The sequence below is a fragment of the Pseudahrensia aquimaris genome, assembly GCF_042676045.1.
Lineage (GTDB): Bacteria > Pseudomonadota > Alphaproteobacteria > Rhizobiales > Rhizobiaceae > Pseudahrensia > Pseudahrensia aquimaris.
In genome coordinates this window covers 172436-230106 of the sequence record NZ_JBHTJV010000025.1, presented here as the reverse complement: position 1 = coordinate 230106, position 57671 = coordinate 172436, and the positions used below count along the sequence as shown (strand labels likewise).

General features: G+C 56.9%; 54 protein-coding genes (1 of these 54 cut by a window edge). 15 read left to right on the top strand and 39 right to left on the bottom strand.

Translation table 11 applies throughout. The annotated features are described in order from the left end of the window. Positions 1–27: 27 nt before the first annotated feature. Positions 28–396, top strand: a complete 369-nt coding sequence (locus ACFQ14_RS15525) for an SCP2 sterol-binding domain-containing protein (RefSeq protein ID WP_377213662.1) — start codon at positions 28–30, stop codon at positions 394–396. Between the two features lie 100 nt (positions 397–496). On the opposite strand, the gene pufM is transcribed toward ACFQ14_RS15525, so the two are convergent. From pufM to ACFQ14_RS15470, 11 genes are all read right to left on the bottom strand, one after another. Beyond that, positions 497–1444 (bottom strand): photosynthetic reaction center subunit M, encoded by a 948-nt coding sequence (gene pufM, locus ACFQ14_RS15520; protein ID WP_377213661.1) that lies wholly within the window; start codon positions 1442–1444, stop codon positions 497–499. Positions 1445–1455: 11 nt separating this feature from the next. Beyond that, positions 1456–2340 (bottom strand): photosynthetic reaction center subunit L, encoded by an 885-nt coding sequence (pufL, locus tag ACFQ14_RS15515; protein WP_377213660.1) that lies wholly within the window; start codon positions 2338–2340, stop codon positions 1456–1458. 77 nt (positions 2341–2417) lie between these two features. Continuing rightward, on the bottom strand, positions 2418–2597 hold the full coding sequence (gene pufA, locus ACFQ14_RS15510) for a light-harvesting antenna LH1, alpha subunit (protein WP_377213659.1): 180 nt from the start codon (positions 2595–2597) through the stop codon (positions 2418–2420). A gap of 11 nt (positions 2598–2608) precedes the next feature. After that, positions 2609–2833 (bottom strand): light-harvesting antenna LH1, beta subunit, encoded by a 225-nt coding sequence (gene pufB, locus ACFQ14_RS15505; protein ID WP_377213658.1) that lies wholly within the window; start codon positions 2831–2833, stop codon positions 2609–2611. 118 nt (positions 2834–2951) lie between these two features. Continuing rightward, positions 2952–3164, bottom strand: coding sequence for a hypothetical protein (locus tag ACFQ14_RS15500; protein WP_377213657.1), 213 nt, complete (start codon positions 3162–3164; stop codon positions 2952–2954). A 36-nt stretch (positions 3165–3200) separates the two neighbouring features. Further along, complete coding sequence (gene bchZ / locus ACFQ14_RS15495) at positions 3201–4655, bottom strand: chlorophyllide a reductase subunit Z (protein WP_377213656.1); 1455 nt, start codon at positions 4653–4655, stop codon at positions 3201–3203. After that, on the bottom strand, positions 4652–6235 hold the full coding sequence (gene bchY, locus ACFQ14_RS15490) for a chlorophyllide a reductase subunit Y (protein WP_377213655.1): 1584 nt from the start codon (positions 6233–6235) through the stop codon (positions 4652–4654). The genes bchZ and bchY overlap by 4 nt, the downstream gene beginning before the upstream one ends. A gap of 5 nt (positions 6236–6240) precedes the next feature. Beyond that, positions 6241–7260, bottom strand: a complete 1020-nt coding sequence (locus ACFQ14_RS15485) for a chlorophyllide a reductase iron protein subunit X (protein WP_377213699.1) — start codon at positions 7258–7260, stop codon at positions 6241–6243. Positions 7261–7268: 8 nt separating this feature from the next. Next, entirely contained in the window at positions 7269–8228 is a 960-nt protein-coding gene (bchC, locus tag ACFQ14_RS15480; RefSeq protein ID WP_377213654.1) for a chlorophyll synthesis pathway protein BchC, read from the bottom strand. An 88-nt stretch (positions 8229–8316) separates the two neighbouring features. Further along, complete coding sequence (locus tag ACFQ14_RS15475; protein ID WP_377213653.1) at positions 8317–9423, bottom strand: methyltransferase; 1107 nt, start codon at positions 9421–9423, stop codon at positions 8317–8319. A gap of 20 nt (positions 9424–9443) precedes the next feature. Next, entirely contained in the window at positions 9444–10313 is an 870-nt protein-coding gene (locus ACFQ14_RS15470; protein WP_377213652.1) for a polyprenyl synthetase family protein, read from the bottom strand. 132 nt (positions 10314–10445) lie between these two features. Here ACFQ14_RS15470 and crtD point away from each other — a divergent pair, with 132 nt between their 5' ends. Then, positions 10446–11939 carry a 1-hydroxycarotenoid 3,4-desaturase CrtD gene (gene crtD, locus ACFQ14_RS15465; protein ID WP_377213651.1) on the top strand — a complete coding sequence of 498 codons (1494 nt, stop codon included), beginning with the start codon at positions 10446–10448 and terminating at the stop codon, positions 11937–11939. Beyond that, positions 11936–12844, top strand: coding sequence for a carotenoid 1,2-hydratase (locus ACFQ14_RS15460; RefSeq protein WP_377213698.1), 909 nt, complete (start codon positions 11936–11938; stop codon positions 12842–12844). Before crtD ends, ACFQ14_RS15460 begins: the two co-directional genes overlap by 4 nt. Here the strand turns inward: ACFQ14_RS15460 and ACFQ14_RS15455 are convergent. The 8 genes from ACFQ14_RS15455 to ACFQ14_RS15420 form a co-directional block, all read right to left on the bottom strand. Continuing rightward, positions 12841–13002 (bottom strand): hypothetical protein, encoded by a 162-nt coding sequence (locus ACFQ14_RS15455; protein ID WP_377213650.1) that lies wholly within the window; start codon positions 13000–13002, stop codon positions 12841–12843. The two genes, ACFQ14_RS15460 and ACFQ14_RS15455, sit on opposite strands and share 4 nt — an antisense overlap. Next, positions 12999–13478, bottom strand: coding sequence for a TspO/MBR family protein (locus ACFQ14_RS15450; RefSeq protein WP_377213649.1), 480 nt, complete (start codon positions 13476–13478; stop codon positions 12999–13001). Before ACFQ14_RS15450 ends, ACFQ14_RS15455 begins: the two co-directional genes overlap by 4 nt. Positions 13479–13571: 93 nt before the next feature. After that, a complete protein-coding gene (locus ACFQ14_RS15445) occupies positions 13572–14648 on the bottom strand; it encodes a phytoene/squalene synthase family protein (RefSeq protein ID WP_377213648.1) in 1077 nt (358 codons plus the stop codon). Next, positions 14641–16197, bottom strand: coding sequence for a phytoene desaturase (locus ACFQ14_RS15440; RefSeq protein WP_377213647.1), 1557 nt, complete (start codon positions 16195–16197; stop codon positions 14641–14643). Before ACFQ14_RS15440 ends, ACFQ14_RS15445 begins: the two co-directional genes overlap by 8 nt. 51 nt (positions 16198–16248) lie before the next feature. Next, the gene (gene bchO / locus ACFQ14_RS15435; RefSeq protein WP_377213646.1) at positions 16249–17136 is read right to left on the bottom strand and encodes an alpha/beta fold hydrolase BchO; all 888 of its coding nucleotides are present in this window, start codon (positions 17134–17136) and stop codon (positions 16249–16251) included. After that, positions 17133–18902, bottom strand: coding sequence for a magnesium chelatase subunit D (locus ACFQ14_RS15430; RefSeq protein ID WP_377213645.1), 1770 nt, complete (start codon positions 18900–18902; stop codon positions 17133–17135). Before ACFQ14_RS15430 ends, bchO begins: the two co-directional genes overlap by 4 nt. An 11-nt stretch (positions 18903–18913) precedes the next feature. Next, on the bottom strand, positions 18914–19957 hold the full coding sequence (gene bchI, locus ACFQ14_RS15425) for a magnesium chelatase ATPase subunit I (protein WP_377213644.1): 1044 nt from the start codon (positions 19955–19957) through the stop codon (positions 18914–18916). A 4-nt stretch (positions 19958–19961) separates the two neighbouring features. Next, the gene (locus ACFQ14_RS15420; protein ID WP_377213643.1) at positions 19962–21257 is read right to left on the bottom strand and encodes a DUF3422 family protein; all 1296 of its coding nucleotides are present in this window, start codon (positions 21255–21257) and stop codon (positions 19962–19964) included. A gap of 204 nt (positions 21258–21461) precedes the next feature. Here ACFQ14_RS15420 and ACFQ14_RS15415 point away from each other — a divergent pair, with 204 nt between their 5' ends. Then, entirely contained in the window at positions 21462–22592 is a 1131-nt protein-coding gene (locus tag ACFQ14_RS15415; RefSeq protein WP_377213642.1) for a Coenzyme F420 hydrogenase/dehydrogenase, beta subunit C-terminal domain, read from the top strand. Positions 22593–22663: 71 nt separating this feature from the next. Here ACFQ14_RS15415 and ACFQ14_RS15410 read toward each other — a convergent pair whose 3' ends face one another. From ACFQ14_RS15410 to ACFQ14_RS15370, 9 genes are all read right to left on the bottom strand, one after another. Continuing rightward, the gene (locus ACFQ14_RS15410; protein WP_377213641.1) at positions 22664–23143 is read right to left on the bottom strand and encodes a barstar family protein; all 480 of its coding nucleotides are present in this window, start codon (positions 23141–23143) and stop codon (positions 22664–22666) included. Between the two features lie 102 nt (positions 23144–23245). Beyond that, positions 23246–24922, bottom strand: a complete 1677-nt coding sequence (locus tag ACFQ14_RS15405) for a formate--tetrahydrofolate ligase (protein WP_377213640.1) — start codon at positions 24920–24922, stop codon at positions 23246–23248. A gap of 112 nt (positions 24923–25034) precedes the next feature. Continuing rightward, entirely contained in the window at positions 25035–25421 is a 387-nt protein-coding gene (locus tag ACFQ14_RS15400; RefSeq protein WP_377213639.1) for a VOC family protein, read from the bottom strand. Positions 25422–25433: 12 nt separating this feature from the next. Then, positions 25434–26864 (bottom strand): amidase, encoded by a 1431-nt coding sequence (locus tag ACFQ14_RS15395; protein WP_377213638.1) that lies wholly within the window; start codon positions 26862–26864, stop codon positions 25434–25436. Continuing rightward, the gene (locus tag ACFQ14_RS15390; RefSeq protein ID WP_377213637.1) at positions 26861–28069 is read right to left on the bottom strand and encodes an NAD(P)/FAD-dependent oxidoreductase; all 1209 of its coding nucleotides are present in this window, start codon (positions 28067–28069) and stop codon (positions 26861–26863) included. Before ACFQ14_RS15390 ends, ACFQ14_RS15395 begins: the two co-directional genes overlap by 4 nt. Next, positions 28066–29070 carry an Ldh family oxidoreductase gene (locus ACFQ14_RS15385; protein WP_377213636.1) on the bottom strand — a complete coding sequence of 335 codons (1005 nt, stop codon included), beginning with the start codon at positions 29068–29070 and terminating at the stop codon, positions 28066–28068. The genes ACFQ14_RS15390 and ACFQ14_RS15385 overlap by 4 nt, the downstream gene beginning before the upstream one ends. A 130-nt stretch (positions 29071–29200) precedes the next feature. Next, complete coding sequence (locus tag ACFQ14_RS15380; protein ID WP_377213635.1) at positions 29201–30262, bottom strand: hypothetical protein; 1062 nt, start codon at positions 30260–30262, stop codon at positions 29201–29203. A gap of 201 nt (positions 30263–30463) precedes the next feature. After that, complete coding sequence (locus tag ACFQ14_RS15375; RefSeq protein ID WP_377213634.1) at positions 30464–31630, bottom strand: UxaA family hydrolase; 1167 nt, start codon at positions 31628–31630, stop codon at positions 30464–30466. A gap of 11 nt (positions 31631–31641) precedes the next feature. Then, positions 31642–31932 carry a UxaA family hydrolase gene (locus ACFQ14_RS15370; protein ID WP_377213633.1) on the bottom strand — a complete coding sequence of 97 codons (291 nt, stop codon included), beginning with the start codon at positions 31930–31932 and terminating at the stop codon, positions 31642–31644. 100 nt (positions 31933–32032) lie between these two features. Between ACFQ14_RS15370 and ACFQ14_RS15365 the strand changes: the two genes are divergently transcribed. The 9 genes from ACFQ14_RS15365 (at position 32033) to ACFQ14_RS15325 (ending at position 40475) form a co-directional block, all read left to right on the top strand. Beyond that, positions 32033–32782 carry a GntR family transcriptional regulator gene (locus ACFQ14_RS15365; protein ID WP_377213632.1) on the top strand — a complete coding sequence of 250 codons (750 nt, stop codon included), beginning with the start codon at positions 32033–32035 and terminating at the stop codon, positions 32780–32782. Positions 32783–32852: 70 nt separating this feature from the next. Further along, entirely contained in the window at positions 32853–33431 is a 579-nt protein-coding gene (locus ACFQ14_RS15360; protein ID WP_377213697.1) for an SIMPL domain-containing protein, read from the top strand. Between the two features lie 164 nt (positions 33432–33595). Further along, the gene (locus ACFQ14_RS15355; protein ID WP_377213631.1) at positions 33596–33871 is read left to right on the top strand and encodes an acyl carrier protein; all 276 of its coding nucleotides are present in this window, start codon (positions 33596–33598) and stop codon (positions 33869–33871) included. Positions 33872–33892: 21 nt separating this feature from the next. Continuing rightward, positions 33893–34366 carry a 3-hydroxyacyl-ACP dehydratase FabZ family protein gene (locus tag ACFQ14_RS15350; RefSeq protein ID WP_377213630.1) on the top strand — a complete coding sequence of 158 codons (474 nt, stop codon included), beginning with the start codon at positions 33893–33895 and terminating at the stop codon, positions 34364–34366. Between the two features lie 92 nt (positions 34367–34458). Further along, complete coding sequence (locus ACFQ14_RS15345) at positions 34459–35673, top strand: beta-ketoacyl-ACP synthase (protein WP_377213629.1); 1215 nt, start codon at positions 34459–34461, stop codon at positions 35671–35673. Between the two features lie 3 nt (positions 35674–35676). Continuing rightward, positions 35677–36963, top strand: coding sequence for a beta-ketoacyl-ACP synthase (locus ACFQ14_RS15340; RefSeq protein WP_377213628.1), 1287 nt, complete (start codon positions 35677–35679; stop codon positions 36961–36963). Positions 36964–36997: 34 nt separating this feature from the next. After that, on the top strand, positions 36998–38026 hold the full coding sequence (locus tag ACFQ14_RS15335) for a zinc-binding dehydrogenase (protein WP_377213627.1): 1029 nt from the start codon (positions 36998–37000) through the stop codon (positions 38024–38026). Positions 38027–38036: 10 nt separating this feature from the next. Continuing rightward, positions 38037–38999, top strand: coding sequence for a lipid A biosynthesis lauroyl acyltransferase (locus tag ACFQ14_RS15330; RefSeq protein ID WP_377213626.1), 963 nt, complete (start codon positions 38037–38039; stop codon positions 38997–38999). A gap of 96 nt (positions 39000–39095) precedes the next feature. Continuing rightward, positions 39096–40475 carry a cupin domain-containing protein gene (locus ACFQ14_RS15325; protein ID WP_377213625.1) on the top strand — a complete coding sequence of 460 codons (1380 nt, stop codon included), beginning with the start codon at positions 39096–39098 and terminating at the stop codon, positions 40473–40475. A gap of 3 nt (positions 40476–40478) precedes the next feature. Here the strand turns inward: ACFQ14_RS15325 and ACFQ14_RS15320 are convergent, their stop codons facing one another. The 11 genes from ACFQ14_RS15320 to ACFQ14_RS15270 form a co-directional block, all read right to left on the bottom strand. Further along, entirely contained in the window at positions 40479–41420 is a 942-nt protein-coding gene (locus tag ACFQ14_RS15320; RefSeq protein ID WP_377213624.1) for a dimethyl sulfoxide reductase anchor subunit family protein, read from the bottom strand. After that, positions 41420–42208 (bottom strand): 4Fe-4S dicluster domain-containing protein, encoded by a 789-nt coding sequence (locus ACFQ14_RS15315; protein ID WP_377213623.1) that lies wholly within the window; start codon positions 42206–42208, stop codon positions 41420–41422. The genes ACFQ14_RS15320 and ACFQ14_RS15315 overlap by 1 nt, the downstream gene beginning before the upstream one ends. A 169-nt stretch (positions 42209–42377) precedes the next feature. Beyond that, positions 42378–45227, bottom strand: a complete 2850-nt coding sequence (locus ACFQ14_RS15310) for a molybdopterin oxidoreductase family protein (protein WP_377213622.1) — start codon at positions 45225–45227, stop codon at positions 42378–42380. 20 nt (positions 45228–45247) lie between these two features. Next, positions 45248–46072 carry a sulfite exporter TauE/SafE family protein gene (locus ACFQ14_RS15305; RefSeq protein WP_377213621.1) on the bottom strand — a complete coding sequence of 275 codons (825 nt, stop codon included), beginning with the start codon at positions 46070–46072 and terminating at the stop codon, positions 45248–45250. Then, positions 46073–47842 (bottom strand): sulfoacetaldehyde acetyltransferase, encoded by a 1770-nt coding sequence (xsc, locus tag ACFQ14_RS15300; RefSeq protein ID WP_377213620.1) that lies wholly within the window; start codon positions 47840–47842, stop codon positions 46073–46075. Positions 47843–48396: 554 nt separating this feature from the next. Continuing rightward, positions 48397–49902, bottom strand: coding sequence for a GH25 family lysozyme (locus ACFQ14_RS15295; protein WP_377213619.1), 1506 nt, complete (start codon positions 49900–49902; stop codon positions 48397–48399). 103 nt (positions 49903–50005) lie between these two features. Next, entirely contained in the window at positions 50006–51481 is a 1476-nt protein-coding gene (gene pdxR / locus ACFQ14_RS15290; RefSeq protein WP_377213618.1) for a MocR-like pyridoxine biosynthesis transcription factor PdxR, read from the bottom strand. Positions 51482–51558: 77 nt separating this feature from the next. Then, entirely contained in the window at positions 51559–52914 is a 1356-nt protein-coding gene (gene mhpA / locus ACFQ14_RS15285) for a bifunctional 3-(3-hydroxy-phenyl)propionate/3-hydroxycinnamic acid hydroxylase MhpA (protein WP_377213617.1), read from the bottom strand. Further along, the gene (locus tag ACFQ14_RS15280; RefSeq protein ID WP_377213616.1) at positions 52914–53459 is read right to left on the bottom strand and encodes a VOC family protein; all 546 of its coding nucleotides are present in this window, start codon (positions 53457–53459) and stop codon (positions 52914–52916) included. The genes mhpA and ACFQ14_RS15280 overlap by 1 nt, the downstream gene beginning before the upstream one ends. A 91-nt stretch (positions 53460–53550) precedes the next feature. Further along, entirely contained in the window at positions 53551–54939 is a 1389-nt protein-coding gene (locus ACFQ14_RS15275; protein WP_377213615.1) for an aminotransferase family protein, read from the bottom strand. A gap of 205 nt (positions 54940–55144) precedes the next feature. Then, the gene (locus ACFQ14_RS15270; RefSeq protein WP_377213614.1) at positions 55145–55759 is read right to left on the bottom strand and encodes a L,D-transpeptidase; all 615 of its coding nucleotides are present in this window, start codon (positions 55757–55759) and stop codon (positions 55145–55147) included. A 401-nt stretch (positions 55760–56160) separates the two neighbouring features. Between ACFQ14_RS15270 and ACFQ14_RS15265 the strand changes: the two genes are divergently transcribed. Both ACFQ14_RS15265 and ACFQ14_RS15260 read left to right on the top strand, forming a co-directional pair. After that, the gene (locus tag ACFQ14_RS15265; RefSeq protein ID WP_377213613.1) at positions 56161–57435 is read left to right on the top strand and encodes an acetylornithine deacetylase/succinyl-diaminopimelate desuccinylase family protein; all 1275 of its coding nucleotides are present in this window, start codon (positions 56161–56163) and stop codon (positions 57433–57435) included. A gap of 69 nt (positions 57436–57504) precedes the next feature. After that, positions 57505–57671: the 5' end (the start) of a DUF922 domain-containing protein gene (locus tag ACFQ14_RS15260; protein ID WP_377213612.1), read on the top strand. 442 nt of this gene lie beyond the right edge of the window; 167 of the gene's 609 nt are visible here — the first part of the coding sequence; its start codon is at positions 57505–57507; its stop codon lies beyond the right edge, outside the window.

Below are 57671 nucleotides of genomic sequence, written 5' to 3'. Positions count from 1 at the left end.
AAGCGGAATAGACATGAATTTTGAGCGATGGACCAACCTGCCAAACAGATGCAAGATCCAACAATACAACAAATAATCGATGCCATGCCGGAACGCTTTGACCCGCACGCCGCTGACGGCGTTGATGCGGTGTTGCAGTTCAATCTCACAGGCGAAGAAGCACGAAACTTCTATGCAATCATCAAAGACGGTGCCTGCACTCTGAAGATCGGCCAGCACGGCTCGCCCACCATGAGCATGAAGATGTCCGCACAGACCTATGTGGACATGGTGATGGGTCGCATCACGGGCCAGGAAGCGTTCTTCCGCCGCAAGCTCACATATCGCGGCCCCATAAATCTGGCCATCCGCATCCACCGCTTCTTCCGACCACCGGAAACCGCAGCTTCTGCTTAGACGCTTACTCGGCTTCCGGTTTCACAACATTGGAAATTCCAAAAGAAAAAGGGGCAGTCCATCGGACCGCCCCTTTTGATTTCAGACCAATCGGATTGGCCTATGGGTTCAAGTTCGAACCGCTTTCGGCCAGAACACCGTGCTTGATTGCCCAAGCGGACCAATCATCAACAACCGTGCCCGTGAGCAGGATGCCAATGCCGCCGGTCAGCGTGGTCAGCATGGCGAACCACCATGCCCAACGGTGGATTGATTCCATCGTAGCGTTGAAGCCCATCGTCCAGCGCCAGAACAGTGCGGCGCGTTCAGAAGCCGTACCACGGTCTGTGATCTGCTCGATCTCGCGTTCGCCACCGTAGCGGGAAACGGCCAGGATTGTTGCGCCGTGCATGGCAAACAGCAGAGCCGAGCCATACAGGAACACGATCGAAAGCGCGTGGAACGGGTTGTAGAACAAATTGCCGTAGATCAGCGAAAAGTTGTTCGTCCAATCAAGGTGCGAGAACACACCGTAAGGCACCGCATGGCTCCATGAGCCCATCAGGACCGGGCGAATGAAACCCAGCACCAGAAACAGCCAGATGGCGGACGCGAAGGCAATCGGAATGTGCATCCCAAGGCCCAGCGACTTGGCGCGGCGGTAAGACCGCAGCCACCATGACATGACCGACACCGTGAAGAAAAAGCCGACGATCATGAACCACCCGCCTTCCTTAAGCGGCGGCAGAACTGTCAGTCCGTATTCCGGCGAAGGCGGGTCAAGCGACAGCCAGAAGAGCTGGCGCAAGAACTGCACCGGATCCCATCCAACCTGCATCCAGAAGTTCAGACCGATAAGGTTGAACGCGATGAGGCCGCTGAGCAGGGAAATGACACCGAGTGTGCCGAGGTAAATCGGCCCGATCTGCGCATTGCCCAGCTTGCCTGCCCAATACTGGATCGAGCCAGTACCGATGCGTGGGTCGTCACCTGGTGCAGTCGGTATGCCCATTTGCGGGGCCGCATGCACCTGCGTCGTGGTGAAGATATTTTGATATTCTTTGAGCATGTGCCCTCTCCTTAGTCGAGGTAATCGAGATCGCCGATCTCACGCACCAGGTCTTCCTGAGCGAAAATCGGGAGTTCGAGCCACCAGGTCCACCAGTCAGCCCATGCGTCGGTCCATAGCGGGCCCGAGATGATGATGCAGACCGCGCTCCAGAAACCGGCATTAAGCGCCAGAAACAGGCCAATGCGGTGAATGCCCAGCGTGCCGATGGAATAACCGATGAAATCGCGGAAATAGGTGTCTTCGTGTTCCGGCGTCTTCACTTCTTGTCCGCCGCCAGGGTTGGTGGAAGACAAAACCAAACCACCATGCAGCGCAAGCGCCAGTGTGGTGGTGAAGAAGAAAGTGATGGCGATCATATGCGCCGGGTTGTAATGGAAGTTGCCATAGGCGTAGCCAACGTTGTTCACCCATTCGAGATGCGAATAGATGCCATAGGGAAAGCCGTGGCTCCAACCACCGTCGCCGGTCAGCCACATGGCCATCGGACGGAAGACATTGAGTGTAACGAAGGCGAATACAGCGACTGAAAAGGCGAATGGTACGTGGTAACCCATTCCCAGTTTCCGGCTAATCTCAACCTCGCGCAGCACCCATGAGCCAAAAGCTCCGACCGCACAGAAAGTAACGATCTGCCAAAGCCCGCCTTCGGCCATTGGCGCCAGCGACATGCCATAGTCCGCAGTCGGTGGATTGATGCTGATTTGCCAGATATTCCAAGTTGGCCCCAGCGCAGCGCCGTAAATGAGAAGCAGCGTGCCAAGGACAGAGAAGAAGATCGTGGTGACTCCGAAGAAACCGACATAAAACGGCCCGACCCAGAAGTCGAATAGGTCACCGCCGAGCAGTGTACCACCACGAACACGATATTTTCGTTCGAAACTCAGCAAAGCCATAGCTGGTTCTCCATAAATTCAAAATTAGATTCCGGCAGGCGAGAGCGACCCCCCGCCTGCCAGAGGAAGGCCAACGCTTACGTATGAAGCGATGTAACCTCGGTAACCTCAACAGAGGCGACCGGCTTGATGTCGAGCCAGTTGTACCGCTCAGTTGAGAGCAGGACGAAGTGGATCAAGACAGCCAGCGTGAACAGAAACACGGCCAGTGCGACCATGATCCGGCGCGGATCAAAGATGAGCCAAATTTTATGCATTTTGGTTCTCCTTAGACCATTGCCGTCACGATAGATGTCAGGGAATTAATCCCGTCCATCATCGAGGACTGTGCGGTTGCGTCTTGGAACATCCATGGGCGCCACATGTGCACGAGGACGTGAGCAGCAAATGCCCAGCCTGTGAACGCGATCGTGCTCTTCATGAAGATCCTATGAAATTCCCGAGCTTCGCCACTGGTCATGCCAGTCGCAGATGCTGTTTCGGAAGCGGCCATAAGAAACCTCCTTCATTTGCCTTTCGGCAGTTACCGCGGCATACCCCCGCGGCAGGGTTCGGTTCCCACGAACCGGTATCCCCTTCGCCCAAAACGGACTCAGGAAATTCTTGAAATCTCAATATTTGACGGCGTAGCCGGCAGCCGCATGGGCGTTGGCGCGAGCCTCGCTCCAGATACTGCCCTGCCCGGCGCGTCCGGCCAGACGGCCAGCAGCGATGGCCGCGATTGAGAAAATGAAAATCACGCTAACGAGGCCGCGATAAACGATCGCGGAACCGGTTTGCGAGGTGTGGTGAACCATGTGGCGGTCCATTGGTGCGTCAGACATGTGCATGTCCTCCCGTTGCGGACGCGGATTGGTTGGTCATGCCGCGCTCCTTGAAATTGTCTTCGCCGAGGCAAGAACGCGCTCGATCGAAATGAGGTCTTCGCCAGCCGCGAGCGCATCGCGCTCACAGGCATCCCGAAGCCGCTTGGCTGCGGAAATCCGCACAAGGATCGGCTCACGGTCGACGATTTCGTCGAGCTTGCGGCGAGCTTCCTGATCCCAAGGCGGGGCGTTTTTGATTTTTGCGGGGACGGCTTCAGCCGTTGCATCCATCTGGCTGGTTAGCGGCAGGATGTTGAACAAAAAGTCGAACAGACTGTTGCAGATTTCCTGCATCAAATACGACGTGCCCGCATAGCCCATGAAGGGTGTGCCGGTATGGCGGCGAATAATGGCACCAGGAAACGATGCAGGGATATACGCCGACCGCGAACTTTGATCAGCCATGTACATGCGCTCGTTGAACGATCCGAAAACGATCATCGGCGCTTTTTCCGCGATCAAATCTTGGACATTCTGGTTGTCAGTCTTCACACCCACACACCGCGAGATCGAAAACTTGCACGGCATGCCCATTTCCTCTTCGAGGAAATTGCGCAGCCCGCGCGCATAGGTGTCGTTGGCGACAACCGCAAAACTCGCGGTGGCATAGAAATCCTGCGTCACCGAGCGCCACAAGTCCCACATGGGTTTCAGCGTCGTGTGCTTTTCTTGTTCGATGAACGGTTCTGGATCGAGGTCCAGCATTTCGCCCAAAGTGCGCAGAAAGGCCGTCGTCGAATGGATGCCAATGGGCGCTTGCAGATATGGGCGATCCAACGTCTCGCAAAGCAGACGACCGAACTCACGGTACATGCAGACATTCACCTCCGCATTGGAAAGCCGTGAAATATCCGCAAGATGCGAGCCGAGCGGGAACGTCATGTTCACTTCAGCGCCGATGCCTTCAATGAGACGGCGGATTTCTGCCAAATCGGACGGCATGTTGAACGTGCCATACATCGGGCCGATAATGTTGACGCGAGGCTTTTCGCCCTCCTTAAGCGCCTTCACCTTGCCGACCTTTTTCGGGCCGAATTCCGTCCACAACCACTTCAAGGCGCGGTCGGCGGATTGCCACTGATCTTCATCGATGGTGCGCGGCAGGAAGCGCTGAACATTGGCGCCTTCCGGCGTCACGCCGCCGCCGATCATCTCAGCAATCGAGCCCGTCACAACAACGGCAGGCAAATCGGGATCAAGCGTCGCGCGAGCGCGGCGCATGTTGGCTTCCGTGCCTGTCTGGCCCAGTTCTTCTTCACCAAGGCCGGTGACAACGATGGGAAGCTCATGCGGCGGCAGAGCGTCGGTGTAGTGCAGAACCGAGGTCACCGGCAGGTTTTCGCAACCAACCGGACCGTCGATAATCACCTGCAAGCCTTTGATGGCTGTGAAGGCGTAGACGCTGCCCCAATAACCGCCAGCGCGGTCGTGATCGAGAATGAGGGTCAATTTCCTATCGCCTCCCCAGAATCAACGGAGTTGGCTGCGCGTGCGGCTTTAGCTGCAAACTTCTTGCGGAAAGCCGGACGATCTTCGGGCGTTTTTTCCCACACACCAGCGGTGTGACCCGTGCCGACACCCTCAAAGAATTCCTTCATCGTGTCGAAGCGTTCTTTGTTGGCAATGGCGCCATTGACTACTTCCGCCAACGAACCGGCACCAGCAGGCCCCATCAAAGGACGGGCTGAGATGAGGTTGGTGAAGTAAAGACCAGGAGTGCCGCGCTCCTTCGCCTTCTGCACAACCGGCGTGGTACCGATCGCCAGATCAGGTTCAAAAGCTTCCATTGCCGCGCAATCGTTTTCGAGCGATGCGCGGTATTGGACGTATACGCCTTTGGCTTCCAGCCAAGCGCAATCGTCAGCAGAGAACCGCGTTTTAGGGCAGGCCGTGCCGACGTAGCGAACGTCTGCACCGCTTTCAATCAACAACCGAGCGACCAGCAATTCCGAGCCTTCATAACCAGAAATCGTGATGCGGCCATTGATGGGCTTGGCTTCAAGCGCTTCGCGAATAGCGGGCAAAATCAGGTTTTGCGCTTTGGCTATGGACTTGGCGTCCACACCGCAGGCATCGCCAATAGCTTGCAGCCATGAATGGGTGCCATCCAGTCCCACAGGGGCAGACCCGATGACAGGCCGTCCCGCGCGCTCAAATTCGCGGAACGAAGCTGTGTAGAACGGGTGGATGGCAGCGACGGCCGCGCAGTCGAGAGCGGAATACAATTCACGCCACTCGCGCGTGGGAACCACGGTGCCCGCTTCAAGCCCCATGGGCTCCAACATGGCACCGATGCTTACGGGGTCGACGGGGAACATTTCGCCAACCATCGTGATGCGCGGTTTGCCGCTTTTCTCTTGGGTCGAGGGTGCCTGAACAGGCCCGGCCGCAACTTCTTTCGCCGCATACGCCAGCATGGCACCGGCCAGAACGTCTTTGGCTTCCGCATGTGTCGGGATGCCAAAACCGGGAACGTCAATGCCGACAATGCGCACGCCGTCGATCTCACGCGGCAGCATCTGCAGCGGAACACCCGACGCGGTGGGTACGCAAAGATTGGTAACAACGATGGCGTCGTATTTTTCAGGATCAGCCATTTCATGAACGGCATCACGAATGTCTTCGTAAAGCTTGCCCGTCACGAGGCTTTCTGAATCAAACGGTACGTAGCCAACTGTGCGGCGCGCGCCATAGAAATGCGATGTGAACGTCAGGCCATAAACGCAGCAAGCCGAACCGGAGAGGATTGTTGCAGTGCGGCGCATGCGAAGGCCTACGCGCAAAGATCCAAAGGCAGGACACATGCTTTGAGGCTGATCGTGCGGGCCTTGCGGATAATCTTTGGCATATTGCTCCAGAATTTCGCTCTTGCCCGCTTTCGCAGCTGCATCGCGCATCGTATCGGCACCGGCATGACAGCCAGCACCATCGACGGCAGTGTCAGCTGCCTCGATGGGAGCGTCATTCGCTTCAACTTCTTCAATAGAAGCAGCAATGCGCTCATCAAGTGGGGTTAAATCGTGTGTCATGGGCATCAAACGTTGTCGTAGACAACCTCCAGGGATTCCTTGGAGATCAGCGACGGGTCGCACATGTCTTCAACAACAGCAGGTGTCAGCACGTAATCCGCACCCGTTTCAGAGGCAGCAAACAATCCCAGCAGACCGTCTTGGTCGAGTGGGTTGGGCTGACGCGGAGGCGCGGTCATCATGTTGTCAGCGAGTTCGGAGAACATCGGGCCCCACGCTCCGGCAGGGTCACCAACGATCTGATAGCTGGCTGATTTGCGGCGAATGTCTTCGTCTTGCGGAATGGCTGCGAGAACTGGAATGCCGACTTTGTCTGCGAATGCCGCAGCTTCGCCGGAACCGTCGTCTTTGTTGATCAACATGCCGGCCACACCGACATTGCCGCCCAGCTTGCGGAAATATTCAACCGCCGAGCAGACATTGTTCGCCACGTAGAGCGACTGGAGGTCGTTGGATGCAACGACGATTACTTTTTGGCACATGTCGCGGGCAATCGGCAGGCCGAAGCCGCCGCAGACCACGTCGCCCAGAAAATCGAGCAATACATAGTCGAAATCCCAGTCATGAAAGCCGAGCTTTTCCAGGAGTTCAAAGCCGTGGATGATCCCGCGACCGCCGCAACCGCGACCCACTTCTGGGCCGCCAAGCTCCATGGCGAAAACGCCATCGCGCTTGAAGCAAACGTCGGAAATAGACACTTCCTCGCCCGCTGCCTTTTTGGCCGAAGAGACTTCCAAAATGGTGGGGCATGAACGACCGCCAAACAGCAGCGATGTCGTGTCAGACTTTGGATCACAACCGATCAGCAAGACCTTCTTGCCGCGCTGCGCGAGGTTGTAGGATAGGTTCGCAAGGCTGAACGATTTACCGATGCCGCCTTTTCCGTAGATCGCTATGATCTGAGTTTCCTTGGTGACTTCACCGGTATGCACCGGATCTGGCTCTTGCGCAGCCTCGTCTTTCAACAAGTTAAAGATATCGACATTGTCGTCTTCACGTGGCGTGTCGTCGCCCTTGCGTGTCATTCCGTCGGTCATACTGTCTCCCTCCAGTTTAGGACCATCTTCAAACATTCAGCATCGCTGAACGCTGTCTCGTAGGCCTGCGCAGCATCGTGCGCAGCGTGTTCGTGTGTGATCAGACCATCGAGCGAGAGCAAACCCTCACCGAGCAGTCGGTTTACGATTTCCATATCGTCGGGCTTCCACTCGGCAGCGACCCGCAGCCGCGCCTCTTTCATGAAAGCAGGCGGAAAAGCGAAGCTCAGCCGGTCACTGTAGAAACCGGCCAGAACGATCTCTCCGCCGGGCACCAGATGGCCGACGAGTTGATCGAGAATGTCGGCGCTGCCGCTGACATCAAAAATGGTTGCGTAACGCGCGCCTTCATCTTCCGAAGGGTCTACGACGCGGAATGCCTCATCATCCGTACGACGCGCAGGATTGGTTTCCCAAACTGTTGGTGGCTCTCCGCCGAGAGCCACGGTCAACCGTGCAAGCAAACGACCCAGAACACCGTTGCCGACAATCAAGTCCGGCAGGTTTGCACCCGGTGCCGCCAACGCGTGGCAGGCAGTTGCAGCAAGCGCCATCAACACAGACTGGGTTTTCAGCGACGCATCGACCTTCAAAGCCTTGTCGCTATCGACAACCAAAGTCGAAGCCGAACCGCCAAACAGGCCACGAACGTCCGAATATTTGCCACAGCCGGCAACAAAAACCGTTTCGCCAATGCGGTGCATCAAAGACGTTGGGGCAGATACGATTTCACCGACAGTCTCGTAGCCAGGAACAAGCGGATAGCCCATGCCAGGGAAGTTCGGCATCTTGCCGGTCCAGAGCAAACGCTCCGTCCCTGTGCTGATGCCGGTCCAGCGCGATTCCACCACCAGATCGTTGCCAGCCGGATCGGCAAGCGCAGTATCTGCGAGGTGGAGCACTCCTGGCTCTTCAAAAATGACTGCATGCGTAAGCACGTAAAAATGTCCCTTCATTCTGCACAAGCGGTGCAGACGCAGGACTCCCTACGCGTAATATTAAATAGACAGCCTAGACTGTCAAGCTGAATTGACAGTCGGGAAGCTACTTTTGTGCGCAAAGAATGCTGGTGATCAGCGGCGCACGCGTTGGAACGAGCCGAACGGACGAAAACCCGCACGATTCCAGCATATTTGTCAGCATTTGCGGCGATCTGGGCCGGCCGCTGCCCATCGCGTAGAGATAGAAATTAAAGTAGGCATCAGCGATTCTGTGGGCCGATCCGCCTGTGGACATCGGCTCACACAGAATCAGCGTTCCGCCTTTTGGCAAGCAATCGTAGACCGCCTGCACGATCTTCTGCGCGGGTTCGTCGTCATGGTCGTGAACAATCCGCACCAGCGAAACCAGATCGGCACCAACAGGCAGCGGATCATCGAAAAACGAGCCGCCATGGCACACGATACGGTCGCCAAATCCGGCGTCGGCGAACTGTTTTTCAGCTCGCGCCGCCACGGCAGGAAGATCAAACAACATCAAATCGAGATGCTCCGCATGGGGTGCGATGGTGCGCAGGAATGTGCCCTGCCCTCCGCCAACATCCAGCAGCGTCTCGTAATCGGCAAAATGAAAACAGGCAGCGATCTCCTCAGCCACCATAATCTGGCTTTCGCTCATCAATTCGCTGTACGGCGCAACGTCGGCATCATCCGAACGAACGGGATCTTCGCTCATCGCATAGTCCCAATAGCGCGAAAGATTGGTTTCACGCCGCCCACCGCGGAGCAGTTCAACAGGGTCGGTCAAGTCTTTGTAAAGTGCGCCGTGATGGCGAATCATGGCCAAAACGCCCTTGTTTATGGATAGCGCAGCGCCCAGATCGCCCAATCTGTAGCGATCCTCGATCTTTTCGAGCAAACGCAGCGAAACTGCACCGTCCAACAGACGGCGCGTTTCGTCTTCCGGCAGTTTGAGGGTTCCCGCCAGACTTGCAATCGTACGACCCTTGCCGGCGACATGTGAGAAAATATTCAGCTCCACACAGGACGCTAGAATTTGGGAATAAACGAAACCGGATACGAGATCGAAAAGCTCACTTTGGCGTTTGCGCACAACGGGGCGCGTGAGCGGAAAACGGATGGCAAAGTCGTGGAAGCGTTTGGAGGTCAGGCACTTTTCACGGAAGTCGAGCCAGCTTTCGTATAAGCTCACCCGAAGCCCCGTCCGCAGCCTTAGGCTGCTGCCTTGGCAAGTTTTGCAGGCACCAGGCGCGTGGCTTGGGCAGCGATCAGATCACGAAGATCCTCCGCGCCCTCGCAATCAGGGATGCAGGCAACCGCCTCACCGACCGTTTGGCGCAACAACTTCATCGTGCCTTCAATGCCCAATCGCGCAACGGCGCTGGGGCGATCATGGCTGCTGTCTTGCGCTACCGGCTTGCCACATTCGGCCTGTGTTCCGGCTGCATCCAGCAGATCATCGGCAAGCTGATAAGCTTCGCCGATCTTTTGTCCGAGTGGGCGCCACGGCTCAGGGTTTGCACCCGTTGCTATGGCGCCCGAAACCACCGCGCCGACAAAGAGGGAGCCCGTCTTTGCGCGATGGTATTCGTGAACATCAACGTCCCGCTCGCTTTCCCATGCCTGACCGGCAATTATGCCGCCGGACATCCCAACGGATCGGCTGATACAGGAAAGAAGGGGCGCGATGCGCTCAGGCTTGTGTGCACAAGCCAGTGAAACAGTGTTGAAAGCCTCGACGATCAGCGCATCACCCACGAGAACCGCAATCGGCTCTCCAAAGCGTGTGTGGACCGTTTCCTTGCCGCGGCGAAGGTCTGCATCGTCAAAACAGGGAAGATCATCATGAACCAGCGAAGCGCAGTGCATCATTTCAATTGCACAGGCAACAGCGTCTGGAATTTGCTCATCCGTGGCAGAACAAGCCGCAGCAACAGAAAGGCAAAGCTGGGGGCGAACACGCGCTCCACCGGGAAATACAGCATGGCGAACTGCCTGTGCAAGAAGCGGTGGGCACTGCTCTGCCGTGGCGCGATCAATCGCGTCTTCAAGGCAGGATTCTATCCGGGCTACAATTTCCATTTGGCCAATCAGCACTCCGTGTGTCCAATTTATATGACATATTGTTTTGTCAGTTGCAATTGACAATAATCGTTTCACGAAATTAGCGCCGCTGCTTTTTGGCAGCCCAAACCAGCAGGTTTACGAACCCCTTTGGCCACTCACCACACGATAATTGTCGGCGCAGGCATGGCCGGCCTTGCGGCCGCCATCGCTCTGAGCGCAAAGGGCGAGAGCGTGACAGTGGTTGAAAGCCGCACTTATCCGGGCGGGAAAATGCGGCAAATTCAAACACCTGGTGGCGGGGTGGACTCTGGTCCAACAGTCTTCACCATGAAATATGTCTTCGATGAATTGTTCGACATGGCAGGCCGCACCGTCGAGCAAGAGCTTGGCCTGGACCGCACAAATATCCTGGCCCGCCACGCCTGGGATGATTCCGGCACATTCGATTTGTTTACGGACAGAAAAGAAAGTGAAGACGCCATTGCGCGATTCTTCGGCAAAGCGAACGCAGATGGCTACCGTCGATTCTGCGCTGATGCAGAAAACATCTTCGCCACTTTGAAAGACACATATATCGGCGCACAGCGCCCCGGTCCGTTCGAGCTCGGCCGCCGCGTTGGCCTTACTCGCCTCCCCACCCTGCTCGCGCTGCGCCCGTTTACAAGCCTCTGGAACGCGCTGGGAGATTATTTTCCCGACGCACGCCTGCAACAATTGTTTGGCCGTTATGCCACTTATGTCGGCTCATCGCCCTTCCAGTCCCCGGCAACGCTCATGCTGATCGCCCATGTGGAACAAGAAGGTGTCTGGTTTGTAGAAGGAGGCATGCACGCTTTGGCAAGAAAAATGGCCGAGGTCGCGGAAGGCTGCGGCGCAAGATTCCATTGGGAAAGCCCCGTTGCACACATCCTGGAAACAAAAGGCCGCGCGAGCCATGTGGAACTGCAAAACGGCGTTCGACTGGAAGGCGATACGATACTCTTTTGCGGCGACGCTTCCGCCTTGGCAAACGGCGTGTTGAAATCTTCGCGGATGTCGGTAGTGCCCGTGCCGCGCAACAAACGCGCCCTTTCCGCTCTCACATGGTCGATTACGGCAAATACAGGCGGCGTAGACTTGCACCGACACAACGTGTTTTTCTCCGATGCCTATAAGGCAGAATTCGACGCCATATTCAAAAACAGCACCACACCGGCACAACCAACCGTCTATGTTTGCGCCCAAGATCGGCAAGCTGATGGAACGCTGGCCACTCAAAATGGCGAGCGGTTGCTTTGCCTAACCAACGCCCCCGCTTTTGGCGATGAAAAGCGTCTGACCCAAGAGGAAATGAACCGATGCGAAGACGCGATGTTTTCCACCCTCACAAAATGCGGCCTGCAAGTGGACCGCGCCTCGATGAAGGGCACGATCACGCAACCGGCGGACTTCGAAGCGCTGTTTCCCGGATCGGGCGGCTCCCTCTATGGCCGCGCAGCCCACGGATGGCTGGCATCGTTTGCTCGCAGCGGAGCGAAGACGGCGATACCGGGGCTTTATCTGGCGGGGGGCAGCGTGCATCCGGGGCCGGGCGTGCCGATGGCAACCCGTTCGGGCATGTTGGCGGCGGAGCAGATTCTGAAGGACCGCGCTTTGACCTGACCATACCACCTCAAGGTTACGCTTGGTGGTATATCGACGCCATCAGCGACGATGGCACCCACGGCTTTTCCATCATTGCCATGATCGGCTCGGTTTTCTCACCTTACTACGCATGGTCAGGCCGCCACGACCCGCTCAATCATCACGCCTTCAATGTCGGTCTCTATGGCGGCGGCAAAAAGCGCTGGACGATGACAGAGCGTGGCCGCAACGCGCTGCACCGCGATGCGCACAGCCTCCAAATGGGCCCAAGCAGCCTTTCATGGGACGGCGATACGCTGATCATCACCATCGACGAATGGGCCAATCCCCTGCCCCGCCGTGTGCGTGGAACTATTCGGGTGACGCCATCGGCGATCACCCAAAAATCCCACGTTATCGACGGCCATGGCCGCCACATCTGGCAGCCCATCGCTCCTGTGGGCCGTGCAGAGGTGCGTCTCGACAGCCCCGATCTCAATTGGAACGGTGAGGCCTATCTGGATAGCAATTGGGGAACCGAACCGCTGGAGACAGGGTTCAAGAACTGGGATTGGTCTCGCGCAGCGCTCAAAGACGGCGCAGGCATTTTCTACGATTCGACTACGCGTGATGGGAAGAACCATAGATTAGCTCTTCGCTATGAAAGCGATGGATCGTTTAGAGAAGTCCCCGCTCCACCACGCCAAACCTTGTCGAAAGGCCCGATCTGGCGGGTCCCGCGCTATACGCTGGCAGAGACGCCCGACACGGTGACAACCGAACGAATGCTGGAAGACACGCCGTTCTATACCCGATCACACATTCAAACCGTGTTTGATGGCGAGCCTGCCCGCGCAGTGCATGAGAGCCTGGACTGTGACCGTTATGCAAGCACTTGGGTGAGGTGTTTGTTGCCGTTTAAGATGCCGCGCAGATCAGGCTAACTTTCTTCGCGCTCGGCGGCTTCTTTGGCCAGCCGTTCCTGCTCCGCTTCCTCTGCGTCGAGTTTATCGAGCTTGCGCAATTGCCACCAGCAAAACAGACATAGGCTTCCGAAGAGGAAGCCGAACTCAACTGCGAAAACCCAATCAACCGTTCTCATGCCCGCGCCTGCGCCTCCTCAGGGTTGAGCCTCCAAACCGTCCGGCTGAGCACAAAGGCAACGGTGACCCATGCCAGATATGGCAGCGTGATGAGCGCCGCGATTGGTTCGATTGGGTAGAAGACCGCGATTTGAGCCACAAGCGAAAGCCACAGAACAGCAGCCTCGTAAGTCGCTAAATCCATCCGCTTCATTCCGAAAAACAGCGCGGACCACGCTGCGTTTAGCACCAGCGATCCGACATAGATCGCCATGGCCAACATGCCGCCATCGCTAAACCCGACCTTTGAATAGACCAGCCAACCGGCAACGGAGTTGAGCAAAAACAGGATCGACCACACGACTGGAAATGCCCAATCCGGCGGCTGCCACGTTGGCTTTTTCAGCGACTTAAACCACTCGCCAGGCGCAAAAACCGCTCCGCTCAAGGCGGCGAAGAAGTTCAAACCAACAAATGCTAGAAGTGACCAGCTCATAGGTGTTTCCAATGATTTTCAGGGTTCTCCCTTAAACCACCGGGAGGGCCGTCGTGCAGTCTAAATATCGTCGCAGGCGCCGAACGGGTATGACTAGGCGAGCTGACCGACCCTTTGATCGCTTGCTTGGCCAGTTCTTGGTGTGCGTGTGTTTGCTTGGGCTTTTGCTATTGAGGCGCGGTCGCGCCTATCAAGCTCTGCAAACATATCCAACATCCACTCGCCATCGCCTCGAACAGCTTCCGGCGTACGTTCACAGGCATCCACCAGAAAAGCCACCTCTTCAACAGGAGCTGCCGTATCGCAGCCGCTAAAGTTCAGCGGATTGCCGGGCGAACGGAGCATGAGGCCAAGCTTGCGCCCCCGGGTCGTGTAAGCCCGTTGGTCTATGGAATTGTAGCCATTGGCACGCACTTTCTCGCCGATCTCGGCATAGACCAAAGCGGCTGCACGAACGCCAAGACGCGATGAAGCAGGAAGGTCGGAAATACCGGTGACGCCAAGTCTGTAAATCTGGCTCGCTTCATCCAGCAACCGTTTGATGACACGTCCCAATGCTGGGGTGAACTCCGGCGAGGCGATCAGGCGCTCAGAGTTGAGCCCTTCTTCCGCCAACCACTCCTCCGGCAAATAGCATCGCCCGTTGCGCGCATCCTCGCCCACGTCTCGTGCAATGTTAATCAACTGCATCGCCAGGCCAAGCTCGCAGGCGCGGGCCAGCGTGTCGCGACTGCGCCGCTCCATCACTGCACTCATCATCACACCGACGGTTGATGCAACGCGCGCCGAATAGTCGAGAACATCGGAAAGCGTATTATACTTCTTACCGACCAAGTCCCACTCGAACCCTTCGAGCATCGCCATCGGCACGGACTCGGGAATATCGTAGGATTCTACAACTGCGGCAAAGGCCTGATCGGCGGCATGGTCATAGGGGGTGCCAGCATAAGCAGCATCAAGACGCTGACGCAGATGATCCAGCGCCGCTAAGGAAGCGCCGGGCTCATCAGCAATATCGTCAGACACGCGGCAGAAAGCGTAAAGCGCTGTCGACGCAAGCCGCACCGAAGGGGGCAGCATCAGCGAGGCAAAGTAGAAACTCTTTGACCCATGACGGATGATCTTTCGACACTCAGCCAAGTGGGCACTCGCAAGCTTCATCTCACCCATAGGTCGCCCTCCGCGCCTCGATTTCATCTGCATGGGGAATGACGCTGTCCAGCACTTTAGCGGACGTGACAACGCCGGGAACGCCAGCGCCGGGATGGGTGGTCGCGCCGACGAGGTAGAAGTTCTCCACCTCTTCCGAGACATTGTGCGGGCGGAACCAGCCGGACTGGGTGAACAGAGGCTCTGGCCCAAACGCCGCCCCATTGGGCGCGTTCAGCCGGTCGCGAAAATCGAGCGGCGTGAAGATTTTCGACGTCACCACGCTGTCGGCCAAGCCGGGCATAATGGTCTTTTCCAGATGCGCCTCGATTTTACGGCGGTAAGGCTCAGCCTGCGTCTCCCAATCCACATCCGCGTCCAGATGCGGCACGGGTGACAGCACGTAGAACGTATCGCAACCTTCAGGCGCCAAGGACGGATCAGTGGCGGTGGGACGGTGCAGATACAGACTGAAATCGTCGGCAAGCACTTTGCGTTTGAAGATATCCTTCAGCAAGCCACCGTAGCGCGGCCCCATCAGGATCGTGTGATGGTCTACGTCTTCAAAACGCTTGTCAGTGCCGAGATACCAAACGAACAGGCTCATGGAAAAATTCGTGCGATCAAGCTTGCGCTCCGTCCAGCGGCGCTTTTTGCGCTTGGGCAAGAGATTGCGGTAAACCCAGTTGGAATCGGCATTTGATACAATCACGTCAGCGCGAACTTCCTCGCCATCGTTCAGCTTCACGCCAACAGCCTTGTCGCCTTCTAACATCAACTCGGCCACCGGAGCATTCGTGCGAACCTTGCTGCCTTGGTCTTCAATCAAGTCGACCATGCCCTGCACCAACGCGCCCGTGCCACCCCATGCGAAATGCACGCCGTATTCGCGCTCTAGATAGGCGATCAGGCTGTAGACGCTGGTCACGTTCATGGGATTGCCGCCCACAAACAGCGGATGGAACGAAAGCGCTTGGCGCAGCTTTTCGTTTTTGATGTGCTTGGCAACATGGCCATAAACCGTGCGGTCGGCGCGTTTTGTCACCAGCTCCGGCACGAATTTCAGCATCTCGATCAGCTTGTGGAACGGCCGGTCCATCAGACCGAAGCCGAGGCTGTAATTGTTTTTGCTCTCTTCGAAAAACATCTCGTATCCCTTCACATCATCGGGATTGAACCGGGCGATCTCCGAGCGCATGAAATCGGCGTCGCCGTTGCAGGTGAACCACGTGCCGTCATCAAAACGGATGCGGTAGAATGGATCCATCGGAGCAAGTTTCACATGGTCTTCCATGCGCTTGCCACAAATCGTCCAAAGCTCTTCCAGGATGAATGGCGCAGTGATGATGGTTGGACCGGCATCGAACGTGAAGCCGTCTTGGCGGAAGACGCTGGCGCGCCCCCCTGCCTGCTCCAATTTCTCCAGAACGGTGACGCGATAGCCGCGCACTCCCAGCCGAACAGCAGCGGCCAAACCACCAAAACCGGCCCCGATTACGATTGCGTGAGGCTTGCCACCAGAAAGCGGTTCAGCTCGATGAAATTGTTTGTGAGGCGGATGTGTCGTCATAATTGGACACTTAATAGTGTAAAGCCAGCTTACGCAAGGTCCGTGACCTGCTCAGGCGGAAATCTCTTGCCTCACCGTGGCTTCGACAAAATGCAAAATGGCATCAGCCACTTCATCCGGTGCTTCTTCATGCACCAAATGGCCTTTGTCAGGAAAAACCACCATGGAATCATGGCGCAACAGTCGTGCAGTCTGTTGTGCCGCTTTCGGCTCGATTGTGCCATCACGACCGCCGATGATTTGAAGAACGGGAATATTCAGATGACGCAACATGGTGGCCATAGGCTCCAAGTCCCAATTCGCCATCATTGCGAGCGTGCCTTCTACATGCTCGGCATCAGAAATCGCTTTTTGATAAAGATCGATTCCCTCCGGCCCCAGCTTTGACCCGGTGGAATCGATCAAATCCTGCACCCGCCCACGGCTGCCTGCGCCAAACGCAAAAAGGTGCGGCACAAACGGATTGAGGAACAACAGTCGTGCTATCGCCGGAAACAGATGGCCCGCCATGCCCGGGAACGGATAAAACGCCCCATTGATCGAGACGATGCCGCCAACATTGATCACACCAGTGGATTGCATCTGCACAGCAATAGCCGCGCCGGCGGAATGACCAACCACGAGATCGGGCGCGAAATCCTCATATTCCAACAACTTGCCTAGCGCTTTGGCTATGTTCGGCAATGTCGGCTTTTGCGCATCCAACGGCCCGCTGAATCCATGACCGGGGATATCGGGCGCTAGAATATCGAACTTGCCCCGCAAATTTTCGATGAGCGCCGCCAGCGAGTGGGTGGTTGCGCCAGATCCGTGCAACATCAGCAGCTTGGGCAAGCCTTCACCGCCCGTTCGCTGAACGTGGTAACGAGTGCGATCCACGATCTCGAAACGGCTGATTTCGCTGTTGGGCCAAGAGCGCCCGTGTTGTTCCCACTTCATACGCTGTTCGCTTTCACAACGCTGGAAAGCGCTTCAGCATTGGCAAACGGCATCGCAATGAGTGCGGCTCCCATGGCATCTGCAATCGCGGTGGAGTTTCGCCCCGGTTTGCGGCCAACGTCGATGACGATGGAGGACACGCCAGCACTGCGAAATCCTTCAGCCACATCTTGCGCATCTTGCGCGGCTTTCGCCCGCCCGCCTTTGCCATCCAGCCCGACATTGGCGCTGCCGTCGGTGAGAACAACAACACTTGTCTGATGTCCCTTGCGCATCTGATCGAGCGCCAGCGCCAGCGCCGTTTGCAAGCCAGATGCCAGCGGCGTGCCGCCACCACCGGGCAAAGCCGAAAGCGCCTTTTTGGCCCGTGCCAGTGCGCGAGTTGGAGCCAGCAGCACTTCCGCTCCGGTGCCGCGAAAGCTGACCAGCGCCACGCTATCACGGCGCGAATAGCTCTCCGACAACAGCAATTCGACCGCGCCCTTGGCTTCCCCCAGCCGGTTGAGAGCCGTGGAGCCGGAAGCATCAACGAGAAATATCGTTGTTGTCTCCGCGCTTTGGCGAAACCGCCTAATCTGGAAATCGGAGGAACGAACGTGCAGCGTCCGTGCCCTGCCGCGGCGCTGCTCAACTTGCTGGCGGCGCAGCTTTTGCCACGGCGCGGCCTTGCGCAGCGTTGCGATGAGATCAAGTCGCTTGAAGCCACCGGGCTTGCCCGCGCGGGACGCGAGCGGGCGGCCCCGTTTGAAATTGTCTTTCTTTGCCCCGCGACGGCCCGCCATGGCCGATTGGCGCAAAAGGACCGGGCGCATTAATTGTTCCAGCAAGCCCTCAGGCAGCATGGTATCAATGGCATCCGTTACGCTGTCTTCCAACGGACCATCCGCGTGGGAAGCATCGGACTCGTCCGGTTCATTATTGGCTTCCGGCTCCGGCGGCGCAGGCTCCTGCTCCGGCTCAGGCGGCATGGGAAGGCGCGTTGCGCGCTGAATGTAAGACAGGCGCATCGCAACCGCGATATCCTCTTCGCCAACAACATCGCGTCCCTGCCAACCCGCATGGCAACAGGCAACGCTTAGCGCATGATGCACGGGCCGCATGGAAAACAATCCGAACGCCAAAGCCATTTGGCAAAGGGCCTGCAATTCGTCATCACCGCAAAGCGCAGAGTGATCGGGTTTTACAAGGGAAAGTCTTGGCAATGGTTTAAGGCTTCGGATGCTGACCTGCGTTAGGTCAACATGAAACATGCAACGCTCGGCAAGAGAGGCCGGAACGCCGTCTTCGTCATCTTCGCTTTGGTCAACTGCAACGAGCGCGAAGCGGGCATCATCCACCCGGCTCATGCCATCACGTTCCACGCGAACAACGCCGGAATCGAGCGCACCGTTGATAATCGAGACCGCACCTGCATCCATCGTTTCCGCTTGCGGCAAAAGGACGATTTCTCCGTGGGCCTGTTGCAAAAGACCGGGCGAAAACACGCTGCGTGAAGCGTCCACCGTGGCGGTGATATCCAGACCGCCGATCAGGTGGGCGGCATCAATGCCCTGTGGCACACGGCGAAGCCGCTTGCCACCTGCGAGCATCGTCACCATTTCCAGCCAAGCGTCGAGAACAGGTCCGGCCTTGGCACGCGCCAGAACGCTTGGCATTGCCCCGCTCCGTTCAACGCTTGCCATCTTGGCAAACAGGGTCGCGGCCAGACAGGCATCGTCCCAAAAGGCTTGTTCAGCCGTATCGATTGTGAGGGGTGCGGCTGACATGGTGAAGCGCCTTAAGCGGCTTGCAGCCGTGCGAAAATCTCGTCCAGCGCCCGTTCCACGCGCACTCCACCACGCGTATCATCCAACGGGTTGCGCCGCAGACGGTGCGCGAGCGCCATTGGCGCCATCGTGCGCACGTGCTGGCGCGTCACCGCCCCATCGCCGCTCAGCGCCGCCTCGGCACGGGCGGCTTTGATGAGCGTCAATTCACCCCGTAGACCATCGGTGCCAAGGGCGATGCATATCTCGGCAATCAGCGCCAACACGTCGTCGCCAACGGCAATATCACCAAGCAGCGCTTGGGCAGATGTGATGCGCTTGCGCTCTTTCGCCGTCGCCCGTTTCCATTTGTCAGCAAACGCTTGGGGGTCTGCCTCATAGGCTTCCCGCCGCTTGATGATGTCCACCCGCTGGGCAATTTCAGTGGGCGTGCGCACTTCAACGGAAAGGCCGAACCTGTCCAACAATTGCGGGCGCAATTCACCCTCTTCCGGATTGCCGCTGCCCACCAGCACAAACCGCGCCGGATGTTTCAGGCTCAAGCCCTCACGCTCAACAACGTTCCAGCCGGAGGCGGCAACATCGAGCAGCACGTCGACCAGATGATCTTCCAGCAGGTTGACCTCATCGATGTAGAGAAACCCGCGATTGGCATCAGCAAGCAGTCCCGGCTCAAAACTCTTTTCGCCATCGACCAGCGCCCGCTCGATATCCAGCGCCCCCAGCACCCTGTCTTCTGTCGCGCCCAAGGGCAGATCGACCACTGGCACGGGCACAGTTTTCGCTTTCGCTGCGCTTAAATCCTTTTGCGCCGCACAGATTTCGCACAGCCCGCTTTTGCCGGTTGGGTCGCACTTGTATCGGCAATCGGCGACCGCCTTCATCGGCGGCAAAAGCGAGGCAAGCCCGCGTACGGCAGTGGTCTTGCCTGTGCCCCGGTCGCCCAGTGCCAACACGCCACCAAGCGAGGGATCAACCGCCGCAAGCATCAAGGCGTGGCGCAAATCGTCCTGACCGACGATGGCCGCGAAGGGATAGGCGTGTTTCGTGCTCATGGGTCTATTTCCTCAGTCTCTTCAACGCCAACCACACCGTCAGCAACACGAAGGGAACGGCGAGACCGACGATTTCCTTCACGCCGAGACCGGGCACATAGCCAGCGATGGCAGCCGCGATATAGGCCAGAATGCCCAGCGCGTAATAGGTTATGGCGACGGTGGACAGGCCCTCAACCGTCTTTTGCAGCTTATATTGCGCCTCGGCCCGCTCGTTCATGCTTTTCAGCAATTGCTGATTCTGCTTGCCGATTTCCACCTCAATGCGCCCGCGCAGCAATTGCGTGGCGCGGCTCGTGCGGTCAGCGGTTTCCGCTTGGCGCTTCAATATCGAGCGGTAGGTGCGGGCGGCGGGGTTCATGCGCCGCTGGATGAAGTTCGCGAGCCGCTGGCAGCCCTCAATGCGCTCCTCGCGCAGCTCTTCAAGCCGCCGCTGCACAATTTCATAGTAGGCCAGCGAAGCGTTTAGCCGGAAATGCGAGCGCGTCGTCACCTCTTCCTGGAAAGCTGAGACCTCCGACAATTCATCCAGCATCTGCTCATCAGATTCACCAGCATGTTTGGCGAGCCGCGTCGTGATGCTTTCAAGCCGTCGCTCCGCCTCGCCCAATTTAGGGCCGATCTCTTTGACGTCTTTCCAAGCGTAGAGGCAAAACGCACCGTAGCTTTCAATCTCGATTAACCGCTGCACAAGCCGCCCAATCCGCGTGGGCTCCTTGTTCGATGTCGTCACAAGATAGCGCGTAAACCCGCGCTCGTTGATTGTCATGTCCGATTCCACCTGCGTGGTTCCCGACATCACCAAAGAAGCACAAAGCGGAAGTGGATTGGCCCAGTCAAACATTCCGGACTGTTTCCAAACGCGGCTGCGTTTCGTCTCAATGCCGATGACAAGCGAAACGAGAAGATTGCCCGTCACGTCTTCCCAGCCCAGTTCCCGCTCCGACCACGGCACGAAGCCTTTGCGGTCTTCCACGTTCTGCTGAACGATCGTGTAGGAGCAAAACTCGGTATGGCGCTCCCATTTCAGAAACACGCCTTCGCCAACCGCCTGAATCTGGTCAGTCAGTTCGCTGGAGGGCATCAGCCCCAGATTCTCGCAAATCGTTAGGCAGGCCCGCCGTTCCGACGCAAGATCTGTCACCTGGCTTTGCAGGGCGATGTATTGCACGACGGCCGGCGCTTCGATGGGTAAAGGCGGACGGGCGTGGCGCTCCGCGTCGATCAGCGCACGGCGCGGGTCTTCATCGAAAAAGCGCGATTGAAGGCCATTCATTTCGCTGGTGTTGAGTGCGTCCATTGTTGTGACTGCCGCCACCTATTTCTAAAGTCCCGGCCTCGCCGCCTCGCGCAGCATGATTGACCTTTGCCATCAACATATGACAATTTTGGTTTACATGTATAGCGCCAAGAAAACTTTACAGTGCTGACCCGCCCGCAATCGACCCCACCATTGCGGCTCGCAGCCCCTCGCACATTGTGCACCGATTGCGGGGTTTCGCGCATGAAAGACCCGACTTTATGCGGTTCTGCCTGCCAATTCATCAAGCCGGATTATCCAAGATTGGAAAAAGCCGCCCACGGACGCGAGAGAGCGGACAATCCCGACCCCGATGCCGCCCATTTTGGCACCTTCACCCGAATCGTGCGCGCATCGCTGCGAAAACCCGCCGAAGGCGCACAATGGACGGGTTTGACCACCCGCCTTGCCGAACGGCTGCTGGAACAGGGCAAGGTCGATTGCGTAATCGCCGTCAAACCCGCGCCCGAAGACCGCTGGAAGCCTGAACCCGTCATCATCACCCGAGCGCAAGACATGGCCCAGTGCCGCGGCATGCGCATGGGTTATGCGCCGACCTTGGCCCTGCTGGAACCCGCAATGGAAGCAGGCCACCGCCGCATCGCGGTCGTCGGCATACCCTGCCAAGTCTACGCCCTACGCGCGCTGGAGGAAAAGCTGGGGCTGGAAGCGCTCTACGTCATCGGCACCCCCTGCTCCGACAACACCACGACCGAGAATTTCCATACCTTTCTCAACCTGTTGGACGGAAAACCGGAATCAATAAATTACCTTGAATTCCGCGCCGATTATCAGGTGGAACTGCGCTTTGACGATGGGCATAAGCGCGAGATTCCGTTCCTCAAACTGCCAATCTCCAAATTGCCCGCCGATTTCTTCCCTCTCACATGCAAAACCTGCGTTGACTACACCAACGCGCTGTCAGACATCACGGTCGGCTATATGGGCGGCACGGGCGAGCAATGGCTCATCGTGCGCAACCAGCGCGGCGAGGAATTGCTGGAGGCTTTGGGCGATGAAGTGAAAATCTCCGCGCCCGAGAGCAAAGGCAAGCGCCAAAAGCACGTCGAAGGCTTCAAAGCCAACGTAGAACGCGCCGCCGGCGGCCTCCCCCTGCGCGCCATGCCCGATTGGGTCCGCCCCATCGTCGCATGGCTCATGCCAAAAATCGGCCCAAAGGGCATGGAATTCGCGCGGACACGGGTGGAGATGAAAGCGATAGAAACGGTGTTGCACTTAAGAGCAGACATGCCAAGCAAGATGAAAAACATGGTGCCGGAGCATGTTTGGAAGCTGGCGGCGGCTTATGGATTGAAGCGGGGCGATGGGGAGTGAGCGGGAATGCGCTTTTGTCAGCTATGCGGACAGAGCCGCCTTTCACGGCACCGGCACTAAGGTCCGCTCTGCTATCGAAGCTTAAGGATGACGTTGTCCTCCGCTTCCGTTCCACCAACTCCATGCACAGCGATAATCTCAACCAGCCAGTCGAACACTACAGGTCCCTCGCTGCTGTGCGCGCGTTTCAGTTGTTTCCTCACGCAGTTCCTGTTCGTTGGGTGACAGCGTTCGAGACGCTGCTCCAATTGGCGAACAGTTTCCGAGTATCCCAATCGGCTTTTTGATAGCTCAGAATTTTCCCAAATCAGCATAAAGCCTTCATCAGGCGTTCCAAAACCACCGCGCAGAATATCGTTGAACGCATTCAGATTGTAGCCCCATTTTGAACCAGGAATCAGAACGCGGCTGATCTCTTCGTAGAATTCTTCAAGTGTCGAGAACCTTTCGCCATTGATGCGATAGATTTTCATGCTTTGGTATTTTTTCCATATCTCTTGGGGCATCTTGGCGTTGTGCCAAGCAAAACACGGAGGTTCAAGACCGGACATTCCCGATCATGCGGCAATGTAGGAGGTTTGGGCTCGGAACTGCCGTTGGCGCAAAAAAGCCCGCTTGAGGTTATCAGGCGGGCTCAATTGAAGGGCTACCCCCTAAAACAGTCCCTCAATCAGCCCCTCATCATTCAGCATGATCTGTTCTGCGCTTGGCACTCTTGGCAGGCCGGGCATGGTCATGATCTCGCCGCAGACGACTACCACGAACCCTGCCCCCGCTGACAACCGCACTTCGCGGACGGGAACCGAATGGCCGTCCGGTGCGCCGCGCAGGTTGGGGTCGGTGGAGAAGGAATACTGCGTTTTCGCCATGCAGACAGGCAGATTGCCAAAACCGGCCTCTTCCCACTGCTTGAGTTGATCGCGGATTTTCTTGTCAGCCAAAACCTCATCAGCACGGTAGATGCGCTTGGCGATGGTTTCGATTTTCTGCATCAGCGGCATGTCGTCGGGATAGAGCGTCTGGAATTGCGCCATGCCGCTGTCGGCGATTTCTGCAACGCGGGTGGCCAGCGCCTCGGTGCCTTTTGAGCCATCCGCCCAGTGTTTGCACAAGATCGCTTCGGAGCCGAGGCTCTCAACGTAATCCTGACAGGCCTTGATTTCCGCTTCCGTGTCGCCGTGGAAGTGGTTGATCGCCACCACAGCAGGCACGCCAAAGCTCTTGATGTTTTCAATGTGGCGGCCAAGGTTCGGGCAACCGTCGATCACCGCCTGAACGTTCTCTTCGCCGAGGTCCGCTTTCGCCACACCGCCGTTCATCTTCATGGCGCGGATGGTCGCTACGATGACAATCGCAGACGGCGCAAGGCCCGCCTTGCGGCACTTGATGTTCATGAATTTCTCAGCGCCCAAATCAGCGCCGAAACCGGCTTCCGTGACCACATAGTCGGCCAGTTTGAGCGCAGTCTTCGTGGCCACAACCGAGTTACAGCCATGCGCGATGTTCGCAAACGGGCCGCCGTGAACGAAGGCCGGATTGTTCTCCAGCGTTTGCACGAGGTTTGGCTGCATCGCGTCTTTCAACAGCACGGTCATCGCGCCATCTGCCTTGATGTCCCGGCAGGTGATCGGCGCGCGGTCGCGGGTATAGCCGATGATGATATTACCAAGCCGCTCCTGCAGATCCGCCAGATCATTGGACAGGCACAAAATCGCCATGACTTCTGAGGCAACCGTGATGTCAAAACCGGCCTGACGCGGAAAGCCGTTTGGCACGCCGCCCAGCGACGTCACCACATCGCGCAAGGCACGGTCGTTCATGTCCAGAACGCGCTTCCACACCACGCGGCGGTTGTCGATGCGCAGATCGTTGCCCCAGTAAATGTGGTTGTCGATCATCGCCGACAGCAGGTTGTGGGCGGACGTGATTGCGTGAAAATCGCCCGTGAAATGCAGGTTCATGTCTTCCATCGGGATCACCTGCGCGTAGCCACCACCGGCAGCACCGCCCTTCATGCCAAAGCACGGGCCAAGCGAGGCTTCACGGATGCAGATCGCCGCTTTTTTGCCGATGGCATTGAGGCCGTCTCCAAGACCCACGGTCGTCGTCGTCTTGCCCTCGCCCGCGGGCGTCGGGTTAATGGCGGTGACGAGAATCAGCTTGCCGTCTTGCTTACCAGCCTGCGCCTTGATGAATTCGGCAGACACCTTTGCCTTATCGTGGCCGTAGGGAACGAGATCCTCCGGCCCAATGCCGAGTTTGGCACCGATTTCCTGAATCGGCTTTTTCTTTGCTTCACGGGCAATTTCGATATCGGTTTTGAAGGCCATGTCAGTCATTCTCCAACGGCGCAAATGTGCGGCAATTGGGCGCGATGGTTACACGGCCTGCGGGGTCGCAAACGACGCATTTGCGACGGCCTATGCCATTTTTCAGACACGCCTATTGCGGCGCGTGGCACACCGCTTCGATGTTGTTGCCGTCGGGGTCGAGCACGAATGCGCCGTAATAGTGCTCATGATAATGCGGGCGCAGGCCGGGAGCGCCGTTGTCGCGGCCACCGGCTGCCAGTGCGGCGGCGTGAAACGCATCCACCTGCGCACGGTTTTCAGCCTCAAACGCGATGTGCGTGGTCGGCTTTGGCTGCCCCTCTTCGCTTATCCAAAAGATCGGGCGATCAGAACCGTAGCCACCAACCTTTGTGCCGCCGGTAAACTCCTCCGGCACCACGTGAAGCAGCGCCCCGCCAAGTGGTGCCAACGCCCCATCATAAAAGACTTTGGCCTTATCAAAATCGCTGACGGAAACGCCGGTGTGGTCGATCTTCATGGCACGTCTCCCTTATCGCGGATCGAGCGGCGCTGCGCCCAAATCCAACACCATTTCAAGCGCCCGTGCCACAGCCAAAACCTTCGCATCTCCGCGCGGTGGGCCGATCAACTGGATGCCCACGGGCATGCCTGATTCAGTAAAACCGCACGGCACGGAAATGGCGGGCAGGCCGGTAACCGTGGCAAGAAAGGAGAACTTCAGCCAATCAATGTAATCGTGTGTCTCAACACCATCGACGGAGAGCGGGTATTCGACCTCGGCCAGCGTCGGCTCAAGACCGACAACGGCACAGGCCAGCACGTCAAAATCGTGCAGGAAGGTCCGCATCGTATGATAAAGGCTGGTGCGCGTCAGGTTGGCATCAATGATTTGGTCAACGGTAAGCTTACGCCCTACTTCGATGTTCTCCACCAGAGTGCGCTTATAACCCTCCTGCACAGCCTTCGGCGCACGCCCTGGCAGGCTTGCCCATGTCAGCGCCCGCAGAGTGACATAAGTGTCTTTCAGGCCGGGCAGATCGGGACAGACCTCATCAATACTGCTGCCACTTTTCTCCATCTGCTCAAGCGCCGCTGCCATGACCGAACGAATTTCGCTTTCGACCGGAGCAAAGCCTGCTAGGTCCGGCGCGTAAGCGATCCGCACTTTCCCTTCAGCCCGCGCGACCGCCTCCTGAAACGGCGCATCAGGCGCGGGTAGCGACAACGGCGCGCGTTCGTCAAACCCGCTCATGGCATCAAGGAAAAGCGCACAATCGCGCACATCACGCGCCATGGGGCCGGATATGCCCTCACCAGAAAAGCCCAACGTCATCGGCCCGCCGAAAGCCCGACCCGGTGAAGGACGCAAGCCCACGACCCCGCAATAGGCCGCCGGCGTCCTCAGCGAGCCCGCCAGATCAGACCCTTGCGATAGCCACACCTGCCCCGTGGCCAGCGAAACAGCGGCACCGCCTGATGAGCCACCAGCATTCTTGCTCACGTCCCATGGGTTGCGGGTGTGGCCAAAGACGGCGTTGAACGTGTTGCCCCCCGCCCCCATTTCCGGCGTGTTGGTTTTGCCCACAACCACCCCGCCCCGTGCTTCCAATATATCGACGATAGGGTCGTTGGTTGTGGCGATATGGTTGGCCATGGCAGGCGTTCCCATCGTGTGGCGCACGCCGCTGACAGCGCTCAAATCCTTAATGCCGATGGGCAGACCCGCAAGGCAACCCACGTGATCGTCAATCGCTGGCACATCAAACGCCGCCGCACGGTCGTAGCAGCGGGTCACCATCGCGTTCACTGCCCCGTCCGTCTGCTCCACCCGCGCATGGCTGGCGCTCTGCAATTCGGCGGACGACACCTCACCCTTGCGCAGCAGCTGAACCGTGTCATAGGCCGAAAGCGCGCAAAGTTCTGGGCCAGTATAGGTGGTGGCAGGACGCTTCAAAGTCATAGGGCTATCGCTTTCAGATCGCTCTGCGGATCGGCGGCTTGGGCGGGCGTGATCGACTTACCACCTTCCAGAATGCGCCGCGCCATCATGAAGGCGGGCGCATCGTTCATGGCATCGACCGCCAAAACTTCGCCATCGCGGAAATACCACACCGACTGCGCCCCCTCCCGCTTGCCGGGGCGCACCACGGTTTCATCATAGCCCATGTTCAGGCCGGCTATCTGCAACTTCACATCGTATTGATCCGACCAGAACCACGGTGTTGCGAGATATGCGACACGCTCGCCCAGCATGTTGCGGGCTGCTATTTCGGCCTGATGGATAGCGTTCGGCACGCTTTCAAGCCGGATGCGGCTGTTCTTGAAGATAAAACTGGCACAATCGCCTGCTGCAAAAATATCGTCATCGTCGGTGGTGCAATAGTCATCCACCGCAATGCCGTTATCGAGCGTGAGCCCCGCGTGATCGGCAAGATCAACATCCGGCACGATGCCGATGCCAACCACGGCCACGTCCGCTTCAATACTGGTGCTATCGCTGAGATGGGCGGTAATCCCTTCGCCCGCTTCCTCTAGCCGTTCCAAGCCGACACCTTCAAGCAGGCGCACGCCGTGGCCGGTGTGAAGCGAGCGGAAGAAGTCTGATGTCTCCGGCGCGGCTACCCGCTGCAAAATGCGCGGGGCCATCTCGACAACGCTGACTTCCATGCCAGCGGACCGGGCAACGGCGGCAACTTCCAAGCCGATATAACCACCGCCCACCATGACCATCCGACCACCCTCTTTCAAATAGGGCGCGAGGTGATCTGCATCATTCGTGGAGCGCAGATAGTGGACGCGGCTGCGGCCGCCACCGATGGAGGCGGGCAAGCGCCGCACGGATGAGCCCGTGGCGAGCAGAAGTTTGTCGTAGATGTAAGCGGAGCCGTCGCTGCAAATAATGGTCTTCGCCCCGCGGTCGATGCTCTCAGCCAACACACCGGTGACCACATCCACCCGCTGGTCGTCAAACCACTCCTGTGGACGAAGAACCAGACGATCGAGCGGCATCTCTCCGGAGAGATATTTCTTCGAAAGCGGCGGGCGCTGATAGGGCAGAACAGGTTCGCCGCAGATCATGGTGATCTCCGCGTCACTATCCAGTTCGCGCAGTTTAGCCGCAGCAGATGAAGCCGCCTGCCCGCCGCCCACAATCACGCATTTCATGAATTCACTCCGACAGACTGGATCGCCTTCAGCAGATCATCGTCGATTTCGATCCCGTTTTCACGGACTTTTTGTGCAATCTCCCGTCGCCGCGCCCCCGGCACCCGCGCGCCGTCTTGATTTTCAATCTGACAGGCGAGCGCATTGATGTGATGAATGATGGCTTCTCCACCGAACTTCGTTGGGTCGATTGCAATCACCAACTGCCCTGTTCCGGGCGGCGGCCCGTCTGCGGAGAGAAACGAACTCGCATCAGCCGCATAGCTCGCGCCAGTTACGCCAGCAGCCAAAAGCTCCACCATCAACGCCAAGGCAGTGCCTTTGGCGTCGCCTATCGGCAGCATTGTTCCAGCCAAGGCCGCATCAGCATCTGTGGTCGGCTCACCATCTGGCCCCAGTGCAATACCTTCAGGAATGGGCTTGCCGGATTGCTTCGCAGCCATGATCTTGCCCCGCGCTACCTTGGACAAGGAAACATCAACAACAATCGGTCCAGCGTCACCGCGCGGTGCAGCGAAGGCGATCGGGTTGGTCCCATAAATCGCCTTGCTGCCCCCGGCTGGTGCCATTGCTGCGGGCGTGTTGGCGAACATGAGCGCCACAAGCCCCGCATCTGCCAGTTGCTCGACAATCACTCCGGCAACGCCACAATGATGGCTGCGGTGGATACCAGCGACCGCAATGCCATTGGTTTTGGCCATTTCTGGAAGCCGCGCGTGCATCGCATCCAGCGCAGGATAGGCAAAGCCATGTGCCGCGTCGATTTTCAACGCGGCAGGCGCGACCTGCTCGCAAACCACCCTGGCATACCCGTCCACTTTGCCGCTTGACGCCTGCGCTGCATAGGACGGGAGACGACGCATTCCGTGTCCCGCCTGCCCCGCGCACTCTGCTGCTATCAAAGCCTTGGCAACAGAAGCAGCATTGGCAGGCGAAGTGTCACACCGCTCAAGCGTTTCTGCGATGAGACGATGGGTGTCTTCGATAGAAAGAACAAACAAAATGACCCCAATTGGTTGAACAGCGCGACGCGCTCTAAACCATCAAGGTCGCGCAAGACGGGCAATCCTGCAAAGCAAAAAGGAGAGAAACAGTGGGGCCAGCAGCTCAAGCCCACAGATTTCCGCTGGCTTAACCCATCATATCGTCATCTGTGCCGCCAAGATCAGCGTCGGCCAAAGCATCCATTTGCATAAGGTCGGCCATATCGTTGGCTAGAGCGTCTGCGGCTGCATCGCACGGCGAGAAACATGGTGAATCCTCCAGACGTGCAAAGAGGTCTCCGGTTTGATCAATAAGTTCCTGGATTGCCTGCACCACCTCGCCTAACGCCGATAAGCCGTTAGCACCCGGCGTTGTCCAGTCGACGGAATCCAAGTCACAGCCGTCAGCCATCATATCGGCCGCAGGGTCACTGTCCGTCGTTGTGACGGCTGCGTCGTCCGCTGTCATGACCACATCGCCATCCGAAGAGTCGATAGCAGTATCATCGCCAGCGCTGGCGTCGTCAGCGGGTGTTTCCGCGTCCATATCGGCCACATCAACGGTCATCATATCACCCGTAGCTGTGTCGTCGCTCATGTCACCCATCATCGGGCAGGCATCCATGCCTGCTGTATCAGCGGCAGCATCAGTATCATCCGTCAGGACGCCAGACTGAGCCTCAACGCCTACATCCATCTGACTATTCGCCAGCAGTTCAGGGTCAATCGCTACATCGGCATTGTCGTCATCAACAAAATTGTCCAGGGCCGTTGTTGGCCCCTCGTCTATCTGGTCTGTAATGTCAGTTGTTGTTAGCGCGGTGGGCACCGCCTCGTCTTCGACTGCCGTGTTGAGTGCGGCAGCGTTGACATCAAGTGCTAGAATTTCTTCGATCTCGTCGTCATCGACCCCATTGCTTTGAAGTATGGATTCGAACGCCTCGGCAATCTCATTATCCGCCACAAACTCAGGCGGAGCATCGCGGATTGCCTCAATTACATCGAAATCACCAGCGGTGGAATCGTCAACAACCTGAACAAGTGGTTCAATTTCTGGTGGCCCGATATCCTCAACGAATTCCATATCATCAATTGTATCGTCATCGCCCATTATGGCCGCGATATCAGCGGCAAGCACAGTGTTATTTCCAATTCGATCGTCAAACACAGCCGCAATCCGACCGGTCTCATCTTCAATGATCTCATCCATATTCTTTACTCCACCAATCGCAGACGGGCACGCGCTGCTTTTTTACCATTCAGTCAAAACCGACATTCAGATTTTTTTCACTATCGAATTTAATCAATTGTTTAGCAAGATCGGTGGAATCAACTTGGTAAACAGCCCTGAAACATAAAGGCCGCCGCCCCTTTCGGAGCGACGGCCCAATTGATGCGATCGACGCAGTTTTTATGCGCTTCGATACAGTTTCGTCATTGAAAACTCGCGGTGACCAAGAGCCTCGGCAGCCGTGTTACGCCCATTGGCCGTGCGGCGGATCATTTCGATGAGATCATCGCCCGCCTCGTCGATGGTTTTCTCGCGGGTGAGAATACCTGTCACGTCCACATCCACGTGCTCGCCCATCGTGCGCACCGTGCGCGGATTGGCGGTGATCTTAATCACCGGAACAATGGGGTTGCCCACCACATTGCCCTGCCCTGTCGGGAAGGTGTGAATCACCGCACCACCAGCCGCCATTAGCGTCACGCATTCAGCAGCTGCTGAGGAAGAGTCCATGAAATACAGGCCCTTGCCCGATTGCGGCGCTTCAGCCGGCTCCAGAATGTCGATATAGCGGCATTCGCGGCCAATCTTCTCCAGATTGCCCAAGGCCTTCTCTTCAATCGTCGTCAGCCCGCCTTCGATGTTGCCTTTCGTCGGCTGCGAATCAGACAGATCGTCTGTCTGGTGCGCGAAGATCACATCGTTCTGATAGGCTTCCCACATCTTGTACCAGCGCTCACCAACCTCTTCGTTAACCGCACGCTCCTTACAAATGTGCTCTGCGCCGGTGATTTCCGACGTTTCGCCAAAGAAGCCCGTGATGCCCTGCGGGATGAGCTTGTCGTACATGTTGCCAACCGTTGGGCAGGAACCCAGACCAGTGGTCGTGTCAGACTCGCCGCATTTGGTGGAAATCCAAAGCTCGTTCATCGCACATTCTTCGCGCTGAAGCTCGGTCGCCCAGTGGACGTATTCCTTCGCCGCCCATGAAGCTGCGCGGATAGTTTCGAAATCGCCCTTTTGTTCGATGGAAAATTCCGCCACCGGCTTGCCCGTCTCGCGGATGCCATCGGCAATTTTCTTCGTCCAGCCCGGCTCAATGCCGATCACCACCACAGCTGCAACGTTAGGATTTGCGCCGGTGCCGATCATCGTGCGGAAATGCAGATCAAGATCCTCACCAAACTGCAAACGTCCATAGGCATGGGGCAGCGCCATCGTGCCTTTGACATTGTTGGCAACGGCCTCGCAGGCGGCGTTTGAAATATCATCCACTGGTAGAATGATGACGTGATTGCGAACGCCGACTCGGCCATTTTCGCGGCGATAAGCCATAATTTTATCAGACATGGCGGTGCTCCCTACCAGCGTTTCGTTTTGAGATTGTGGGTGTGGACATGGTGACCCTTTTTGACAGAAGCCACGAACTTGCCGATGTCCTCGCCGTATTTGATAGCGGTGTCGCCCTCGTTGATATCTTTCAACGCCACTTTGTGGCCAATCGGCACATCGTCTTCGGCTTTAAGGTTGAACGTTGAGTTGTCATGGGTGACGACACACAGCATGTCGGTTCCAGCTTTCAGGTCTTCGACAACGACAACACCAACATTGTCCTCGTGATCGTGCACCAACAATTGGGGGATATTGCTCATGGGTTTCCTCCGGTTGAGCGGCAAGGTCTAACTCTTGTATAAGACATAAGACTATGCGAAAAACGAAGTCAACGATCTTTCGACCCACCTGTGGACGTCCATGGCCGCTTTGGAAAAACCAGCGAGAAAACTGGAAGCCCAGCCGCTCTACGCCCGGGTGAAGGGAGCTTTGGTGGAGCGGCTGATTTCCGGCCAGTGGAAACCGGGCGCTATGCTGCCGTCTGAATTTGCCATCGCCGCCGAGCTTGGCGTCAGCCAGGGCACGGTGCGCAAGTCGCTCGATGAAATGACGGCCCAAGGTCTTCTGGTGCGCCGTCAAGGCAAGGGAACATTCGTTGCCGAGGCCGCCGACACAGAAATCCTGTTCCGCTTCTACCGCCTCACCCGCGATGAAGACGAGGGCCGCACGGCAACCCGCTTTCCTGACTCTCGCTATCTCGCACAGTTCCAAAACACCGCTAACGAAGAAGAGCGGCGCATCTTCAATCTACCGCATAGTGCCAAGGTCTGGCGTATCGACCGGACCCGTCATGATGGCGCACAGACACTACTGTGGGAACGCATCACCCTGCCCTGCACACTGTTTGAAGGTTTGAGCGAAACGACTGAATTGCCCAACAACGTCTACCGTTTCTACGCAAAGAATTTCGGCCATATCGTCTCCCACGTGAACGAGAAACTCAAAGCCGTCGCGCTTCGTGAAGACATCGCTCCCCACCTGGGGCTGGAAAAGGGCACTCCCGTTCTGGAGGTCGATCGCCGCGCAATAGCACTGGATGGTCAGACAATCGAATGGCGCGTCTCGCTTTGCAGAAGCGATGTGCAGCATTACCGCAACGTTTTGCGATAAGAACAAGCGGCGTTAATACCGCCACATTTGTGCACCCTGACACGGTCGGAGCATTGTCCGATAAGAACGTATTGTCCCTGCAGATGCTGCAACATGGTCCCTGAGTTACGGACTGCGAAGTACTGACTTCAGCAATGTGGGCGGCGTATTCACCTTGGCTGAAAATCATGTGGCCAAGGTAAAGACCGCTCTGGAAAAGGCCGGTCTAAAACCGGAAGAATTCATCATTTCTCCGCTGCAAAAGCGAGACACCACGCGGCGAAACAAAGACGGCGATGTGACAGAACGGTTCTTTCAGGTCACCACCAACGTTTTTGTGTCCACCAGTGAGCCGGCAAAACTCGGCGGAGCCTCCGCCGCAATTGCTGCCCTGACCCGTGAGGGCATCGCGATCAATCAGAATCCGGTGAATTATGAATTCACGAAACTAAACGACATAAAGCCGGATATGCTGCGCGAGGCGACGGAAAATGCCCGCATCGCCGCCGATCAGTTTGCCGAGAACGCAGGCGTACAAGTCGGAGGTATTCAGCGCGCCATACAAGGCGGCTTCACTGTCCAGCCAGCCAATACAGGCGACGCCAAAAACCGACAACTCAACAAACTTGTACGAGTGGTAACGACAATCACTTTCTACTTGGAAAACTAAACCAAACTCCTCAGGGAAGTCCGCCCTAGCACTATTAGGTTGAAAGCCAGATTTTTCATCCCATTTACGTTTGCGTAAAAACCGCGGAACCGCTAGGAAAACCGATAGCGTTGCCACCATGATGTGTGGCTGTTTAGAACATCCAAATCGAAGGAACACACACCGTGTCCACATTCGACAAAGTCGCCGACATCATTTCCGATACAAGCGAAATCCCACGTGAGGAAATCACGCCAGAAAGCCACACCATTGACGATCTGGGGATCGACAGCCTCGATTTCCTCGACATCGTATTCGCCATCGACAAAGAATTCGGCATCAAAATCCCGCTCGAATCTTGGACGCAGGAAGTCAATGACGGCAAGGCATCAACGGAAGACTATTTCGTGATGAAAAATCTTTGCGGCAAGATCGACGATCTGGTTGCTGCTAAAGCCTAATAGCGCACAAGGCGTCCGCCCATGCATCTAGAATATTTTCAGATGATCGACCGGATTGTTTCGGTCGATCACGCCCGCGATGTATTGACCGCTCAAAGCGTAGTCCCTGAAAAAAGCCCTGTGTTTGAAGGTCATTTCCCAGGCATGCCTTTGGTGCCAGGCGTCTTGCTGATTGAGACCATGGCGCAGGCATCCGGCTTTCTCATCATGGCGCGTTCAGGCTTTGCACAAATGCCGTTTCTCGTCGGAACGAAAGAAGCGAAACTTCGCACATTTGTTGAGCCGCTCACCCGGCTGGATATCACCGCCACGATCGAACACGACGGGTCGGGCTTTGCCATGACCAAGGCTGCCATCCGCTCCGCAGGCAAACGCATCTGCGAAGCGCAACTTACTTTCAAGACGATGGAATTTCCCGACGCGACGTTTGCCAAGATGATCGCAGACCGCGCTCGAGAAATCGGCATGCCCTCCGACCTGCTTCCGTCCACCTGATTTCTAGCCTCCCTGACTGGTCAGGCCACGATTTCCCTCTTAAAAGGCGGCAACGCGAGTGCCTCGCCCTTTTTGAGTGATTTGAGAAACCGATGACCGTTCTAGATGACGCTGACGACAATGCCGTTGTTATAACAGGCCTGGGCCTGCTTTCTGCACTTGGCGAAGGCCCGGACGCGCATTTCGATGGTTTGAAAAGCGGCAAGCCCGCAAACCTCGACACCCAAACATTCGCTCCCTACTCAGTCCACGCGCTTGGCGAAGTCGATTGGTCCGGCCAGATTTCGCGCCGTGATATGCGCCAGATGGAACCGTGGCAGCGCATCGGCACCTACGCCGCCGGCCTTGCGCTCGATGATGCTGGCGTCAAGGACAATGAAGAGCTTTGCGGCCGGATGGATATGATCGTTGCCGCTGGTGGTGGAGAGCGCGACGCGGAAGTGGATGCCAGCGTGCTGGAAGACGTGCGCGGCAAGACCGATGTAGACAATTTGATCGCTGAACGCTTGGGCAACGATCTACGCCCCACCCTCTTCCTTGCGCAATTGTCCAACCTTTTGGCGGGCAACATTTCCATCGTGCACAAGGTCACCGGCTCATCGCGCACATTCATGGGCGAGGAAGGTGCAGGCATTTCAGCCATTCAAACCGCCCACGCCCGTATCGCGTCGGGCCAAAGCGACATCATGCTGGTCGGCGGCGCTTTCAACGGTGAGCGCGAAGACATGATGTTGGTATTCGAACTTGGCCAATATCTTGCCCAAGGCGCACCCAAGCCAATCTGGTCGCGCGAGGGAGATGCCTCCGGCATGGTTCTGGCATCCGTTGGCTCTTTTCTCATATTGGAATCCGCCGCTCATGCGAGAGAACGCGGCGCGCGCGCTTATGCAGAAATTGCAGGCGTTGTTGCCGATCACGGGTCGAGAGCAGATCACGCAGCGACAAAACGGATGACCAAAGCCCTCCACTGCCTCCCAACAGACGACGGCACAGTCGTACTGTCAGGCGCATCAGGCATTGAAGGCATCACTAAAGAAGAAAAAACGTTTTTGAGCGCCGCCATGCCAAACGCCCCTGCCCGCGCTTACGGCTCGGTCGTCGGCACCTCAATCGAAGCACAGTTTCCCCTTGGCATCGCACTTGCTGCCCTTGCCGTTCACAAAGGCGACTTTATCGATCCTTTAGAAGCGGCTGAGCAGCCATCAGAGTCATCGCCTTCCTCAGTTCTCGTCACAACGTTCGGCCATTGGCGCGGCGAAGGTATGGGGCTTTTGCGCCCCGTCGGCTCAAGCAAGAAGGGCGCATAAATCATGTCCGATTCCAAAAATCACGCTGACCATCTTGGCCGCCCTGTTGTGGTTGTTACGGGCGTCGGCGTTGTCTCCTCACTTGGCAAGGGCAAGGAAGAAAACTGGAAAAAGCTCACCTCGGGCATATCCGGCATCCATGCAATCAACCGCTTCAAGACCGACGATCTGCGCACCAAAATCGCGGGAACAGTCGACTTCATGGAGCTCGACACCCCCATGTCAGCGCCGGCCTTGTCATTCGCACTGGCCCAATCGGCCGGCAGCGAGGCCTTGGGTGAAGCCGGTCTTGGCAATGGCGAATTCCCCGGACCGCTCTTCCTCGCAGCCCCGCCTGTTGAAATGGAATGGCAACACAAGATGTCAGTGGATGGGGAGATCAACTCCGACCAGCAGGGCTATCCACGCATGCTGGAAGCGGCACGTGCGAGACCCCACCACGATCTGCATCAGCTTATCCAGTTCAACCGCACCGCAGATTTGTTAAGCGAGGAATTTGGCACGCGCGGTTTGCCGATTTCGCTTTCCACGGCTTGTGCATCTGGTGCAACAGCTATTCAGCTTGGCGTGGAAGCCATACGACGCGGAGAAACCGATGCCGCACTTTGCATCGGGACAGACGGTTCCGTGACGATCGAAGCGCTTATCCGGTTCTCTTTGCTGTCTGCCCTTTCCACCCAAAACGACAATCCTATAAAAGCCGCCAAGCCCTTCTCGAAAGACCGCGACGGTTTCGTCATGGCCGAAGGCGCAGGAGCGTTGGTTCTGGAAAGCCTCGCTAGCGCAGAAAAGCGTGGTGCCGAAGTCTTGGCGGTCGTGAAGGGCGCAGGCGAGAAAGCCGACCACTTCCACCGCACCCGGTCTTCGCCAGATGGCGCACCCGTGATCGCCGCAATGCGTTGCTCGCTGGAAGACGCAGGACTGGGAATCGACGACATCGATTATGTAAACGCCCACGGCACATCGACACCTGAAAACGACCGCATGGAATACAATTCGCTGCACGAAGTCTTCGGTGATCGAATTCACCAAATTCCCGTTTCATCCAACAAGAGCATGATCGGACACACGCTAACCGCAGCTGGAGCCATCGAGGCTGTGTTCTCGGTTTTGACACTACGCAACGGCGTTGTGCCGCCAACAATCAACTACGACACCCCTGATCCAGACATCCCGCTGGACGTGGTGCCAGAAAAAGCAAGGGCGCAAAAAGTGCGCACGGTGCTGTCGAATTCCTTCGGCTTCGGCGGACAAAACGCCTGTCTGGTTTTTGCCGACGGTATCGGCTAAAAGGCGGCGTTCTTCCACAAGTTCCGAGCTTACCATGCGCGCGTTGCAGCTAATTTCCGACCGTGAAGTCGCCATCACCGAGGTGGACGCTCCGCCGCCGCCCGCGACCGGCGAAGTGCAAGTGCGCATCAAAGTTGTGGCACTCAACCATCTCGACGTTTGGGGCTGGCGCGGCATGGCGTTTGCTCAACGCAAATTACCGCTCACGGTGGGCGCGGAAGCCTCCGCTGAAGTCGTAAGCCTTGGTGAAGGGGTGAGCGATTTCGTTCCCGGTCAGTTGGTCTCGATCTTCGGTGCCCGCGTTTGCGGAACTTGTGCAGACTGTCGCGCGGGGCGCGACAACCATTGCGACCACGTTGCCGGCGTTCACGGCTTTCACCTCGATGGCTTTGCCAGTGAATTGGTCAACCTGCCCGCCCGCCAACTCGTCCCCGCCCCACCCGGCTGCGATGAAGTGGGCGCGGCGCTTGCACCCATTACATTCGGCACGTCAGAGCACATGTTGTTCGACAATGCGCTGCTGCAATCAGGAGAAACTGTTCTAATCCATGCTGGAGGTTCCGGCATTGGGACAGCAGCCATTCAGCTTGCCAAAAAAGTTGGCTGCACCGTCATCGCCACCGTTGGCAGCGATGAAAAGATTGAGCCTTGCAGAGAGCTCGGCGCCGACCACGTTATCAACTACCGAGAAGATCGCTTTGAAGGCAAAGTGCGGAAGTTGACGAAAAAACAAGGTGTCGATGTTGTTTTCGAGCATGTAGGAAAAGACACTTGGGCCGGTTCCATGCTGTGCATGAAGCGTGGTGGCCGTCTCGTAACGTGTGGTTCGACGAGCGGCGTATCGGCCGAAACCAACCTCATGATGCTGTTTCAACGCCAATACCGCATCATCGGCTCTTTTGGTTGCAACAAGGCAAATATGATTTCATCGATGGATAAATTTGCAAGTGGCATCGTCCATCCCGTCATCGACACCGAAGTTGAGTTTGGCGATTTGAGCACGGCGCTGGAGCGCATGGAAAGCCGGAAGGTCTTTGGCAAAATCATCATGCGGATGGCGTGAGCCGAATCTTATGGCCCGCCTTATCCGCAATCCTGCCGTTGAGCGCATCGCGCTGAAGCTGAAATCAGCGTGGGACTGGACGGTTGCTAAACTGGTTGGCCTGTTCATCCATCTGGTGAAAAAACTGCCACCTGAAAAGTCAACGGACATGGCCGAACGGGCCGGACGGCTGCTTGCGCCAATTTTACCGCGCACGCGCATGGCGCGTGAAAATATGGCTGCCGCCTTTCCAGAAAAATCCCCCGAAGAAATCGCCGCACTGACGAAAGAGATGTGGGGCTATGTCGCCCGCACAATGGCAGAGTACGTATTTCTCGACGATCTGTTCGACTACGACCATGACAATCCTGACAAAGGACGTGTCGAAATCGCCGGTCTCGAAAACTTTCTGAAAGTGCGCGAAGGCGGCAAACCTGTGATCATTTTCACGGCCCACACGGGGAATTGGGAAATTCTGCCCGTCGCCGCATCCACCTACGATCTGTCCGTAACCGCCCTCTTCCGTCCGCCAAACAACCCTTACCTCGCCAAGCGTGTGTTGAAAGCCCGCCAAACCGCCAAAGGTTATCTAGTCCCCTCCCGCGCTGGTGCAGCATGGGCGCTGGCCGATGTCTTAGAGCGCGGCGATGCCGTTGGTCTTCTCGCCGACCAAGCCTTCACGCGCGGGCCACACATCGAATTTCTTGGGCGCAAGGCGACCGCAAACCCAATCGCGGCAAAACTTGCACGCCAATACGATTGCGACATTTATCCCGCCCGCTGCGTGCGCTTGCCCCAGGGGCGTTTCCGCATCGAGTTGCAAAACCCGATCGACCCACCCAAACGAGAGGATGGTTCGCTGGACATCATCGGCACAACGAAAATGATCAACAATGTCATCGAGGGGTGGGTTCGCGAAAACCCTGCGCAATGGCTCTGGTTGCACGACCGATGGAAGATCAAAGGCGAAGAAGCCGCCAAATGGCGTCGCTGAACGGTCGAAAATGTGGTTGCATTTTCTATTTATACAACCCTTGGTAATATTTCTCTGCTTAGGTGACCGCAACACGCCACTCGTTTCGGTTTAAGCATGACCCAGATACCAAACTCCAATCCACTCGCCCGCCCTCTCGGCGTGGTGTTGGCCTCATCACCCAATCTCCACCTGTGGCCGCTTTCACGCACCCACATGCCAGTGCAGTTTGTGCGCAGCGAAACCGGCCTCAGTAGCTTTCAAACGGCGCTCAATCGTGTCCGAAAGCTGTCGCTCGCTGCACGGCCCGTGGTCACCGTGAACGCAGCAAATCTCTCAACCGCACGCGAACAGATGGAGGAACTTGACTTCGAGCGCCCGCCCCACCTGATTGTTGAGCCGGTTTGGCGTGGCGATATGGCATCTCTCGCAATCGCATCTCTGTTTGCGGCCAGATACGACAGAACCGCACTAATGACAGTGATCGAAGCGCATCGCCCGCCAGTGAACGAACAAGGCTTCGACCACCTAACAGGCCAGATGCGAGACGCCCGCTTGGCCAGAAATCGAATGATCATTGGCGTACAACCGCTGCGAGGAAATGGCTTTGACATGCCGCTTGATCTGCAGGTCGGGGCAAAAAAGGGCACCAATCATCTCTTTGAGGCCACGGGTTTTAGGGTTCCTGATCATCTCAAAACGTTGGAACGCAATGGGGTCATCTACACCACGCCGCGCATCGCGTTGCAGGCTCTAGCCATAGCTGACCGCACGATTGTCGATGCCTGCGCAATGGCGCTAGAAGCAAGTCCGCAGGCGCACGGCGTGATCTGGCCGCAAATCAACGTCTGGTCGGCACTGCCGGAAACGTCGCTGGACGATGCCCTGCCACGCACAACAGACCATCTCTATCTGCGCCCTATGGACCTCGGCATCGCCACGCCACCCCACGAACAAATCATTAAACGCGACAACACCCGCGTCGTGGAAATGGGCAACCGACTTTTTGTTTTACAAGACTGCGAAGACCTCGAAATCATTGCCTCTCAGGACGCGGCTCTGGTCCGACCCAAAAAATCTTCCCGCGCCGCCCAACGAGCGACGGAAGCCTTGAAGAGCACCAACATGGCGCAACTCCACACCCATATCGCGCAAAGCATGCCTTGGGGTAGGATTGAGCGCGTGGAGCGAAATTTGTCTTTTGAGGTAGTGCGTATCGTGATTGAGCCGCAACAGACTATGCCAGAGCATTTTCACAACCACAGAACCGAAAACTGGACAGTCGCGCAGGGCACAGGCCGGGCATGCATTGATGGCATTTGGCACGATTTGAAGCCCGGCAAGGCGATCACCGTTCCAAAACAAGCGCTGCACGGCCTTCACAATACAGGAACCAAACAGCTGATCGTTTTGGAAATGCGGCATGGCGACTTCCTCAACACGAGCGATCATATCCGCACGGTTGATTTGCCAAAAGCGAAGCTGAAGCTGGCCTAATGCCTATTCAGCAGGCGCCAAACCGTCTTCGCCACCGTAGTAAAGGCCAACTGCGTGCTTGGCGTTGGCGAAAAACAACCAACGCTCAACAAACACGCCTGCGAGGTGGCACTGGGCGGCAAGAGCTGCGAACACCACGCTCGCACCAGGCAGAGCAAGAGCGAATGCCAGCAAGACGGCAGGCAAAAACAGACCGATCAACACTGTGATTTTCCACAGCATTTCATTGTGCTTGCGTGCGATGCGAAAGCCCATTTCATTAGTCAGATAATTGCCCATGGAATGGGGCCGCTCCAGCAGTTTCACCTTGCCGATGTGGCCAAGCCCGGTGGCGCTTTCCATTGTGGATTCGCCATAGCCGATATCACCAGCACGGCGAGCCCAGAAGTATTTAACCGCCCAGGCGCAAAACAACGCGATGATAGCAGCCAGCGTCAAACCACTGTTTCCGCCGCTGGTGCCCGTGAAAAATCCGAGATAAATCAACAGCCCCAGCGACAAGGAAAATGCCAGATAACAGGCAGCGGTCAAAGGCGTGTGCCACGTCGCCACCGTGCGCAGCGAGGCGTAGATCATAGCCGTGCAATACACGGTGAACGCACAACAAGCAGCCGCTATCAGGCCCAGGATCAGCGAATACGAGTCACCAAACAGGCTCATCGCCGCCAGAGCAACCAGCGGCACGAATGTGATGATCGCCATACAGCCTTCGCGCGATAGCCAGCTGGAACGCCACTGGGAAAAGGCACGCCATGCCCTCTGCGGATTGCCAAGATGAAGCGTCGAGAATGCAAGCCCGAGCGCGATCATCGCCAGCGCCACGAACCAGGCAAGCTTTGTCGACGTTGCAGATGGATCACCCAAACCCAGCGCCAGCAGAAACGCCAAGCCGTAGCCTGCGCCTGAAATCGTTGTGAAGAAAATAACGGAAAGTGCCGGATGCATTAGCGCGCCCCCTTCGACTTTTTGCCATCGAGCGCGGTCAGCGCCTTGTCAATCCAGCCCAGCAGGCCATCGGCGGAAATACCCCCGTCATCGATGGCAATGGGCGCTGTGTTCGCGCCCAAATCAGTGCGCTCGCGCGGCGGCAGGTATTTGTTGACCGGCTTGTTGCCTTGTTCCGGCATCAGATCAAACCCGCCGCGTTCGGCGACCAGTTTCGAAACTTCCGATTCAGGATCAGCCAAATCGCCGAAATGGCGAGCACCGGCCGGGCATGTGCGGACACAGGCCGGTTGGCGGTCGATCTCTTCAAGTTCTTCGTTGTAGATGCGGTCAACGCACAGCGTGCATTTCTTCATCACGCCTTCGGCAAGGTCCATTTCGCGCGCGCCATAGGCACAGGCCCACGCGCACAGGCCGCAGCCGATGCACATGTCTTCGTCCACAAGCACAATGCCGTCTTCGCTGCGCTTGTAAGATGCGCCTGTTGGGCAAACGGTCACGCAAGGCGCATCTTCGCAATGCAGGCAGGATTTCGGGAAATGAACGACCCGCGCTTCGCCCGCAATGCCGATCACGTCCGCGTCGGGTTTCACCTCAAACGAGTGAATGCGGTTCAGCCACGCGCCGGACGGGTTCGCGCCATACGGATCCTGATCCGATAACGGCGCACCGTAGCCGCTCGTGTTCCACTCTTTGCACGACACAACGCAAGCGTGACAGCCAACGCAGGTATCAAGGTCGATAACGAGACCAAGTTTCTTGTCAGTTGAAGCGGGAAGCAGGGTCATGCTTTGCCTCCCCCTTGAGGGGAGGCCCAAGAGGCGCAGCCGATTGGGGTGGGGGCAAAGGAAAAAACAGCAAGGTTTCGAGAATGAGATGGGCATTCCGTCCCCCACCCGGATCGCTTCGCTCTCCGACCTCCCCTCAAGGAAGAGGTTGCGACTGCTAGAATTCTCATCATTTCGTCCACTCCAATCCGTAGCGAAGTTCATCCGGCGTTTTTTGCTCCGGTTGTCCTTCAACCTTCGGCAGGCTTACTTCTTCGCCAGCATCTGCCTTCTCGATGTTCACCCGCAGGTCATACCAGGCCGCCTGCCCGGTTATCGGGTCGGAGTTTGCCCAGCGGTGCCCGTCGCCTTTCGGTGGCAGCAGCTCGGAAATAAGGTGGTTGAGCAGGAAGCCCTTGGTGGCTTCCGGCGCATCTTTATCGAGCGCCCAGGCGCCCCGGCGTTTGCCGATGGCGTTCCACGTCCACATGGTAGAGCCGTTGACCGCATCCATGGGCGCGACCTGAACCTTGATCTTGCCATGCCATGACGTCACCCATGCCCAGTCCCCCTCTTCTAGGCCCTTGGCGCGGGCCAGATCGGAGGGAATATACAGCGGGTTGGTCGTGTGGATCTGGCGCAACCAGGCGTTCTGCGACCCCCACGAGTGATACATCGCCATCGGGCGCTGCGTTAGCGCATGATAGGGAAACTCTTTGTCTGTGCGGTCGCCCAAACCAGCGCCTTCAAACGGGGCATACCAGATCGGCAGCGGCGAGAACGTCTCCACCACCCGTTCGCGCAGACGTTCCGGCGGCTGGTGCTCGCCGTGGCCTTCGCCAGCGAGACGGAACTTCTGCAGAACTTCAGAATAAAGCTGGAACGTCACCGGCTGGGGCGCATCGAAGAAACCCATATCGACAGCAAAATCCTGATAAGCCCTGTTGGCGTGTTTGAAGAACCGTGCCTCCTCGGGAATGTGATGCATGAAGAACGACCCGTTCTTCTTGTACTCCTCAAGCTGGTTCGGGTTTGGCTCGCCCCGCCCCGCCTTATCGCCCTTCTTGCCGCGCCAACCGGCCAGCGGGCCAATGCCGGGCTTGCGCTCGTGGTTGACCATGTAGTCGGCATAATCGGCATATTTCGCGCTTCCGTCTTCGTTCGTCATGCCGTTAAGCCCAAGCCGCGCGCCGAGATCGAGCAAAACGGACTGAAATCCGCGCACATCGCGCTCCGGTTCCACCACAGGCCAGCGGATGGAATCGCACACCGCTTCCGGCTCAGAAATCGGGCGGTCCAGCAACGAGATACAGTCGTGACGTTCCAGATAGGTCGTATCGGGCAGGATGAGGTCGGAGTAAGCCACCATTTCCGACGAATATGCATCGGAATAGATGAGACGCGGGATCACATATTCGCCGTTCTCGTCCTTGTCGGTCAGCATGTCGATCACGCCGCGCGTGTTCATCGATGAGTTCCACGCCATGTTCGCCATATACATGAACAGCATGTCGATCTTGTAAGGATCGCCCGCATGGGCGTTGGCGATGACCATGTGCATCATGCCGTGGGCAGAGAGCGGCGCGTCCCAAGTGAACGCCTTGTCGATGCGCACGGGCGAGCCGTCATCGTCCAGCAACAGATCTTCCGGCCCATGCGGATAGCCCAGATGCGGCCCGGGGATGGGCCCCGACTTCGCCTTGTCAGCGGCAAAACCGTGAGGCTTGGGATGCGCCGTGTAAGGCTTCGGGTAAGACGGCTTGTAGCGATGCCCACCGGGGCAATCGATGGAACCGATCAGCACCTGCAAAACGTGGATGGCGCGACAGGTCTGGAAACCATTGGAATGAGCCGAGATTCCGCGCATGGCGTGCATGGAAACCGGACGGCCGATGAAGCGGTCGTGCTTCTCGCCTTTCATATCCACCCATTCCTGCTCGATCACGATTTCCTGCTCGAAGGCGACATCGGCAATTTCCTTCGCCAAGCCGCGGATCGTCTCGGCTGCGATGCCCGTCTCGTCAGCCACCGCTTCTGGCGCGTATTTGGCGTCGGAATATTCCTCAATCATCAGCGTCAGCGCGGTCTTGGCCTTTTGGCCTTTTTTCGGCGCAAATGTCCCCGCCATGGCAGGCTTCACACCCTTCGTGTCGTGCGGAACAGCTTTCTTCTTCGCAGCATCCCAGACCAGTTCCTTGCCGTCTTTATCGCGAGCAAACAGGCCGTGATCGGCACCACCCGGATTGTCGATCACCAACCAAGGCGCGTTGGAATAGCGGCGCAGGTAGTCCAGATCAATCTTCTGCATTCGCAGCAATTCGTGGATGACGGACAGGATGAGCAAACCGTCAGTGCCGGGCTTCACGCCCAGCCAATTGTCGGCAATGGCCGAATAACCTGTTCGAACGGGATTGACGGAAACAAACCGACCGCCGTTCTTTTTCAATTTCCCAAGGCCGATCTTCAACGGATTGGAATCGTGGTCTTCCGCTACGCCAAACATCAAAAACAGCTTGGTGCGCTCCCAATCCGGCGCACCGAATTCCCAGAACGCGCCTCCGATTGTGTAGATACCGGCTGCCGCCATGTTCACCGAACAAAATCCGCCGTGGGCAGCGTAATTCGGCGTGCCGAACTGCTGCGCCCACCAGGATGTCAGGGACTGCGACTGGTCGCGGCCCGTGAAGAAGGCCAACTTGCGCGGGTCTTGCTTGAGCGGCTCCAGCCAGTCTTTGGCAATCGTCAGCGCCTCTTCCCACGAAATTTCTTCAAACTTGCCGGAACCGCGCGGCCCCACCCGCTTCATCGGCGCGTTGAGCCGCGCAGGCGAATAGTGCTGCATGATCCCAGCAGACCCCTTGGCGCAAAGCACACCCTTGTTGATCGGGTGGTCGCGGTTGCCCTCGATGTAACGCACGGTCTTTTCGCCGTGCGCACCGGGCTTCAGATAGACGTTGATGCCGCAGCGGCAGGCGCACATGTAGCATGTGGTCTGCTTCTTCTCGCCAAGCTTCTCATTCAGCTTCACATCATGCTTCATATTCCGGCTCCCAAATTGTTTCACGCACCCAACACCAGCCGCATCAGGCCTGCGCTTGCCAAACCCATCAGCAACAGCAGGCAGAAGGGTTTGTAGTATGGTTCAAGGCGTGGCGTGAACAGCATTTTGCCAATCACAACCCCGATCAGGCAGGGCAAGGTCAACACAAGCCCCCGCGTCAGCGCCTGCCCGTCCATCATCCCAAACCACAATAGCAGAGCAAGACCGAAAAACGAGTTCGCAAACAAGTATGTCACAAGCGATGCCCGCATGTTGCGCGCGCCCTGCCCTTGCGACAGCACGTAAAGCGCGACAACCATGCCACCGACGCTGGCAAGACCCGTCGCAACCCCTGCCATAGCTCCGGAAAACCACAGGCCCGGCTTGGTTGCCAAAAATTGCGAACGCACCTTCAGCAATTGCAAAACGGCCAGCACAATAATGACAGACAAGGCCGCAGCCTTCGATACATCGGCTGCCACAACCGTTGTGAACCAAAGGCCCGCCGGTTGCCCAACCAGCCCGCCGATCATCAGCCCGAAAACGATGGGCAAACTGGCTTGCGCCAAAATGCTGTCGCCTTTCACCAAGCCGGGCCCAATCATCAACACACTTGCCGACAGTTCCAGCACCCAACATACCGCGATCAGCTCCACCGGCGGTATGACCAGCGCCAAGGAGGCCATCACCAGTGCGGAAAGCGCAAAGCCCGAAAAGCCCCGAACCATCCCGGCCACGAACACAACCCCGACCGCAGCGGCCAGTGTCCAAGGTGAAAGCTCAGTGGCGGCGGCCAGCGACTGCACCGCTTGATACAGCGGAAAGGCGCTGGCCGGTTCAGCCAATTAGGCGACTTTCTGCGGACGCATGTCGTTCGGGTCGATTCCGGCAACCGGCACCGGCTTCTTCATGGCATCGCGGCGGAAAGGCTCACCCAATTCCTGGTTCAGCAGCGCTTCGATGAAGGTCGTCTTGCCCTCTTTCATCTGCGCCTCAACCGCCTTGTCCAAGGCTGCGGTCAGTTCGTCCATCGTGGAAACCTGAACACCTTCCATGCCGCACGCCTTGGCGATAGCTGCGTAGCTGACGTCTTGGTCCAATTCCGTGCCGACAAAATTGTCTTCATACCAAAGCGTCGTGTTGCGCTTTTCCGCGCCCCACTGGTAGTTGCGGAAAACAACCATCGTGATCGGTGGCCAGTCGCCACGGCCAATTGCGGTCATCTCATTCATCGAGATGCCGAAAGCACCGTCACCGGCAAAACCGACAACCGGCACATCGCGGTTGCCGATTTTCGCACCTGTGATCGCCGGGAAACCGTAGCCGCAAGGGCCGAACAAGCCGGGGGCGAGGTATTTGCGGCCCTCATCAAAGGTCGGATAGGCGTTGCCTATCGCACAATTGTTGCCGATATCGGAGGAAATGATCGCTTCTTTCGGCAGTGCAGACTGAATGGCACGCCATGCCATGCGCGGGCTCATCCAATTCGGCTTGGCCACGCGGGCGCGCTCGTTCCAATCCGTGCCCGGATCATCGTCTTCGTGGTCCATCGAAGACAGCGCCTGAAGCCATGCGGACTTCGTCTGCGAAACCAGCGCCTCGCGGTCTTTTGAGCGGTTGTCGGACACTTTCTCCAAAAGACGCTCCGCCACAAGTTTGGCGTCGCCCTGAATGCCGACTGTGACCGGTTTGGTCAGGCCGATACGGTCTGCATTTATGTCAACCTGAATGAGCTTCGCATCCTTCGGCCAATAGTCGATGCCGTAACCCGGCAACGTGGAAAACGGGTTCAGGCGCGTGCCCAAAGCCAGCACCACGTCGGCCTTGGCGACCAATTCCATCGCGGCTTTGGAGCCATTATAGCCCAGTGGTCCAACGGAAAGCGGATGCGAGCCGGGGAAAGCGTCGTTGTGCTGATAGTTGCAGCAAACCGGCGCGGAGAGCTTTTCAGCGAGTTTCGCGGAGGCCTCAATCCCGTCAGCCAACACCACACCCGCGCCGTTTAGGATAACCGGGAATTTCGCGTTCGAAAGCAGTTCCGCTGCACGGTCCAAACCTTCTTCGCCGCCTGCGGAAGGCGAGAATTCAACAATCTGCGGAAGCTCGATGTCGATCACTTGCGTCCAGTAATCGCGTGGCAGGTTGATCTGCGCCGGCCCGGAGCGGCGCTTGGCGTTCATGATCACGCGGTTCAGCACCTCGGCAACACGGGAGGGATCGCGCACTTCTTCCTGGTAGCACACCATATCTTCAAACAGTTTCATCTGTTCGATTTCTTGAAAACCACCCTGCCCGATTGTCTTGTTGGCGGCCTGCGGCGTCACCAGCAGCAGCGGAGTGTGGTTCCAATAAGCGGTTTTCACAGGGGTCACAAAGTTGGTGATACCGGGTCCATTCTGCGCGACCATCATGCTCATTTTACCGGTGGAACGGGTATAACCGTCCGCCATCATGCCAGCATTGCACTCGTGGGCGCAGTCCCAAAACTTGATCCCAGCCTGCGGAAACAAGTCCGAAATTGGCATCATGGCCGAACCGATAATGCCGAAAGCGTGCTCGATACCGTGCATTTGGAGCACTTTGACGAAAGCCTCCTCGGTGGTCATTTTGGTCATGCGGGTTCCCTTTTCGATGCAAAAAATGAGACTTTAAGTCCCAATCATAGTGGTTATAGAGTTTAGCAATACCGTCACAATGTTCATGGGTCCAGATGGCTGATAGCAGTTGCACCAGCAGGGTTGTAAAACACTGTTCAGGCATTCTGCTGCCGCATTGTTGGGCAAGTGTCATAGCCACGAAATACGAGTTCGGGGAACAACCAATGATACGCTCACTCACTCTAGCAGCGCTTACAGGCGGCAGCCTGCTGTTGGCCTCAGCGATCGTGCCGAGTTCAGGCAGCACGGCCGAAGCGCGACCCAGCACAAAAAACTTCACTTGTTCGGGGGCTAAACGGTTTGTCCGGCAGCGCGGTGCCGTGGTCATGAGCCACAAGGCTCCACATCTTTTTCAACGCTTCGTTGCAGGCAGTGGATATTGCGATCGGGACCAGGAAGCACTGCCCTTCCGCGTTCCTACAAAATCCGGATCTTGTGCCTTGAAAACCTGCCAATTGCGCATGCGCTGGGGTTTTCACGACGATTAATGGTTGAAGCGCAACCTGTAGAAATTATCGAGCGCGCACCGCGTCACGAACCTGATCAGACGTGCGCCAATCAGCCACCGGTTTGGACTGTGCTTTATAGCGGGGGGCTGAATCCAGCGAACGCCAAACAACTGTCGTGACAGGAGCGGCGCTCGTGTTTTTCGCTGGTGCAACGGCAGGTATCTCTGCAGCGGGCGTGTCCACCAGCTCTTCCATCACGCGATCCGGCAATGTGATCACAGCCGCAGTCTCAACAGTTTCAATCTCGGTCAGCTGCTTTTCGATTGCGCCGATAGCAACATCATTACCTCTGGCAATGGGGTTTGGCTTCGGAACAGCTAAACCAGCGGTTTTTTCGATAGCGCGATCAACAAGTCTGGCGACCAACTTGCCGGACTTGTCCTCGATTTGTTTCGGAACAACGATTGCGACCTCGTCACTATCAGCTTCGACAAGAGCCTTCGGTGCCAACAGATTACCAATCGCGGCCTCGGCTGAAGACTTCGCAGGCACAGGCGCATACGCTCGAGCTACTATCGCAGCCCCAGGTTGCGCAATGGCAACAGGCACGCTGGGACGCGCCTTTGGTGTGGTTTTGGAGGGAGACGGCTTTGCAGGCTCAACTTTTGCAACCAAAAGATCGGGCTTGTTCTTTTTCAGCGGACGGTCAATCGCAGTCCAGTCGTCGAAAGGCCATAGCTTGCGTGCGGTCGCAACCGAATAAGGTGCCACGTTTACATCAACAGTTCTGTCGGTGCCCTTCACCCGGTACAAACAACGCCGCTTGGTGCAATTGTGGATCGATGAGAATTGCCAGATCGTGTATTGCGGCCAATGCCCGAGTGGGAACACGCCCGGTATACGGTCCTTATAGCGGGCATACCAGAGATTGAGCTTCGACAGGAGCGGATACTTATCACGGTTGCGGGCAATGTATTTGGCCGTATCATGATTGGTGTACAGCATCGGATATCGGCCAAGTTTACGCTTGATCGTGCGAGCAAAAATCTCTGAATCCTTCAGCGACATCCACTTCTTCGGGTCGTTGTGCTCAATATCAAGCGCAATAAGATCATCCGGCTGTGGATCTGCATACTGAATGTAATGCAGCGCTTGTCCGACAGGATTGCCGGGGCGAGCAAGGTGATAAGAACCCCACTTCAAGCCGAGCGCTTTTGCCAAGGCGCGACGTGTCAAAAACAGTTCATGCTCCGCCTTATAACGGCGCCAGCGAACCTTGCAGTAGTTTTGTTGTAGCTCACTTCCCTTACACCGCCACGGATCGACCAAACCATCAGATGCCTTGTTGATAAAGCCAACCAAGCGTTTGTTGTCACGCAGCTTTCCCCAGTCAATCGGGGTGTAGGCATATGCATCAATAATGATAGATGTATTCTTCGAGTGCCACGGGCTCCACGCATGCTTTTTAGCATGAGCAGGCAGCAGCCAAACCAACATAGCGGCCAAGGAAACGGCAAGCAGTTGCAACGGCCGTGCGGCGAAGCCGGACGCGAGTGGCATAAGGGTCATTCAAACTGCTCCAGAAAACAGAATTCCGTAAAAATACATTCCCAATGGTTAATAAGTCTTAACCATACCCCCACCGCAAAGTCTCGGGATGCCTGAGCGCAGACTATGTCACTTTTGCGATGGCCGCTAGTTTTTCTATTCCAGGAGCGATCATCTTGGAATCAATTGATGAAAAACCCAGACGAAACGCATCGCGACGATCTTGCCCTTGGAAATATACGCTGCCCGGTTCTATGAAAATACCTGATTCCAATGCCTTTTTTGCTAAAAGGTCAGTATCAACTCTCCCATCCATTGATACCCAATAGGATGAACCGCCCATACCCCGCACCGCGTCAGCCTGCGGCAAAAAGTCTGCCAACGCCTGCCCCATCTGAGTCCAGCGCTCTTTGTAAGCTCGGTGCAGGCGGCGCACGAACACATCGTAATAACCGAGCGAGAGGAAGAACGCTGTCGAACGCTGATTGTTCGTTGGCGGATGGCGAACCATAAGCCTGCGCAACGCCCGCATTTCACTGATCAAATCAGGCGACGCAACCACAAACCCCAGCCGCAAGCCGGGGAATAGCGTTTTGGAAAATGATCCGACATAAAGCACCCGCCCTGCCCTATCGAGCGATTTCAATGCGGGCAGTGGCTTGCCGACATAGTTCGTCTCCAGCTCATAATCGTCTTCAATTACGATGAAATCGCGTGCCTGCGCCTCCGCCAGCAGTTGCTTGCGCTGTTCGGTTGGCATGGTCACCGTGGTGGGGAGTTGATGGCTGGGAGTGGTGTAGACAACATCCGCCCCTGCCAACCGCTCATCAATGGGCAGGCCGGTGCGGCTCACAGGAATGGAAGCGATGTTGTCGGTTCGAAGTGCGAAAATATTCCGTGCATCTGCATAGCCAGGCTCTTCCACCACCACCCGCGTCTGCGGGCCTATGAGCAGACTTGCCGCGAGATAAAGCGCCTGCTGTGCGCCAAGTGTGACGAGGATTTGGTCTTCGCCCACGAATATCCCACGGCGCGGCAGGATGCGGTTGCGGATCTGATCGACCAGCATCGGGTCGTCATTGTCCATCGTATCCTGACTCCATTCATCGAGCCACTTCTTCCCCATCGCCTTGTAAACGCAGTCACGCCAATCAGTGATGGGAAACAGCGACTGATCAGGCTGCCCATAGATGAACGGATACGGCATCGAACGCCAATCGCGCGGCTTCTTGATGTTGGATTGACGGCTGGGGCGCTTGACCAGCTTTTCACTCCAATCGATCGGCTCGACAGCATCATCAGGCACCGTCACCCCGGACGCTTTAGCCGCCTGATACATGCCCATCTCAAGCACCGTCTCATTGACGAAATACCCGGAGCGCTCTGACGTACGCAGATAGCCATCGTCCGTCAGCCCCTGATAGACCATGACCGCCGTATTGCGCGAAATGCCGAGTTGTTGCGAAAGATGACGTGTGGATGGCAGCTTCTCGCCGGGCTCCACATGGCCGGAAAGAATAGCAGAGACCAAAACTTCCCGCAGTTGCGCTTGCAGGCTTTTGGCCCCGTCACGTTCCAGATTGATCAGAAAATCTCGCATGAATTGCCCAGATGAAGCTGCCCTCAACTGGACTTATACAATGACTTCCATCTGGACCCAAGAGGAATACGTGTCACTCAGTTAAGCAAACTTGCCACATCGTCGGCGCTGGCCACAGGGCCAAGCGCATACCCGTCCGGCCTGATAAGCGCGGCCTTTACTTTTGCTTCATCCAATTTTTCCCAGTCACCCAAAACCACTGGCACAGAGGCGTCCATTGGCTCACGGGCCAGCACCCAAAACCCACCCTCTGCGGCATCATCTGCCAAGGCCCCATCCGAGTTGCGCAATTGCGGAGCCAGTTCACCGCCAATACCATCGCGCTCGCCCAAGCCGGGGCCGAGGCTGGGCCAGATGGATTTCATCGACCCTTTAGGCACTTCTCCCGTTGCAGATTGATTGATTAAACGTCCCAACCGCACCGACAATTCAATAAACTGTCGAACATTTGCCTCGCGTTCGCTGCCATAGGTATCAAGAAGAGTATCGTCGCCCGTTTCCAGCACCCGCTCCAACTTCCAAACAAGATTGGCGCAGTCACGAATTCCTGCACACATGCCCTGTCCCATAAAAGGCGGCATTTGGTGGGCAGCATCTCCCGCCAGCAACAAGCGCCCCCGCCGCCATTCCTTCGCAACAATCGAACGGAAGGTATAAACGGCCTTGCGCTCCAGCGTCGCTTCCTTGGGATTAATCCAGCGCCGCAGCTTGTGCCAGACGAGTAGATCGCTCGGCTCTTCCGGATCACCATCCTTCAGTCGCATCTCCCATCGTCGACGATCGCCCACCCCGCGCACATAGGTGGCCGGATTGTGCGGATCACAAAACTGGATGGAGTAGTCGCCAAGATCGTCGCGGGGGACTTTGAGCATCAGATCGACAACCAGCCAGCGCTCCTCAAAGCCGAGAGCATCGAGTTCGACGCCCATTTCACGGCGCACCAAGGAGTTCGCACCATCCGCACCAATTACATATTGCGCCCTCACTGATTGGTCTTTGCCGAAGCGAACCAAGGCACCCGTCTCATCCTGCTCAATCGAGGTCACGGACGCGCCGCGAACCAGTCGCACGTGGTCGAAACGGTCAAGCCCCTCAAGTAAGGCCGCTTCCAAACCCGGTTGGTGCACACGGTAGCTTTCATACCAGCCCATCGGGCCGATCTCCTGGGCTCGTGACCAGTCAATCAAAAGGTCACCGTCCATGGTCTTAAACAGCATGCCCTTACCGACCATCGTGGATGGCAAGATTTCGTCAGTTAAGTCTGCTGCCTGAAATACCCGCATCGCCTCACCATCGAAATGGATGGCGCGTGGCAAATTGTAGGGCTTGACCTGTTTCTCCAAGATAACGGTAGAGATACCACGGCGACCTAAGAGGTTGCCCAATAGAGCACCAATTGGGCCGCAACCGACGATAGCTACCTGTGTTTCCATCAAAGCTCTTCCGTCACGGTGCCTTCCATCCGCACCCCCTCGCCGTTGCGATGTATGCCGTCCGGGTCAATAGTTGCCAAATTGCAGAAAATCTCGATGCGGTGGCCATCTGGATCAAGCAGGTAAAAGGCCTCGTTTTCACCCCATGAACCATCACCGCGCGGATCAGCGTGAGAGTGCAAAACCGGACCGCGCACGATGGGCGCACCATACGCTTTCACCTTTTCCAGCATAGCTTCCCAATCGTCACGGCTGTCACACTCGAAAGCGAAATGGTGGAACATCGGAAATCCATCAAGATCGTCTTCCGGCCGGGTTGGTTTTTCGCGGTAGGTTTTGGCAGGGTTGTGAACCAGCACCAATTCATGGTGCACATCGCCAAGGCGCATGAAAGTGAGTTCAACAGGGATTGCCTCAACCTCACCCGCAGCGTGGCGTTCGGTGAGCTTAAAGCCCAAACATTCGCGGTAAAACGAAATCGCGCGGTCAGTATCGCTCACCTCGACCGCGAAATGCTGCATCCTTGCCAGCTTTGCTTGCCCCATTAACTCGCTCCCAACAATTCATCCTGTCAGGCAAAAGCTATAGCGGCAGATTTGGGAGCGAAAGGGAAATAATTCGCTCCCAACCGTTTGATCAAGCAGCCGTTACGCGGGTCAACGCTCCATCCAACGCTTCGACCATTTCATCAAGGTCAGACTTGGTGCAAATCAGCGCTGGTGAGAAGCACAACGTGTTGTTGAAGCCGGGGAACGAGCGGTTCGTTGCGCCGATCACGACCGCATTGTGGGCGAAGCAATCCGCAACCACGGCCTGAACCATCGATTCCGGTGCCGCTTCACGGGTGTCACGATCAGCCACAAGCTCCATACCGCAGAACAAGCCCTTACCGCGCACATCGCCGACGATTTCGTGCTTGCCCTTCAGTTCCTCCAAGCGGCCCATCAGATAATCGCCCATAGCCGTGGTATTTTCCAACAGGTTCTCGTCTTCAAGAATGCGCATATTTTCCAGCGCCGCAGCGGGGCCAGACGTGCAACCGCCAAAGGTGGAAATATCGCGGAAATAGCTCATAGGGTCGTCCATATCGCCCTTGAACTCGTTGTAGACGGCCTCCGTCGTCACGAGGCAGGAAATGGCGGCATAACCAGAGGCAACGCCCTTCGCCATGGTAACCATGTCCGGCTCAATGCCGTAGTGCTGGTAGCCAAACCAGGTGCCCGTGCGGCCCATGCCGCAGACCACTTCATCGATGATGAGCAGCACATCGTATTTCTTGCAGATTTCTTGCACCCGATCCCAATAGCCCTTTGGCGGAACGATCACCCCGCCCCCAGCCGTGATCGGCTCCAGAATGAGGCCGCCAACCGTGTCCGCACCCTCGCGCAGGATCACTTCTTCAATCGCATTGGCCGCGCGGACGCCATAATCCTCAACTTCGCCCCACTGGGAGCGGTATTCAAGGCAATGCGGCACGGGCACAAAACCCGGTGTGAACGGCCCATATTGCGCGTTGCGCTCCGTGTGTCCGCCAGACGAAAGCGCCGTGATCGTCGTCCCGTGGTAGTCGCGCTCGCGGAACAGGATTTTGTGCTTCTTGCCGCCATACTTCTTGTGGGCCAACTGACGAACGAGCTTGTAGGCCTTCTCGTTGGCCTCGGAGCCTGAGTTTGCGTAATAAACGCGGCTCATGCCCGGCATCTTGGAAATCAGCTTTTCAGCAAACTGCGCGCCGGGAACCGTGCCCATGGCACCAGCGAAATAGTTCATCTTCACCAATTGGTCGCGCACCGCGTTGGCGATGCTCTCGCGGCCATAGCCAACATTGACAGTCCACACACCGCCGGAAACGCAATCGAGGTGCTCACGGCCCGCCTGGTTCCAAACCCGCATGCCCTTGCCCTCGATGATCATCAAAGGATCAACAGCGTCGAACTTCTTATGATTGGTCAGGTGATGCCAGACATTGGCTTTATCAGCTTCAACGATGGCGGTGATGTCATTTTCAGGGACGTGTAGGTTCATAACGCAAGCTCCCGATGGGCCATGAATGGCGACTTGGTGAACTATCATATCATCAGAAAGCGGGCGTGTTGAACAGCAGGCCAAAGGTGCCAGTTGCCGCCTTTGCGCAGGTCCAGCCAACCGAGACACCTGAACGCCAACTGCGCAAAAAAATGGCCCGCTCGTTTCCGAGCAGGCCATTTTTTAGATGACTTAGGATAAAGTCTTACCAAGTAACTTTAACCGTACCACCTTTGCGACGAACCATAGAGAACAGCTTTGCTGCATTCTTTGGGTGCAAGCGAACGCAACCGTGGGAAGCCGGACGGCCAAGGCGGCTGATCGACCCTGTGCCGTGAATGGCGAAACCGCGGTAGTAGAACATTGCATAAGGCATTGGAGCATTGTCGTACTTCTTGGAGTAGTACTCTTTGTGCATCCGGTGGATTTTCCACGTGCCCGTTGGCGTGCCGTAACCCTTGCGGCCTGTCGAGACTTTCCAAGTGTGGCGCAGAACGCCACGGTCATAGACGTACATGCGCTGCTTAGACAGATCGACGCGAGCAACGATGCCAGAGCTGCGTGATGGGCGATAGGAGTTCTTCGAAATACGCTTGCGAGTGCTCCGTTTGGAGCGGCTCTTCACGCCAGCTTTGACCCAGCGGCCATTGCGCTTTTTGTAACCATTGTTTTTGTACCAAACGCGCGTCCAGTAGGCTTTATCTTTTTTGACGTAGCCTTTGGATACACTCGGTACCGTTTGTTTCGCACCCTGATCAGCAAAGGCCGATACGGTGAAAAGGCTCATGACAAACGCCATGAGAACGACAATTTTTTTCATTTTTCCCTCCAGTTGGAAAAGCAACTTGCCCCGTTAATAAATGCAACTTCTGGAGTGTCCCCAAACCGTCGCGCTCACGAAGCCAATAAAGGCTTCATTCCTTGAGGACATCTGAACGATCCCCGCCAATTCCTCGATGTGGTGAACGTAGCCTAAACAAAGGCCGCCTTACTGTGTGAAAATTCACACTCAAAACCGGACGCAAAACCGTCTGACGCACTACCAACCGCTTTAGTCGAGTTGCACCTATGAGGCACAAGGCCAACTTGACCGCCTTCATGCTGCCCCATTTTGGGACAGTGACGCAATGACTTTTCCGTGAGAAAGAATAGCGTGGAAAAACTCTTCCGCCCATGACACGCTTTTAAACAGGGCAAATCTCAACCGCAGGCAGGGGAAAAATGCTGGAAGCCGTCAATCGCCGCATTGATTCAAAACGCAGTGATCTGGTCTCATTGACCGTTGATCTGGTGCGCATCCCGACCATCAATCCACCTGGTGATGCTTACACACCCTGCGCGGAATACATCGCGCGCCGATTGAAAGCCCGTGGCTTCCATGTGCAGTTGATGCGTGGAGAGGAAACGCCCGGCGACAGCGACCGCTATCCGCGCACCAACGTGGTGGCCCGCCTTGAAGGCAAACGCCCCGGCCCCACCATCCACTTCAATTCGCATATAGATGTCGTTGAAGCAGGCTCTGGATGGACGTTCGATCCGTTTGGAGGAGAGATACGCGACGGCCGCATCTATGGCCGTGGAACATGCGACATGAAGGGCGGGCTTGCCGCATCCATCATCGCCGTGGAAGCCTATATCGAAGCAAATTCAAACTTTGATGGCGCAATAGAAATTTCTGGTACGGTGGATGAGGAATCCGGCGGCTTTGGCGGCGTTGCCTATTTGGCCTCGAAAGGTTTGTTTTCAAAACCCCGCGTTGACCACGTCATCATACCCGAACCACTCAACAAGGACCGCGTTTGCCTTGGTCATCGCGGTGTATGGTGGGCAGAAATCGAAACATTCGGCACGCACGCCCACGGCTCTATGCCGTTTCTCGGCGACTGCGCGGTGCGCCATATGGGTTCTGTCGTTACCAAAATGGAAGAAGACCTATATCCCTTGCTGGCCTCAAAACGCACGGACATGCCAGTCGTGCCGGAAGGTGCCAAACAATCGACGCTCAATATAAACTCGGTCCACGGCGGCGAGAACGAGGGCTTTGACGGGCTGCCCAGCGCAAACGTTCCTGATTCTTGCAGAATGATCATTGATCGTCGTTTTTTGATCGAAGAAGACATCGCCACCGTCAAAAGCGAGGTAATCGATTTGCTGGAAGGGTTGCGCAAGGACCGCGAGAATTTCAGCTATGCCATTCGCGACATAATGGAAGTGTTACCCACTATGACCGACCGCGACGCGCCCGTAGTGCAAGCCGTAAGCGATGGCATCCGTTCCGTCATGGAGCGTGAACCGGATTACGTCATTTCCCCCGGCACTTACGATCAAAAACACATTGCCCGCATCGGCCATCTGCACGACTGCATCGCCTACGGGCCAGGCATCTTGGATCTTGCCCACATGGCCGATGAATTCATCGTCATCGACGACATGATAGAGAGCGCAAAGGTCATGGCCCATGCCACACACGCGCTTCTACACCCGCTTTCTTTATGAGCCACGCTTGACGATTGGCTTTCCCTGCCGGAAGCTAATAAAACAATCCAACACGGGGAATGACCGTCTATGAAAACTGTAACGACCGTATTTGCCGCGATGGCCGCGCTTATGTTTGCCTTCGCGACAACCGCCCAAGCGCGCGTTATCATCAAAGAGCGCACGACCTACTACAATGTGTCCGGCAAAACCGGCAAAGCGCTGTTCGCGTCAATCAGCAAGCGCGGGCCTAAACT

Coding starts and splice junctions, on each gene's coding strand:
- ACFQ14_RS15275 (WP_377213615.1), bottom strand. CDS start 54,939: ATGAACCTACACGTCCCTGAAAATGACATCACCGCCATCGTTGAAGCT.
- ACFQ14_RS15295 (WP_377213619.1), bottom strand. CDS start 49,902: ATGACCCTTATGCCACTCGCGTCCGGCTTCGCCGCACGGCCGTTGCAA.
- ACFQ14_RS15320 (WP_377213624.1), bottom strand. CDS start 41,420: ATGCATCCGGCACTTTCCGTTATTTTCTTCACAACGATTTCAGGCGCA.
- mhpA (WP_377213617.1), bottom strand. CDS start 52,914: ATGGAAACACAGGTAGCTATCGTCGGTTGCGGCCCAATTGGTGCTCTA.
- ACFQ14_RS15420 (WP_377213643.1), bottom strand. CDS start 21,257: ATGGACGCACTCAACACCAGCGAAATGAATGGCCTTCAATCGCGCTTT.
- ACFQ14_RS15325 (WP_377213625.1), top strand. CDS start 39,096: ATGACCCAGATACCAAACTCCAATCCACTCGCCCGCCCTCTCGGCGTG.
- bchI (WP_377213644.1), bottom strand. CDS start 19,957: ATGAGCACGAAACACGCCTATCCCTTCGCGGCCATCGTCGGTCAGGAC.
- ACFQ14_RS15365 (WP_377213632.1), top strand. CDS start 32,033: ATGGCCGCTTTGGAAAAACCAGCGAGAAAACTGGAAGCCCAGCCGCTC.
- pufB (WP_377213658.1), bottom strand. CDS start 2,833: ATGGCCGCTTCCGAAACAGCATCTGCGACTGGCATGACCAGTGGCGAA.
- ACFQ14_RS15400 (WP_377213639.1), bottom strand. CDS start 25,421: ATGAAGATCGACCACACCGGCGTTTCCGTCAGCGATTTTGATAAGGCC.
- ACFQ14_RS15410 (WP_377213641.1), bottom strand. CDS start 23,143: ATGTCCGGTCTTGAACCTCCGTGTTTTGCTTGGCACAACGCCAAGATG.
- ACFQ14_RS15280 (WP_377213616.1), bottom strand. CDS start 53,459: ATGGGGCAAGCAAAGCTGGCAAGGATGCAGCATTTCGCGGTCGAGGTG.
- pufM (WP_377213661.1), bottom strand. CDS start 1,444: ATGCTCAAAGAATATCAAAATATCTTCACCACGACGCAGGTGCATGCG.
- ACFQ14_RS15405 (WP_377213640.1), bottom strand. CDS start 24,922: ATGGCCTTCAAAACCGATATCGAAATTGCCCGTGAAGCAAAGAAAAAG.
- ACFQ14_RS15265 (WP_377213613.1), top strand. CDS start 56,161: ATGCTGGAAGCCGTCAATCGCCGCATTGATTCAAAACGCAGTGATCTG.
- ACFQ14_RS15340 (WP_377213628.1), top strand. CDS start 35,677: ATGTCCGATTCCAAAAATCACGCTGACCATCTTGGCCGCCCTGTTGTG.
- ACFQ14_RS15395 (WP_377213638.1), bottom strand. CDS start 26,864: ATGACTTTGAAGCGTCCTGCCACCACCTATACTGGCCCAGAACTTTGC.
- bchY (WP_377213655.1), bottom strand. CDS start 6,235: ATGACACACGATTTAACCCCACTTGATGAGCGCATTGCTGCTTCTATT.
- ACFQ14_RS15450 (WP_377213649.1), bottom strand. CDS start 13,478: ATGAGCTGGTCACTTCTAGCATTTGTTGGTTTGAACTTCTTCGCCGCC.
- ACFQ14_RS15345 (WP_377213629.1), top strand. CDS start 34,459: ATGACCGTTCTAGATGACGCTGACGACAATGCCGTTGTTATAACAGGC.
- pufA (WP_377213659.1), bottom strand. CDS start 2,597: ATGCATAAAATTTGGCTCATCTTTGATCCGCGCCGGATCATGGTCGCA.
- bchO (WP_377213646.1), bottom strand. CDS start 17,136: ATGAAGTGGGAACAACACGGGCGCTCTTGGCCCAACAGCGAAATCAGC.
- ACFQ14_RS15375 (WP_377213634.1), bottom strand. CDS start 31,630: ATGTCTGATAAAATTATGGCTTATCGCCGCGAAAATGGCCGAGTCGGC.
- bchC (WP_377213654.1), bottom strand. CDS start 8,228: ATGAAGGGACATTTTTACGTGCTTACGCATGCAGTCATTTTTGAAGAG.
- ACFQ14_RS15470 (WP_377213652.1), bottom strand. CDS start 10,313: ATGGAAATTGTAGCCCGGATAGAATCCTGCCTTGAAGACGCGATTGAT.
- ACFQ14_RS15500 (WP_377213657.1), bottom strand. CDS start 3,164: ATGTCTGACGCACCAATGGACCGCCACATGGTTCACCACACCTCGCAA.
- ACFQ14_RS15335 (WP_377213627.1), top strand. CDS start 36,998: ATGCGCGCGTTGCAGCTAATTTCCGACCGTGAAGTCGCCATCACCGAG.
- ACFQ14_RS15330 (WP_377213626.1), top strand. CDS start 38,037: ATGGCCCGCCTTATCCGCAATCCTGCCGTTGAGCGCATCGCGCTGAAG.
- pufL (WP_377213660.1), bottom strand. CDS start 2,340: ATGGCTTTGCTGAGTTTCGAACGAAAATATCGTGTTCGTGGTGGTACA.
- ACFQ14_RS15390 (WP_377213637.1), bottom strand. CDS start 28,069: ATGAAATGCGTGATTGTGGGCGGCGGGCAGGCGGCTTCATCTGCTGCG.
- ACFQ14_RS15415 (WP_377213642.1), top strand. CDS start 21,462: ATGAAAGACCCGACTTTATGCGGTTCTGCCTGCCAATTCATCAAGCCG.
- ACFQ14_RS15455 (WP_377213650.1), bottom strand. CDS start 13,002: ATGAGAACGGTTGATTGGGTTTTCGCAGTTGAGTTCGGCTTCCTCTTC.
- ACFQ14_RS15350 (WP_377213630.1), top strand. CDS start 33,893: ATGCATCTAGAATATTTTCAGATGATCGACCGGATTGTTTCGGTCGAT.
- ACFQ14_RS15310 (WP_377213622.1), bottom strand. CDS start 45,227: ATGAAGCATGATGTGAAGCTGAATGAGAAGCTTGGCGAGAAGAAGCAG.
- pdxR (WP_377213618.1), bottom strand. CDS start 51,481: ATGCGAGATTTTCTGATCAATCTGGAACGTGACGGGGCCAAAAGCCTG.
- ACFQ14_RS15380 (WP_377213635.1), bottom strand. CDS start 30,262: ATGGATGAGATCATTGAAGATGAGACCGGTCGGATTGCGGCTGTGTTT.
- ACFQ14_RS15525 (WP_377213662.1), top strand. CDS start 28: ATGGACCAACCTGCCAAACAGATGCAAGATCCAACAATACAACAAATA.
- ACFQ14_RS15430 (WP_377213645.1), bottom strand. CDS start 18,902: ATGTCAGCCGCACCCCTCACAATCGATACGGCTGAACAAGCCTTTTGG.
- ACFQ14_RS15445 (WP_377213648.1), bottom strand. CDS start 14,648: ATGGGTGAGATGAAGCTTGCGAGTGCCCACTTGGCTGAGTGTCGAAAG.
- ACFQ14_RS15440 (WP_377213647.1), bottom strand. CDS start 16,197: ATGACGACACATCCGCCTCACAAACAATTTCATCGAGCTGAACCGCTT.
- ACFQ14_RS15485 (WP_377213699.1), bottom strand. CDS start 7,260: ATGACACGCAAGGGCGACGACACGCCACGTGAAGACGACAATGTCGAT.
- ACFQ14_RS15370 (WP_377213633.1), bottom strand. CDS start 31,932: ATGAGCAATATCCCCCAATTGTTGGTGCACGATCACGAGGACAATGTT.
- ACFQ14_RS15270 (WP_377213614.1), bottom strand. CDS start 55,759: ATGAAAAAAATTGTCGTTCTCATGGCGTTTGTCATGAGCCTTTTCACC.
- xsc (WP_377213620.1), bottom strand. CDS start 47,842: ATGACCAAAATGACCACCGAGGAGGCTTTCGTCAAAGTGCTCCAAATG.
- ACFQ14_RS15315 (WP_377213623.1), bottom strand. CDS start 42,208: ATGACCCTGCTTCCCGCTTCAACTGACAAGAAACTTGGTCTCGTTATC.